This is a genomic window from Streptomyces sp. NPDC051582 (assembly GCF_040681715.1).
GTDB lineage: Bacteria > Actinomycetota > Actinomycetes > Streptomycetales > Streptomycetaceae > Streptomyces.
Genome location: NZ_JBFAZJ010000023.1, coordinates 1 through 57,671 on the forward strand (window position 1 = coordinate 1; position 57,671 = coordinate 57,671).

Sequence of the window (57,671 nt, forward strand, 5' to 3'; positions counted from 1 at the left end):
CGTGGTGCGCCCGGTGTGGGCGCACCACGCACTCCGCGTACCCCTGAGCAAGCGGTTTCCGCCGCCCTCAGTTCTCCAGGAGGTGCTTCAGCATCTCCTCGTCGCGCGGCATCTCCTTGCGGGCGTGCGGCTTGACCACGAGCGGGGCGATGACCCTGCCGAGGCCGTGGCCCTCGAAGTCCAGGTCCAGGGTCAGGCGCGAGCGCTTGCCGCCGTCGAGGGGTTCGATGGTGCCGTGCACGTCGCCGCGCACCGGTCCGCCGATGCCCTGGACGTGCCAGCTGCGCGGCCGGTCGAGCTCCTTGACCTCCATGGTCATCGGGAACTCCCGCTTGCCCATGCGCCGGGTGATGACGGCCTTCGATCCGACGTGGACGGGTGCGCCGTCGAGCGGGCGGGCGGAAACGGCACTGTCCTGCCACTCCGGCAGGCGCGTCGGGTCCGTCACGTAGTCGAAGACGTCTTCGGGACTGCGGGAAATGTCGATGCTCTTTCTGATCGCGGACATGGCGACCCCTTACTGCCCCCTGGCGGCCTCTCCTTCCACGCTACCGCGCAGGTCAGGCGGTGTCCCGCTGCTCGGCCCGCTGCTTACGCGCGCTCATCGCGGCGTAGACGAGGACGCCGGCGAACAGGAACAGGACGCCCTGGTAGACGGCCGCGTAGCCGGAACCGGCGACCAGCCACATCGAGAAGCCGAACGCCAGGCCGGCCAGGATCCCGTCGCGCACCAGGCGGCCCCGGTGGACGCGCTCGGCCCGCCCGGAGAGCAGGAAGTACAGCTGCGCGGCGGTGGAGAGCAGGTACGGGACGGTCGCCGTGAAGGTGGTGACCAGGACGAGGATCTCGAAGACCCCGTCCGAGCCCGCCGTGTAGTTGTAGATCGTCAGGCCCGAGGCCAGGACCACGGTGACGATTACGCCGACCACCGGGACGCCCCGCTTCTTCGTCCCGAAGACCTTGGGGAAGAGCCCGTCGCGGGCGGCGGCGTACGGGGTCTGCGCGCTGAGCAGCGTCCAGCCGTTGAGGGCGCCCAGCATCGAGATCACGGCGGCGCAGGCGACGAGGGTGCCGCCCCACGTGCCCCCGAACATGGCGTTGACGGCGTCGGTGAAGGGGGCTTCCGAGGCGATCAGCCGGTCGTGGGGGACCAGGCCGAAGACGGAGAGGGTGCCCAGCAGGTAGACGACGGCCGCGCCGGCGGTGCCGAGGATGGTGGCCCGGCCGACGTTGCGGGCGGGGTCGCGGACCTCGCCCGCGCTGACGGCCGCCGACTCCACGCCCAGGTAGCTGAACAGCAGGATCGCCGCGGCCGCGGACACCGCGCCGGCGGGGCTCTGGCCGGTGGCCTGGAAGGGGCCGAGGTTCGCCGGGTCGAAGAAGAACAGTCCGCCGACGGCGACCAGCAGCAGCGGGGCGAACTTCAGCACCGTGGCCACCAGTTGGACGGCGCCGACGTAGCGGGTGCCGGCCAGGTTGGCGAGCGCCGGGAGCCACTGCACGGTGAGGGCGGCCAGGCACATCGCCGCCTTGTGCTCCCCGATGGCCGGGAAGAGCACGGACAGGTAGCCGACCGCCGCGACCGCGAGGGCCGCGTTCGAGACCCAGGCGGTGATCCAGTAGCTCCAGGCCGCGAGGAACCCGGCGAAGTCACCGAACGCGGCGCGGGCGTAGACGTACGGGCCGCCGGTCTGCGGGAGCCGTTGCGCGAGCCGGCCGAAGACCAGGGCGAGGGCGATCGCGCCGGCGGTGAGCACGCCGAAGGCGACCAGGCTGATCGTGCCGAAGGGCGCCACCGAGGCGGGCAGCAGGAAGATCCCGCCGCCGATGATGTTGCCCATGACCAGGCAGGTCGCGATCGGCAGGCCGAAACGCCGGGCATGGGGGTCGCGGCCCTGCTCGGGGGGTGCGGCGGTCTCGGCGGGCAGGGTTGCGGTGCTGGTCATCGGTGGTGCGCCTCGGAATGTCTCACATGCTGGGCAGGGTCAACCCATGGTTGACCAGTGCGAGGGCGGTACAAAATCAGCGGATTTCGTCCCGCGCGGGCACCCCTGCGGAAGGAAGGCTTCCGCTGTTTCCGCCCCCCGACCGGGGTTCCTCCACCGGCCGTCCCGGGGGGTCCGCCATCACCCCGTCCACCGGCGGAGCCACCGGTACCTGGGGGCCGTCGGCCTCCCGCAGCCAGCCCCGCAGCACCGCGTGCACGGCCTCCGCGCCCACCAGGTCCGGCTCCGGCTCCGACAGCTCCGTCGGCCACATCAGGAACGGATGCCCCTGCTCCCCGCCCAGGCCTCCGTGCGAGCCGATCTGCTCCTCGAAGGCGTGCACCTCCCCGGTGCGCGGGTCGTACGCCGAGTTCACCATGACGTCGGCGACGTGCGGGAAGGCGTCGGTCCGCCGCACCGCCCGCGCCGCGCCCGGTCCGAACCGGGCCAGCAGCTCCTCGGCCGCGCCCGGCTCGTCGAGGCGGGCCACCGTCCCGCCCGGGCCCAGCACCTCCCCGTCCACCAGCAGGAACCCGATGCCGGGATGGTTGGCCAGGGTCGCCAGCAGGGCCGGGTGCGCCCGCTCGATCCGCTCCCGCGAGGCCCGCCCCCGGACGTCCGGGAAGGAGATCAGGCCGAGGTTGCCCGAGGCCAGCACCACCGGGTCCGGGCCCCGCCCGGGGTGGGCCCCCTCGCCCTCCTCCACCGGCCGGTGCAGGGCCGCGAGCACCGCCGTGCGGGCCTCGGCGCCGCTGCGGGTGCGGCCGGCCCGGCGGGAGACCGGCAGTCCGCAGCCTGCGCGGACCAGGTCCTTCAGGGTCAGCCCGTACCGGCCGAGGAACGTCTCCCCCGGGCTCTGGCCGTGGTCCGAGAGCAGCACGATCCGGTACTCCCGGGGCGCGTGCTCGGCGACGCGGGCGAGCAGCGCGAGGGTGCGGTCGAGCCGGGCCAGCACCCGGTCGGTGTCCCGGCCGTGCGGCCCCGAGTGATGGGCGACCTCGTCGTAGGCGACCAGGTCCGCGTAGATCGCGGCGCGCCCCGCGAGCATGTCGCCGATCACCGCCGCGGCGACGACGTCCCGTTCGACCACCGTCGCGAAGGCCCTGATCAGCGGGTACAGCCCGCCCCGGGCCACCCGCGGCCGCTCTCCCCGCAACCGGCCCCGCAGCGACTGGCCGATCTCCCGGGCGACCTCGGCGACGAAGGACAGTGCGGTGCGGACGGCGTTCGCCGGGTCGGAGAAGTACGCGAAGTAGCCGGCGCGGGAACGGTTCGCCCGGCCCCGCCGCGCCGAGACCGACAGGACGAGGGCCAGTTGGTCGGCGCCGCCGCTGAACAGGTTGCCCCGGCTGGCCCCGTCGAGGGTGAGCAGTCCGCCGTCGCCGGTGCGGGCGATGGCCCGGCGCTGGAGTTCGGCGGCGCTGGTGGGCCGGTTGCAGACCACCACCTCGCCGGTGTCCTTCTCGTACCAGCGGAAGGCGGGCACGTCGAAGGTGTAGCCGTGCAGGATGCCGAGCTGGCTGGCGCCGGTCTGGCTGGACCAGTCGGTGCGCCAGGCGGTGAGGCGGTGGCTGCCGTCCAGCCAGCCGGCCACCGTGGGCATCAGGCCGCTGCCCGCAGCGCGGCGCAGCGTCTCGTACCCGACGCCGTCGAGCTGGAGGAAGAGCAGGCCGGGGGCGGCCTCGCGGGGGCGGGGCGCGCCCTTGTGCCGGGTGCGCCGCCGGCGCCGGTCGGCGAGCCGGTGGAGCCGGCGCCGGTACGCCTCGTCATCGCGTACGGCCAGTGCGGTGGAGGTCGCGGAGGCGACGGCGGACATGACGGCGGCCACCACCACGGCGGTCTCCGGGGCCACTTCGCCGCGTCCGGAGGGGATCAGGCTGAGGGCGAGCAGCAGCAGCGAGCCGTTGAGGAAGAAGACGAGCAGTCCGAGCACCAGCGCGGGCACCAGCAGCAGGGCCCGGACCAGTACCGGCCACACCAGCGCGCTCAGCAGGCCGAAGGCCCCGGCGCCCCAGGCGGCGGTCAGCCCGATCTCGGTGACGCTGTCCTTGTCGCCGGACCGGAGCCGGAAGTCGGGCAGGATGCCGGCGAGCGCGAGCATCGTGAGGGTGGACACCGCCCAGACGAGGATCACCCGCACCAGGGCGCTGCCCAGGGTCCGCCACCGTCCTCGCCACACGCCGTACCGCCTCGTGTCTCCCCCGGATCCGCGCCCCGCCCGCGGTCCCGGCCGCACCCTCCAGCGTCGCACAGGGTGGCGGCCCGGGCCGGGTGAGCGGGGTGGCGCACGGAGGTGCGAACCGCGGCGGCCAGGCGCGCGGGGCGCGCGCCCGCGCGTGGTCGGGCTACGTGCCGTCGTAGCCGGCGGTCGGCATGGACAGGCGGCGGTGCACCTCGGCCTTCATGGCGGAGGTGTACTGCGGCTCGGCGAGCCCGGCCGTCTCCAGGCGTACGCCGCGCCGCTCGCACTCGGCGGTGAACTCCTCGACGGAGCGCAGTGCGCGGGCCAGGACCCGGCGGTTGGGGGCGACGAAGAGGTCGACCTGGCCGGCCTCGACGTCGCACCAGAGTCCGCAGTGGTTGGCGCGCAGTCCGTAGAAGAGCAGCGTCCTCGTCACGACGTAGCCCTGGTCGGCGGCCCAGCGGGCGCACATGGCCTGCTGGCTGCGGGTGTCGACGGCGAAGGGGTCGGCGTCCAGGTCTTCGAGCGGGGCCAGGCTGGCGATAGCGGCCACGCGCAGCTCATCCATGACGCCCGACCCTACTCCGATCCGCGGCCCGGGAGGAGGGGGCTGCGGACTTCGGTTCGGGGCACTTCGGGTGGGCAGGATCTACCCTTCAAGACACCCCCGGGGGCCGGGGGCCGAGCGAGCGACGGGGAGGCCGGGTGCCGGTGGAGATCACCTGGTGGGGCCATGCCACGTGCACGGTCGAGGACTCCGGGGTGCGGCTGCTGACGGACCCGCTGTTCGCGCGGCGGCTCGCGCATCTGCGGCGGCGGCGCGGGGCGCCGCCCCCGCCGGAGGCGGCCGAGGCGGACGTGGTGCTGGTGTCCCACCTGCACGCCGACCACCTGCACCTGCCCTCGCTGGCCCGGCTGGCGCCCGGGACCCGGCTGCTGGTGCCGCGCGGCGCGCGCCGGGCCGTGCCGGGGCTCGCGCGGGTGGCGGCCGCGCGCGGCTTGCCCGTCACGGAGGTGGCCCCGGGCGAGGAGGTCGGCGTACGGGCGGGGGTGCGGGTCCGGGCGGTCCGCGCGCGGCACGACGGGCGGCGGCTGCCGTTCGGGCCGCGTCTGGCGCCGGCTCTCGGGTACGTGGTCCAGGGCTCGGCGCGGACGTACTTCGCCGGGGACACCGCTCTGTTCGAGGCGATGGCCGGGGAGGTCGGGCCGGTGGACGTGGCCCTGCTGCCGGTCGGCGGCTGGGGCCCGTACCTGGGGCCGGGCCATCTGGACCCGGACGGGGCCGCGCGGGCGCTGGCGGAGCTCGCGCCGGCGGCGGCGGTGCCGGTGCACTACGGAACGTACTGGCCGATCGGGCTGGACGCGGTGCGGCCGCACGAATTCCACTCGCCGGGCGAGGAGTTCGTACGGCGGGCCCGCCTGCTGGCGCCGAAGGTGACGGTACGGCTGCCCGGCCACGGCGAACGGGTGCGGCTGCCGTGACGTGGGAGGCGTACGGGCCGCACGGCGTCGGGGCCGCGGTCGCGGCGGCGGCCGGTCAGGTGCCGCCGGAGACGACCCGGCAGGCGGTGGGCTACCCGGCGCTGTTCGTGCTGGTGGCGCTGGGGGCGCTGGTACCGGTGATCCCGACGGGGGCGCTGGTGAGCTCGGCGGCGGTCGTGGCGTTCCATCAGCAGTCGCTGCCGTTCGGGGTGCTGCTGGTGTTCGGCGTCGCGGCCGTCGCCGCGTTCGCGGGGGACCTGGCGCTGTACTGGCTGGGGCAGCGCGGGGTGCGGTCCCGGGGCGGTTCGCGCTGGCTGGAGGCGCTGCGGGGGCGGGCGACGCCCGAACGGCTGGCGCAGGCGCAGCGGAAGCTGGACGAGCACGGGGTGCTGGTCCTCGTGGTCTCCCGACTGGTCCCGGCGGGCCGGATCCCGGTGATGCTGGCCTGCCTGCTGGCCCGGCTCCCGCTGCGCCGCTTCGCCCGCGGCGACGCCCCGGCCTGCCTCGCCTGGGCGGCGACGTACGGGCTGATCGGCATCCTGGGCGGCTCCCTGTTCTCGGAGCCGTGGAAGGGCGTCGCGCTGGCGGTGGCCGTGACCCTGCTGATCAGCGGGGCGCCGGCGCTCTGGCGCCGGATCCGCGGCTGACACGACACCCGCGTCCACGGGCGCGCTCAGCGCGGCTCGCGCAATCCCGCGACCAGGAGGTCGACCATCCGGCGCGCATCGTAGCGGGAGTCGGCCTCGGCGCCGATGCAGAGGTTCCCGACGCCGCGCATGAGCTGGTAGGCGGTGAGGTCGCAGCGGATCTCGCCCGCCTCGACGGCGGCGTCGAGGAGCTCGGCGCAGACCGGCAGGAGGCGGTCGAGGAAGTAGGCGTGCAGGGTCTCGAATCCGGCGTTGTCGGCCTGCATCGCGCCCGCGAGCCCGTGCTTCGTGACGAGGAAGTCGGCGAAGAGCCGGACCCACCGGCCGAGGGCGGCGTGCGGGGTCGGGCCGGCCGCCAGCAGGGCCGGCCCGGCCTCGGCGCAGGCCTCGACCTGGTGCCGGTAGACGGCGATGACGAGGTCCGCCCGGGTGGGGAAGTGGCGGTAGATCGTGCCCATGCCGACGCCGGCCTTGGCAGCGATGTCGCGTACGGGCGCCTCGACGCCCGAGGCGACGAAGACCGCCGCCGCCGCGTCCAGCAGGGTCTGCTGATTGCGCCGGGCGTCCTTGCGCTTGGACGCTGCCGCGCCGCCCGTGTCCTGGCCGCTGTCGCTCACGGCGGCACTCCTTTCCCTCACCGGCCTCGCACGGCGGAACGGCGCCCCGCATCGATAACGGAGCAAGGTTCCGGTTTGTCCATGATGGCAGACCCGCGCGCCGCCCACCAGACCGCCCACCGGACCCCGCGCGCAAGAACCCGTTCGGGGCCGAGCACGCGCTCGGCGGCGTCCCCGGACCGAGGTGGCCGAGAGCGGCCGCACGGCGGGCCCGTTCGGGTCGGGTCAGGAGGTCAGTCCGGCCAGGACCGATCCCAGGAGGTCCAGGGAGCGCCGTACGTGCGGGAGCCCCAGGGGGTCGCGCGAGGTGAGCGCGGCGAGCCGCTCCTGCGGGGTGGCGCCGAGCAGCGGGCCCGTCGAGAGGCGCACCCGCAGCGCGCCCAGCTCGTCGGCGAAGCGCTGCCCGCCGGGGGTGGGTGCGCCGAGCCGCCCGCCCAGGTAGTCCTCCAGTTCCATCGCGTCGCGGACCCCCTGCCGGGCCAGCCCGGCGCGCAGCGGGGTCAGGTCGGCGTAGAGGTGGCGCCCGGCCTGCGGTGGCCGGGCGAACGCGCCGACGGCCAGCAGCTCCCGGTGGGCCGCCGCGGCGACCACCCCGTGCAGCGCCGCCGCGGCGTAGGCGCGTCCGGCGACGGCGTCGGGTTCGTCGAGCGCGTAGGCGGCGGCGCCGGCGACCGGGCCCGCGACCATGGCCCCGGTCGCGGTGAGGATGTCGAGGGTGCGGGCCCGCAGCCAGGTGCCGCGCGGGGTGCCGGGGAAGCGGACCACGGCCGCCGGCCACCCGGCGGGCAGCAGGGCTCCGGACAGGTCGAGGAGTACGGCTGCCTGGTCGGGCAGCATCTCGGCGGGGCTCAGGACGAGGGTGTCGTGCGGCTGGTGGACGGTGTCGCGCCAGCTCTCGTCGCTGACGACGAACAGCCCGGCGTCCCCGGCTGCCTCGCAGGCCTCGCGCAGCATTTCGGGAGGGGGCACGGTCGCCGTCGGGTCGTCGGCGACCGACAGCAGCAGCACGCGCGGATCGCCGCCCTCGGCGCGCACCCGCCGTACGGTCTCCAGCAGGGCGTACGGATCCGGGATGCCCCCGCATTCGGCCGGGGTCGGCACGTGGTACGCCCGCCGTCCCAGCAGCCGGACCTGTGGGGTCCACCATGCGGGACAGGGCCGGGGCAGCATCACATCGCCCCCGTACGCGCCGAGCAGCGCGAGCAGCAGGGCGGGGGCGCCGGGTCCGGCGGCCACGTTCTCCGGCGCGGTGGGCAGCCCGCGCCGCCCCCAGTGCCGGCAGGCGGCCTCGCGTACGGGCCCCCCGCCGCCCGGGGGTTCGGGCGCGGAGCGCTCGGCGGCTGCGGCGATCACGGCGGTGAGCTCGGGGAGCACGGGCAGGCCGGGCTGGGGCGCGGGCGGCCCGTAGCGGACCGGACCGCGGCCCTCCGCCGTGCGCTGCGTCCCCGACACCTCTCCCCGCCTTCCCCGTTGCGCATCGGTCCTCATCGGCCCGCCGCCGGCCGACCGACCACGACCTCGAACATGCCCTTTATACGGCTGTTCGCAGTGGTATGCCTGTTGTCGCCGTCCCGCGGGCGGCGACACGGCTCAGCCCCGCCTGCCCACCAGGGCCAGCAGCCGGGTCTGGGCGTCCGCGCCCGCCGGCACCTCCAGCGGCGCGGCGAACAGGCCGCCGGCCGCGAGCCCGTCGGCGTACGGCATGACCTCCTTGAGGGCGAACTCGACGAGGCCGTCCGGGAGCCGGTCCTCGGCCCCGATCCCCCGCGAGAGGTCCCAGGCGTGCACGACGCAGTCGGCGGTCAGCTCGGCGCAGTACGCCCGCCCCAGCGCGGGCCCGTACGAGAGCCTGACCGCACGGTCCAGCGCCCCGGGCACGGCGAACGCGGCGTGCGCGGCGCCCGAGGCCCGCTCCCAGACGCCGACGGGGTCCTCGCCGAGGACGTCTCCGGAGAACGCCTCGCCGACGTCCTCGACGGTGCGCCCCTCGGTGACCATCGGCGGGATCCAGAGCAGCTCGCCGGCGACGTGGTTGACCAGGTCGCGGACGGTCCATTCGGTACAGGGGGTCGGGGCGCCCCACTGGCCGTCCCCGACGGCGCGCACCCGCTCGCCGAAGAGCCGCAGGGCCTCGGCGTGCCGTTCGAGCAGCGCGCTCGCCACCGCGTCGGCGCCCGCGTCCCCGCCTGTCGTGTCCGGCATGGCTCTCACCGTCCTCTGCCAGGGGGCCGGATCTCTGGGGCCCACTGTCCTCGCACACCCCTCCCCCTGCCACCGACCTGCCCGGATGTATTGCGACACAAGGAGTCTGCCCATATGTCGAAACGCATATCTCAGCACTCGAACAAATCCTCTACGGTGATCACACCGCTTCGACGAAGAGAAGGAGTCGGCTCATGAGCGCCGAAGAGCCCAGGGAAACCGCCGTCTACACGCACGGGCACCACGAATCCGTCCTGCGCTCGCACCGCTGGCGCACCGCCGCGAACTCGGCGGCGTACCTGATCGGCGAGCTGCGGCCGGGGATGGCGGTCCTGGACGTGGGCTGCGGACCGGGCACGATCACGGCGGACCTGGCGGAACTGGTCGCGCCGGGCGGCCGGGTGACGGCGGTCGACGCGGCCGGGGACGTCCTGGAGCAGGCCGCGCGGTACGCGCGCGAGCGCGGCCTGGCCGACGCGGTCACCTTCGCCACCGCCGACGTCCACGCGCTGGACTTCCCGGACGACTCCTTCGACGTGGTCCACGCCCACCAGGTGCTCCAGCACGTCGGCGACCCCGTACGGGCCCTGCGGGAGATGCGCCGGGTGTGCCGGCCGGGCGGGATCGTGGCCGCCCGCGACGCCGACTACGCGGCGATGACCTGGTACCCGGCCGAGCCGGGCCTGGACGAGTGGCTGGGCCTGTACCGCCGGGTGGCCCGCGCGAACGGCGGCGAACCCGACGCCGGGCGCCGCCTGCTGTCCTGGGCGCGGGAGGCGGGGTTCACGGAGGTGGCCGCGTCGGCGACGGCCTGGTGCTACGCCACCCCGCAGGAGATCGCCTGGTGGTCCTCCCTGTGGGCGGAACGCACGACGGCCTCGGCGTACGCCTCCCTCGCGACGGCCTCCGGCCACACCTCCCCGGCCGGCCTGAGCGCCGTCGCCGAGGCCTGGCACCGCTGGTCCGCCGCGCCGGACGCCTGGTTCTCGGTCCTGAACGGCGAAATCCTGGCCCGGGCCTGACGTCCCGTTCCCGGTCGCCGCGACCGTCCCGCGAACCGGACGGGAGGAGTTCGCCCGACCGGGCGGGAAGCCTTCGCCGCGACCCGGATTTGGGCCCGTGCCCCGGAGGTGGTTGGCTTGCCGCGACGAGCGGGACACAACTGCTGGAGGAACAGCTATGGCGCAGGTCGAGGCCACCACGGAGCGGATCATCGCGGCTGACGCGGAGACCGTGTTCGACGCGCTGGCGGACTACACCGGGACCCGGGGGAAGCTGCTGCCCGAGCACTTCAGCGAGTACGAGGTGCGTGAGGGCGGCGACGGCGAGGGCACCCTCGTCCACTGGAAGCTCCAGGCCACCAGCAAGCGCGTGCGCGACTGCCTGCTGGAGGTCACCGAGCCGACCGACGGCCAGCTCGTGGAGAAGGACCGCAACTCCACCATGGTCACCACCTGGGTGGTCACCCCGGCCGGCGAGGGCAAGTCCAAAGCCGTGGTCACCACCGTCTGGAACGGCGCCGGCGGCATCGGCGGGTTCTTCGAGCGCACCTTCGCCCCCAAGGGCCTCGGCCGGATCTACGACACGCTGCTCGCCAACCTGGCCACCGAAGTCGAGGGCTGAGCAAGGCCGTTGCCGCGCGGTCGGCGTACGGCCGCGCACGGACGCCGGCTCCGGGGGCTCACCGGATCGGGTGGATTTCCCCGCCGACGCGAGCCCCCGGCCCGGGCGTGGCCCCGGGCCGCGGCGGGCCCCGGCGGCTAGGCTGGAACCCTGCGCACGATCGGCGTGGAAGCCCGCGCGGACGCCGTCGTCCGCCTCGGCCGCCCCGCGCCGACGCGCCGTGCGCAGCCGACCGCCCGGGGGGCCCGATGAAGATCCTCGTCTCCGCCGACATGGAAGGCGCCACGGGCGTCACCTGGCCCGCCGACGTCCTGCCCGGCACCCCCCAGTGGGAGCGCTGCCGCCCCATGTTCACCTCCGACGTGAACGCGGCCGTCCTCGGCTTCTTCGACGGCGGCGCCGACGAGGTCCTCGTCAACGAGGCCCACTGGACCATGCGCAACCTGTTGCTCGAACAGCTCGACGAGCGGGCCGAGATGCTCACCGGCCGCCACAAGACGCTCAGCATGGTCGAGGGGGTCCAGCACGGGGACGTCGACGGCATCGCGTTCCTCGGCTACCACACCGGCGCCGGCTCCGAGGGCGTCCTCGCCCACACCTACCTCGCCAACTCCATCACCGGGGTCTGGCTGAACGGGACCCGCGCGAGCGAGGGCCTGCTCAACGCCCACGTCGTGGCCGAGTACGGGGTGCCCGTCATCCTCGTCACCGGCGACGACCTGACCTGCGTCGACGCCGGCGGCTACGCACCGCAGGCGCTGAAGGTCGCCGTCAAGGACCACGTCTCGCGCTACGCCGCCGTCTGCCGCACCCCGGCCCGCACCGCCGCCGCCATCCGCGCCGCCGCCAAGGAGGCCACGGCCCTCGCCGTACGCCGGGATCCCGTGCGCGGCGGTCCGTACACGGTGGAGCTGGAGTTCGACGCCGCGCACCTGGCGATGGCCGCCACCGTCGTCCCGGGTGCCGAGCGCTTCGGGGAACGCAGGGTCGCGTACACCAGCGAGACGATGTACGAGGGGATCCGGACCTTCAAGGCGGTCACGACGGTCGTCTCGGCAGCCGTGGAGGAGCAGTATGGCTGACATGCCCGCACTCACCCATGAGTCCCCGGCGGACCGGGAGTCCCCCGTGGACCGGATCGCGCTCGACGAAGCGGTCGATTTCACGTCCGGTCTGATCCGCATCGACACCACGAACCGGGGCGGCGGCGACTGTCGTGAGCGCCCCGCCGCCGAGTACGTCGCCGAGCGGCTCGCCGCGGCCGGCGCGGAGCCGGTCCTGCTGGAGCGCACGCCCGGCCGCACCAACGTGGTGGCCCGGATCGAGGGCACCGACCCCGGCGCCGAGGCGCTCCTCGTCCACGGCCACCTCGACGTGGTGCCCGCCGAGGCGGCCGACTGGAGCGTGGACCCCTTCTCCGGGGAGATCCGCGACGGGGTGGTCTGGGGCCGCGGCGCCGTCGACATGAAGAACATGGACGCGATGGTGCTGGCCGTCGTACGGGCCTGGGCGCGGGCGGGGGTCAGGCCCCGCCGGGACATCGTGATCGCCTACACGGCCGACGAGGAGGACAGTGCCGTCGACGGTTCGGGATTCCTCGCCGACCGGCACGCGCACCTCTTCGAGGGCTGCACGGAGGGTCTGAGCGAATCCGGGGCCTTCACCGTGCACAACGGCCCCGGACAGGCCCTCTACCCGATCGCAGCCGGTGAACGCGGCACCGCCTGGCTCAAGTTGACGGCCCACGGCACCACCGGGCACGGCTCCAAGCCCAACCGGGCCAATGCCGTCAGCCGGCTCGCCGGCGCCGTGGCCCGGATCGGCGAGTACCGCTGGCCCGTGCGGCTCACCGGCACGGTCGCCGCCTGCATCACCCGACTCGCCGCCCTCCAGGGCCTGTCGGTGGACCCCGGCGGCCGCGGCTTCGACCTCGACGCCGTCCTCGGCAAGCTCGGGCCGGCCGGCCTGCTCGTCGAGGCGACGGTGCGCAACAGCGCCAACCCGACCATGCTCAGCGCCGGTTACAAGCTCAACGTCATCCCGGGCACGGCCACCGCGTACGTGGACGGCCGGATGCTGCCCGGCACCGAAGCCGAGTTCGCCGCCACCCTCGACGAGCTCACCGGGCCCGACGTCACCTGGGAGTTCCACCACCGCGAGGTGGCCCTCGAAGCCCCCGTGGACGGCAGGACGTTCGGGATCCTGCGCGAGTCCGTGGAGCGCTTCGACCCCGAGGGCCACGTGGTGCCGTTCTGCATGGCTGGTGGCACCGACGCCAAGCAGTTCTCCCGGCTCGGGATCACCGGATACGGCTTCTCCCCGCTGAAGCTGCCGCCCGGCTTCGACTACTGGTCCCTCTTCCACGGCGTGGACGAGCGGGTCCCCGTCGACGCCCTGCACTTCGGCGTACGCGTCCTCGACCACGCCCTGCGGACCCTGTGATGGTGACCCCGTGATGGTGATTCTGTGATGGTGAGCCGGTGATGGCGGTGCCGACCGGGTCCTACGGCAGCTGGCCCTCGCCCATCGACGCGGCCGTCGCCGCCTCGCTCGACGGGCGGCCCGAGTACGTGGGCACCGTCGGCGCCGAGGTGTGGTGGACCGAGCCCCGCCCGGCCGAGGCCGGCCGCCGCACGCTGGTGCGCCGGCCCGCCGACGGCGGCGGCGCCGAGGCCTCGGTGCTGCCGGCCCCGTGGAACGTCCGCAGCCGGGTCACCGAGTACGGCGGCCGCCCTTGGGCGGGGGCCGAACGGCCTTCGGGCGGGCCCCTGTTGGTGTTCGTCCACTTCGCCGACCAGCGGATGTACGCGTACGAGCCCGACGCGCCCGGCGGCGGTGCCCCGCGCCCCCTCACCCCGCTCTCCGCGCTCGGCGGCGGACTGCGCTGGGCGGACCCCGTCCTGCGCGACGGCGAGGTCTGGTGCGTGCTGGAGGAGTTCACCGGACCGGCGCCGACCGACGTGCGCCGGGTGCTGGCGGCCGTACCCCTGGACGGCTCGGCCGCCGAGGACCGCTCCCTCGTGCGCGAACTGACCGATGACCGGTACCGGTTCACCACCGGGCCCCGGCTCTCTCCCGACGGGCTGCGGGCGGCCTGGCTGGTGTGGGACCACCCCCGGATGCCGTGGGACGGCACCGAGGTACGGCTCGCCGAGGTCGGGCCCGACGGGACGCTGACCGGGGCCCGCACCGTACTCGGCGGCCCCGAGGAGTCCGTCGCCCAGGTGGAGTGGGCCCCGGGCGGGGCCCTCCTCGCCGTCAGCGACCGCAGCGGCTGGTGGAACCCGTACCGGGTGGATCCGGAGACCGGCGAGGCCGTCGAACTGTGCCCGCGCGAGGAGGAGTTCGGCGGCCCCTTGTGGAAGCCCGGGCTGAGCTGGCTGGCCCCGCTGCCCGGCGGGCTCGTCGCCGTCCTGCACGGCCAGGGTTCCTCCGTACTCGGCGTCCTCGACCCGGAGAGCGGCGACCTGGTGGACGCCGCCGGGCCGTGGACGGCCTGGCAGCCGACGCTCGCCGCGCACGGCAACCGCGTGTACGGGGTCGCGGCCAGCCCGCGCAGCGCCTACGAGGTGGTGGAGCTCGACGTCGAGTCCGGGCACGCCCGGGTGGTCGGCGCGGCCGGGGTGGACCCGGTGGACCCCTCGTACTACCCGGAACCGCAGAGCCGGACCTTCCTCGGCCCGGGCGGCCGGGAGATCCACGCCCACATCTACCCGCCGCACCACCCGGCGCGACGGGCCCCCGCCGACGAACTGCCCCCGTACGTGGTGTGGGCGCACGGCGGCCCCACCGACCACGTGCCGCCCGTACTCGACCTGCACATCGCCTACTTCACCTCGCGCGGCATCGGTGTGGCCGAGGTGAACTACGGCGGCTCCAGCGGCTACGGGCGCGCCTACCGGGAGCGGCTGCGCGAGCAGTGGGGCGTCGTGGACGTGGAGGACTGCGCGGCGGTGGGCCGGGCGCTGGCCGCCGAGGGCACCGCGGACCCGGCGCGGCTCGCCATCCGCGGCGGCAGCGCGGGCGGCTGGACGGCGGCCGCCTCGCTGGCCGCCACCGACCTGTACGCCTGCGGGACGGTCATCTACCCCGTGCTGGACCTGCTGGGCTTCGCCGAGGAGACCCACGACCTGGAGTCCCATTACATCGACGGCCTGGCCGGCCCGCCGCAGACCCTCGCCGTGACGTGCCGGGAGCGCTCACCGCTGGCCCGCGCCGGCCGGATCACCGCGCCCTTCGTCCTGCTCCAGGGCCTGGAGGACCCGGTCTGCCCGCCCGCCCAGGCGGAGCGGTTCCTGGCCGCGCTGCGCGGGCGGCCGGTACCGCACGCGTACGTGGCCTTCGAGGGCGAGGGGCACGGGTTCCGGCGGGCGGAGACCATGGTCCGCGCGCTGGAGGCGGAACTCTCCCTGTACGCCCAGGTGTTCGGCATCGAGCGGACGGACGTCCCGCGACTGGCACTGGAGCCGGACCCGGCGGCGGAGCGGTAGGCCCCTCAGCCGGTGGGGAGGTCGAGCCCGGTGTAGATCTCGTTGAGCACGGTGGGCAGCAGGGCCTGGGCGGTGGTGCGGCCGTCCGGGGTCAGGGTCAGGTTGGTCCAGATCACGAGCGTGACGTCGTTGTCCGGGTCGTGGCCGATGAAGGAGTTGAAGCCCGGGAGTTCACCGCCGTGGTAGTACATCGCGGCGTTCGGGCCGAAGCGCTGGTAGGAGATGCCGTAGCCGTACTTCTGGCCGTCGGGTGCGGAGGGGTCCTCGGCCTGCGGGCCGGCGAGCCACTGCCGCTGGGTCGCGTGGTCCAGCACCTTGCCCGTCACCAGGGAGCGGATCCAGGTGGCCAGGTCGTCGGCGGTGGAGACGGCCCCTCCGGCGGCGGTGGCGTAGGAGGGGTTCTGGCGGGTGTAGTCCACGGGCCGCAGCTTCCCCGACTGCGCCGCCTCGCGCATCGCGGCGGGGTAGGGGTCGTCGGCCAGTGCGTAGAACGAGCCTCCGTACATGTAGCCGTGCGCGAAGGGCGCGGGCAGGGAGCGGTCGTCGGCGGCGGGCAGGAACGTCCCCTTCAGCCCGAGCGGGGTGAAGAGCCGGTCCCGGAACTGCTCGGCCAGGGGCCGGCCGCCGGCCTTCTCGGCGACCAGGCCCAGCAGGGCGTAGTTGGTGTTGCTGTACTCGTAGGACGCGCCGGGAGCGAAGTTCGGCGGGTGCCGGAAGGCGATGGCCAGGGCCTGCTGCGGGGTCCAGGCCTTGCCCGGGTCGGCGTCGAGCGTCGCGGCGAGTTCGGGCGCGCTGGTGTAGTTGTAGAGCCCGCTGCGCATCTTCAGCAGCTGGGCGAGGGTGATGTGCTCGCCGTTCGGCACTCCGGGGACGTAGGCGGAGACCGGGTCGTCCGGCCGGAGCTTGCCGTCCTGGGCGAGGAGCATGATCAGCGCGGCCGTCATGGTCTTGGTGTTGGAGGCGATCCGGAAGTGGTCGCCCGTGTCCGGCGGTGCGGCCTTGCCCAGCTCCGCGGTTCCGGTGATCGCCCGGTACGTGCCCTGCGGGGTGCGCAGCAGCACGACCGCGCCGGGGACCGACAGCTTCTTCGCCGCGCGCTCGACGGTGGCCTGGAAGGCGGCCGGCCGGATCGGTTTCAGCGGCGGGGGGATACGGGTGGGAGCGGGAGCCGTCATCGTTACCGCGGGGGCGGGCGTGGGCGACGGGGCGGCACGCGCCTGCGCGGCGGCGGCCGAGCCGGGGCCGCCCGCCGCGATCAGGAGGGCGGCGCAGGGCGCCAGCAGGGCCGTGCTCCGGCGTGCCCGGGAGGTCCTCATGCACTCACCCCGACCCGATGCGGGCGGCGGCCGAAGGAGGGCCGCCACCCTTTTTGGGCAGAATCACCCAATTTTAGCAGCGCGGCCGGCGGCGGACCGTTCCACGGCGTGCGGCCGGGCCCCGGGCGGGCCCGGCGGGGGTGCGGCGCGGGCCCGGCGGGGTGCGGCGCGCGCTGGTCCGGCCGGGGGCCCGCCGCACCTCATAGCCTGGGCGGATGTCATCCTTCACGTACCTCCGCGAGGGGGAGCGCGTCGGGCTGCGGCCCTTCCGGCTCGCCGACGGCCCCGAGTTCACCGCACGCGTGCACGAGAGCCGGCACCTCCACCACCCCTGGCTGAACCCGCCGGCGACGATCGAGGAGTACGAGGCGTACGCGACCCCGCTGATCGAGGGCGACGGGCGGGCGGGCTTCCTCGTCTGCGAACGCGGCACCGGGGCCATCGCCGGTTTCGTCAACGTCAACAACATCGTCTACGGCGCCTTCGACTGCGGCGCGCTCGGCTACGGCGCTTTCGCGCACTCCGCGGGGCGGGGCCTGTTCCGGGAGGCACTGCGGCTCGCGGTGACGCAGGCCTTCGCCCCCGGCGACGGGGGCGGCCTGGGGCTGCACCGGCTGGAGGCCAACATCCAGCCGGGCAACGCGGCCTCCCTCGCGCTGGTCCGCGGGGCCGGGTTCCGCCAGGAGGGGTTCTCGCCGGACTTCCTCTTCGTCGACGGGGCCTGGCGCGATCACGAACGCTGGGCGATCACCGCCGGGATGCCCGTCGCGTAGCGCTCCGGCCAGGGCTTTGCGCAATCCTGACCGGTGGTGATCCGCGGAACCCCTGTGCACCGGCCGCCCCGGCGTGTTCCATTTCCTGCATGGCCACCACCGTCCGCCGCGCCGTACTGAACCTGCCCGCAGCCCCGTTGGGCCCCGAGAACCCGCTGCCCGCCCTGCGCGCGCCCGCCGACGCGCACACGCTGGACGGCCTCCCCCAGCCGCCGCCGGGAGGTGCCCCCGGGCGCGAGGGACTGCCGCGCGACATGGCCCGCCAGATCGGCTACGAGCCGCTGCGCTCGCTGCTGCCCGTACGGCTGCGGGACGGGTACCAACGCCGCAGGCGGGAATCCGAGTTCGAGGCCGTCGTCCTGGAGAACGCCCACCTGCGGGTCACCGTGCTGCCCGGGCTCGGGGGCCGCGTCCACTCGCTCGTGCACGTGCCCACGGGCCGTGAACTGCTCTACCGCAACCCGGTGTTCCAGCCCGCCAACTTCGCCCTCAACGGCGCCTGGTTCTCGGGCGGCATCGAGTGGAACATCGGCGCCACCGGCCACACCACCCTCTCCTGTGCCCCGCTGCACGCCGCGCTCGTCCCGGCGCCCGACGGGGGCGTGATGGTCCGGCTCTGGGAGTGGGAGCGGCTGCGCGACCTGCCGTTCCAGGTGGACCTGTGGCTGCCGGAGGACTCCGAGTTCCTGTACGTCGGCGTCCGCGTCCGCAATCCCCACGAGCGGGCCGCCCCCGTCTACTGGTGGTCCAACATCGCCGTCCCGGAGGACCCCGGCACACGGGTGCTCGCCCCCGCCGACGAGGCCTGGCACTTCGGCTACGAGCGCGCGCTGCGCCGGATCCCCGTGCCGCGGTGGGAGGACCAGGACCGTACCTACCCGCTGCGCAGCGAGTACCCGGCCGACTTCTTCTACGAGATCCCGGACGGCGCCCGGCCGTGGATCGCCTCGCTGGACGCCGGGGGGCACGGGCTCGTCCAGACCTCCACGGCCCGGCTGCGCGGGCGCAAGCTGTTCGTGTGGGGTTCGGGAGAGGGCGGACGGCGCTGGCAGGAGTGGCTGACCGAGCCCGGGACCGGCGGCTACGCCGAGATCCAGGCCGGGCTCGCCCGGACCCAGCTGGAGCACGTACGGCTGGAGGCCGGCGCGGAGTTCAGCTGGCTGGAGGCGTACGGACCGCTGGCCGCCGACCCGGGGCCGGTGCACGGCCCCGACTGGCCGGCGGCGCGCCGCGCCGCGGAGGCGGCCCTCGCCGCCGCACTGCCCCCGGAGCGGGTCGAGGAGGCGTACGAGGCGTGGCGCGGGTGCGCCGACACGGAACCCGGGGAGCGGCTGGCGGCGGGCTCGGGCTGGGGCGCGCTGGAGGTGCTGTGCGGCGGGTTCAAGCTGCCCGGCACCCCGTTCGAGCAGACGGGGCTCGGCGAGGCCCAGGCGCCCTGGCTGGAGCTGTGGCGCACCGGGGTCTTCCCCGCGCCGCGGCGGGTGGCGCCGCCGGGGCCCAGCCTGGTCGCCCCGCACTGGCGGGACATGCTGGAGACGGCCCCGGCGGATCCGCTGACCGAATACCACCTGGGCGTGGCCCAGTGGCACGCGGGCGATGTGGCGCAGGCGGTGCGCAGCTGGGAGCGCGGGCTGGCGCTGGCGCCCTCGCGGTGGCCGCTGCTGCGCTGCCTGGCGGTGGCGGACGCGCTGGCCGGCGATGCGGCGCGGGCTGCGCAGCGGTACGCCGAGGCCTTCGAGGACCTGGCGCAGGAGAGCCGTGGCGGTGAGCCGTGGACGGCCGCGGAGTCGGCGCTGGGGCGGGAGGCGATGACGACGCTGCTGGCGGCCGGCCGGCTGCCGGCGGCGCGGGCGGTGTGGGACCGGCTGCGGCCGGCGCTGCGCGAGGAGGGCCGGTTCCGGCTGCTGGCCGCGCGGCTGCTGGCGGCGGAGGGGCATGCGGGCGCGGCCCGCCGGGTGTTCGAAGACGGCTTCGAGCTGCCGGACCTCCGCGAGGGCGACGAGGTCCTGTCGGAGGTCTGGTCGCGGATAACGCACCGGCCGCTCCCCGCGACGTACGACTTCCGGATGCGCCCGCCCACGTAGTGGATCTCGGCGCCCGGCGGATGCGCCCCCGACCCGCACGATCATGGGAACGTCTGTTCTATTCTCGGGGCGAGAACACTGAGGGAGGCGCTCATGCGCTGGGACAATCTGACGGACGGGCCCGGAGCCCCGGAGCGGGCGGGGGCGCTCTTCGGGGCCGCCTCCGTCGTCACGCGGACCTTCGACACCCCCGAGTTCCGCGGGATCACCTTCCACGAGGTCCGCGCCCGCTCGGTCCTCAACCGGGTGCCCGGCGCCTCGCGCATGCCGTTCGAGTGGACGGTCAACCCGTACCGCGGGTGCAGCCACGCCTGCGTGTACTGCTTCGCCCGCAAGACGCACGGCTACCTCGACCTCGACACCGGCATCGGCTTCGACTCCCAGATCGTCGTCAAGACCAACGCCCCCGAGGTGCTGCGCCGCGAACTCGCCGCGCCCCGGTGGGACGGCGCGCACATCGCTATGGGCACCAACGTCGACTGCTACCAGCGCGCCGAGGGCCGCTACCGGCTGATGCCCGGGATCATCGAGGCCCTGCTTGAGCGGGCCAACCCCTTCTCCGTCCTGACGAAGGGGACGCTGATCCTGCGCGACCTCCCCCTCCTGAGGCGGGCCGCCGAGGTCACCGACGTCGGCGTCTGCGTCTCCGTCGGCTTCACCGACACCGCCCTGTGGCGGACCGTCGAACCCGCAACGCCCTCCCCCGCAGCCCGGCTCGCCGCCGTCCGGGCCCTCACCGGGGCCGGGATCGAGTGCGGGGTGCTGATGGCCCCGGTCATCCCCTTCCTCGGGGACTCCCCCGAGCAGTTGCGGGCCACCGTCCGGGCCGTCGCCGAGTCCGGGGCGACCTCCGTGACACCCCTGGTACTCCATCTGCGGCCGGGTGCCCGCGAGTGGTTCACGGCGTGGCTGGGCGCACACCACCCCCACCTCGTCGCGCGGTACGAGCGGATGTACGCGGGCGGCTCGTACGCACCCACCTGGTACCAGCGGCAGATCACCCGGCAAGTCCACGAGCTCGCCGCCGAATTCGGCATCGGACCCTCCCGGCGGGGCGCGGCCCGCCGGATCCCGGTCCCCGAACGCCCGGCCGGGCCGGCGCCCGCCGAACCGGTCCAACTCAGCCTCCTGTGACCTCGTACGGCCCCTGAAGGCTCATCACATCGGGCCAATCCGTGGCCCAATCCCGCCTTCCAGGCGTGGTTTCCGGGACGATTCCGCCCAGAACCCTCGGCTGGGAGGCCCCATGCTCCACCCCGCGAACCCCGCACACCCTGCGAACCCCGCGAAGAAGCGCGGCCCGCTGACGAAGCGCGCCGCCGTCCTGCTGTCGGTCGCCACCGCGACCGCGGCCGCCGTCGTCACGAGCCCGGCGGGCGCCGCGCCCACGGCCGCCGCGCCCGCCGGCGCCGTGCGCTGGACCGGCTGCGCGACCCCGCGCTACCCGACGCTGCAGTGCGCCTCCCTCAAGGTCCCGCTCGACCACGACCACCCGGCCGGCCGGCAGATCTCCCTGGCCCTGACCCGGGTGCCGCACACGGCCGCCACCTCGCAGGGCCCGCTGCTCGTCAACCCCGGCGGGCCGGGCGGCAGCGGCCGCGCCCTGGCCGGGTTCGTCGCCTCCGCGCTGCCGAAGGACGTGGCCGCCCAGTACGACGTGATCGGCTTCGACCCCCGCGGCGTCGGCAAGAGCGAGCCCGCCCTGGACTGCGGGCCCGGCCACTTCTCCCCCGTGCGCCCGGACTCCGTACCGCTCGACGCGCGGACCGAGCAGGCCAACCTGGACCGGGTGAAGTCCTTCGCCGAGTCCTGCCAGACCAGGCACGCGGACGTGCTCCCCTACATCGGCACCGTCTCGGCCGCCCGCGACATCGAGGTGCTGCGCGGGGCCCTCGGCGCGGCGAAGGTCAGCTACTTCGGGTACTCGTACGGGACCTACCTGGGCGCGGTGTACGCCAAACTCCACCCGGACCGGGTGCACCGCCTCGTCCTGGACTCCGTGGTCGACCCGGGCGGGGTCTGGTACGAGGACAACCTCGCGCAGGACCAGGCGTTCGACGCCCGCCACAAGGCCTTCCTGGCCTGGGTGGCCCAGTACGACGAGAAGTACGGGCTGGGCACCGACCCCGCGGGGGTCGAGGAGCGCTGGTACGCGATGCGGGACGCCCTGCGCGGGGCCCCGGCGGGCGGCAAGGTGGGCCCGGCGGAGCTGGAGGACACGTACATGCCGGGCGGCTACTACAACGGCTACTGGCCGATCCTCGCCGAGGCGTTCTCGTCGTACGAGGTGGCCAAGGACCCGAAGCCGCTGGTGGCGGCGTACGAACGGTTCGGGGCGGTGGAGCCCTCCGCGGGCAACAGCTACAGCGTGTACACGGCGGTGCAGTGCAGGGACTCGGCCTGGCCGAAGGACTGGAACCAGTGGCGCGCGGACATGTGGCGCACCCACGCGAAGGCCCCGTTCATGACCTGGAACAACGCCTGGTACAACGCTCCGTGCGCGTTCTGGCGGACGGAGCCGCTGGCGGCGCCGGACGTGACCAACGCCGCCCTCCCGCCGGCCCTGCTGCTCCAGGCGACCGAGGACGCGGCGACCCCCTTCGAGGGTGCGCTGAGCATGAAGGGGAAGCTGAAGGGGGCGGCGCTGGTGGTCGAGGAGGGCGGCGGCAACCACGGGGTCGCCCTCAGCGGCAACAAGTGCCTGGACGAGAAGGTCGCGGCGTACCTGCGCAGCGGCCTGGCCTCGGACGCGACCTGCCCGGCCCAGGCCGCCCCGAAGCCGACCGCGGCCACCCGCGCGGTCCCGCCCACGGCGGGCGGCACGGCCCTCCACGGCCTCCTGGGCTTCCGCGGCTAACCCCCGCCGACCGGCTGCCGGCATCCTCGGCCGCCCGGGTGGCCGGGAGCTCCCGCTGAGGCGGAAGCCGCCGCCACCGTCCCGGCGGACCGCCGAGCCGTCTGCCGCGCGCCCGACCCGGCCGGCGCGGGCGCGGCCGGTTCAGCGCAGCTCGCGCAGGGCCGCCGTCGCCGACACCGCGAGGCGGGGGTGGGACTGGGCGCGGGTGAGGAGCTCCCGGGCGCGCGGGTCCCCGAGGGCGCCCAGGCCCTCGACGCAGGCCAGGGCCACCCGCCAGTACGGCTCGTGCGGCGACAGCAGCCGGGACAGCGTCGCCATCAGGACCGGCGCCGATTCCGGGGCGCGCAGGGTCGTGAGGAGCCGTACGGGCTGGAGGGCGTAGGCGGTGCGCAGGGTGTTGGTGGCGAGGGCCGCCGCCGCGCGGGCCGTACGCGGGTCGCCCAGGGCGGCCAAGGCCTCGGCGGCGGCCGCGCAGCGCGGCGGGTCGCGGTGGTTGAGGAGCAGCACCAGCGGTTCGAAGGCCCGCCGGTCCCCGGACAGGCCGAGGCGGTACGCGGCCAGTTCGCGGGCCCACAGGGGCAGGCCGGCGGAGGTCAGGGAGGCGGCCAGCGCGTCGGAGTCGGCCGCGAGCAGCTCCCCGTACAGCGGGGACTGCCCGGCTTCCGTTCGCAGGCGCTCCAGCACGTCGTTCACCCGGCCACCCTAGGGCGGTGCGCCCGCCGCCACGCCGGGTTTCCGGAGATGGCTGATCGATGATCGATGATCGGTACATTTGGGCGGTACAGGTCACATCTCCGCGCTCTGGCGCCGCAGTTACCGACGGGTTACGCTCCCATCAACGTACGAGGCCGGCCTGGTGACGCAGCCGCCCCGTATCAGTCGGTCCGGTAGCTCCCACGACTCTCGTGCACCAGCTACCTCTGCTGCCCTTCGTGTACGGCGCGGCCCCGGGACAGGGTCCGCCGTTCTCCGCCCCGCGCTTCCCGACGGGCCGGACCTCCCGCCGCGCGTCGTGCGCCGTGCGGCGCCCTCAGTCGTCACCCTCTTCCACTGGAGTCCCGCGATGGACCTTCCGTCCACGTCCAGTCAGTCCACCGGCCAGTCCGCCTTCCAGACCATCGCCGTCGTCGGCCTCGGCACCATGGGCACCGGCATCGCCGAGGTCCTCGCCCAGGCCGGCCGCGAGGTCATCGGCATCGACATCAGCGAGGCCGCCACCCGCCGGGCCACGGCCGCCCTCGCGGCCGCCACGGCCCGTTCGGTGGCCCGCGAGCGCCTCACCGAGCAGGAGCGCGAGGGTGTCCTCGCCCGTTTCCGCACCTTCACCGAGTTGTCCGCCGCCGCCGACGCCGACCTCGTCATCGAGGTCGTCCCGGAGAGCTACGAGGTCAAGCAGCGCCTCTTCCGCGAGCTCGACGCGATCGTCCGCCCGGACACGATCCTGGCCACCGGCACCAACGCCCTCTCGGTGACCCGCCTCGCCGCCGAATCCCAGCGCCCCGAACGCGTTCTCGGCCTGCACTTCTTCAACCCGGCCCCGGCGATGAAGCTGGTCGAGGTGGTCTCCAGCGTCCTGACCGCCCCGACGGCCGTCGAGGCGGTCACGGTGCTGGCCCGCGAGCTCGGCAAGGAGCCCGTCTCCGTCGGCGACCGCCCCGGCTTCGTCGCGGACGGCCTGCTCTTCGGGTACCTCAACCAGGCCGCCGCGATGTACGAGTCGAAGTACGCCTCCCGCGAGGACATCGACGCGGCGATGCGGCTCGGCTGCGGCCTGCCCATGGGCCCGCTCGCCCTGCTCGACCTCATCGGCGTGGACACGGCCCGCACCGTCCTGGAGGCCATGTACGCCTCCTCCGGCGACCGGCTGCACGCCCCGGCCCCGATCCTGGGCCACCTCGCCGAGGCCGGTCTGACCGGCCAGAAGTCCGGGCGCGGTTTCTACACGTACGCCGAGCCGGGCAGCTCCACGGTCGTCCGCGACGCGCAGACCCCGCTGGACGGGGCCGGGTTCGGCGTGGGCCGGCCGGTTTCCAAGGTCGGCGTGGCGGGCTCGGGCACCATGGCGAGCGGCATCGCGCAGGTCTTCGCCCAGGCCGGCTACGCGGTGGTGCTCGCCGCCCGCAGCCCGCAGAAGGCGGCCGCCGCGAAGGCGGCGATCGGCAAGTCCTTGGACCGTGCGGTGTCCAAGGGCAGGCTGACCGAGGAGAACGCGGCGCGGACGCTGGAGCGGATCACCCCGGCCGGCTCGCTGGACGCCTTCGCCGACGTGGACCTGGCCGTGGAGGCCGTCGCCGAGGACCTGGCGGTCAAGCAGGAGCTGTTCGCCGCCCTCGACAAGGTCTGCCGGCCGGGCGCGGTGCTGGCCACCACGACCTCCTCGCTGCCGGTGATCGCGGTCGCCCGCGTGACCTCGCGGCCCGAGGACGTGATCGGCATGCACTTCTTCAACCCGGCGCCGGCGATGAAGCTGGTCGAGGTGGTCCGGACCGTCCTGACCTCCGACGACGTGCACGCCACGGTCCGCGAGATCTGCCTGAAGGTGCGCAAGCACCCGGTGGACTGCGGGGACCGGGCCGGCTTCATCGTGAACGCGCTGCTGTTCCCGTACTTGAACAACGCCGTGAAGATGGTCGAGCAGCACTATGCGAGCCTCGACGACATCGACGCCGCGATGAAGCTGGGCGGCGGGTACCCGATGGGGCCCTTCGAGCTCCTGGACGTCGTCGGCCTGGACGTCTCGCTGGCGATCGAGAAGGTGCTCCACAAGGAGTTCCGCGATCCCGGTCTGGCCCCCTCCCCGCTGCTGGAGCACCTGGTGGCGGCGGGCTGCCTGGGCCGCAAGACCGGCCGCGGATTCCGTGAGTACGCCCGCCGGTAATCAGCGCCCCGGCCAGGTGCCCCCAGAGCCGGATGCGTGGGGAGGGCTGCTCGGGTCTGCCGCACCCTCACGGCAGGCCGTACCCTCCGAGCCCAGTGCGGGCCCTCCCCCGCATCCACCCCCGCCCCACCCCCCTCAGGCGCGCGCCCCCGCGCAAATGAAGTACTTTCGCTCTATGTCCCAGCCCGCCAAGTCCTCGCCCCGCGCCGCCACGGCCTCCGACGGTACGGAGAGCACGGCCGGCACCAAGGCGGCCGCGCAGCGGCTCAAGATGCGCCGCGAGCTCGCCGCCGCCGCCATGGAGCTGTTCGCGACCAAGGGGTACGAGGCGACGACGGTCGACGAGATCGCCGCGACGGCGGGGGTGGCGCGCCGGACCTTCTTCCGGCACTTCCGGTCCAAGGAAGAGGCGATCTTCCCGGATCACGACGACACCCTGACCAGGGCCGAGGCGGTTCTGGACGTGGCCCCGGCACACGAGCACCCGCTCGACACGGTGTGCCGCGGGATCAAGGAAGTCATGAAGATGTACGCCGCCTCGCCGGCGGTGTCGGTGGAGCGCTACCGGCTGACCCGCGAGGTGCCGGCGCTGCGGGAGCGGGAGATCGCCTCGGTGGCCCGGTACGAGCGGCTCTTCACCCGCTATCTGCTGGCCCACTTCGACGAGACCGACCACCACGACGGCAACGACGACCCGCTGCTGGCCGAGGTGGCCGCCTCCGCGGTCGTGACGGCCCACAACCACGTGCTGCGGCGCTGGCTGCGGGCCGGGGGCCAGGGGGACGTGGAGGCGCAGCTGGACCACGCCTTCTCGATCGTGCGGAAGACCTTCGGCACCGGCATCGGCGCGGGCCGCACCCTGGGCACCGCTCCGCCCCCGGCCCCGGCCGCGCCGGCGGAGGTCCGCACGCAGGGCGAGGTGCTGGTGGCGGTGGCCCGTACGGACGCCCCGCTCGACGAGGTCATGCGGACCATCGAGGAAGCACTCAGAAACAAGCAGTAGTCGCACACATCACAGTGGCCGCTCCCATTCCGGGGGCGGCCGCTTTTGTTTGTCCGACTTGCCCCTACTCGCGGGTAACACTGATCGATCATCGCTCATCTGCGCAGGTCAATAGGCAAATGAGAGAAAGTTTTGGCACGCGGTGCCTTGCTGAGTGACACGGGGTGCCATACGTTGAATCTCGTCCGGATGTCCCCGCGGTCCACGCCCACTCGGCACGAGCCGCGCCCCGGATGCCTGCGTCACCAGGCCCCGCGCGCACGCCCCACCACGGGCGTCGCGCCAGCACCACAGCTCCGCCGGACCGACGGCACCCGCAGTACCGCAGCACCACCCACACCACACCCGTACCGCGCACCCCGCGTATCCCTCAGCGCACCCTCAACAGCGCTCGCCGGAGGCAACACCGTGAAGGACATCCTCGACGCGATCCAGTCGCAGGCCGCTACGGCCGCCGACTTCGCGGCCCTGCCGCTCCCCGACTCCTACCGTGCGATCACCGTGCACAAGGACGAGGCGGAGATGTTCGCGGGGCTCACCACCCGTGAGAAGGACCCGCGCAAGTCCCTGCACCTCGACCAGGTCCCGGTGCCGGAGCTCGGCCCGGGCGAGGCCCTGGTGGCCGTCATGGCCTCCTCGGTCAACTACAACTCGGTCTGGACGTCGATCTTCGAGCCGGTGTCGACCTTCAGCTTCCTGGAGCGTTACGGCAAGCTGAGCGACCTCAGCAAGCGCCACGACCTCCCGTACCACGTCATCGGCTCCGACCTCGCGGGCGTCGTGCTGCGCACCGGCCCGGGCGTCAACTCCTGGAAGCCGGGCGACGAGGTCGTCGCGCACTGCCTCTCGGTGGAGCTGGAGTCCTCCGACGGCCACAACGACACGATGCTCGACCCCGAGCAGCGCATCTGGGGCTTCGAGACCAACTTCGGCGGCCTCGCCGAGATAGCGCTCGTCAAGTCCAACCAGCTGATGCCCAAGCCCGACCACCTGAGCTGGGAGGAGGCCGCCTCCCCCGGCCTGGTCAACTCCACCGCCTACCGCCAGCTGGTCTCCCGCAACGGCGCCGGCATGAAGCAGGGCGACAACGTCCTGATCTGGGGCGCCAGCGGCGGGCTCGGCTCGTACGCCACCCAGTTCGCGCTGGCCGGCGGCGCCAACCCGATCTGCGTGGTCTCCAGCGAGCAGAAGGCGGACATCTGCCGCTCGATGGGCGCGACGTCGATCATCGACCGCAGCGCCGAGGGCTACAAGTTCTGGAAGGACGAGCACACCCAGGACCCGAAGGAGTGGAAGCGCTTCGGCAAGCGCATCCGCGAGCTGACCGGCGGCGAGGACATCGACATCGTCTTCGAGCACCCCGGCCGGGAGACCTTCGGCGCGAGCGTCTACGTCACGCGCAAGGGCGGCACCATCACCACCTGCGCCTCCACCTCGGGCTACATGCACGAGTACGACAACCGCTACCTGTGGATGTCGCTCAAGCGCATCATCGGCTCGCACTTCGCCAACTACCGCGAGGCGTGGGAGGCCAACCGCCTGATCGCCAAGGGCAAGATCCACCCCACCCTGTCCAAGGTCTACTCCCTGGAGGAGACCGGTCAGGCCGCGTACGACGTCCACCGCAACCTCCACCAGGGCAAGGTCGGCGTCCTGGCGCTGGCCCCCGAGGAGGGCCTGGGCGTGCGCGACCACGAGATGCGCGCGACGCACCTCGACGCGATCAACCGCTTCCGCAACGTCTGAGATCGTTCAAGGGCCAAAGGGACAGCCTGAGATGACAGAGCGCCAGAAAGACCGTCCGTGGCTCATGCGGACGTACGCCGGCCACTCCACGGCCGAGGCGTCCAACGAGCTGTACCGCCGCAACCTCGCCAAGGGCCAGACCGGCCTGTCGGTCGCGTTCGACCTCCCGACGCAGACCGGCTACGACCCCGACCACATCCTCGCCCGCGGCGAGGTGGGCCGGGTCGGGGTCCCGGTCTCCCATCTGGGCGACATGCGGCGGCTGTTCCAGGACATCCCCCTGGAGCAGATGAACACCTCGATGACGATCAACGCCACCGCCATGTGGCTGCTGGCGCTCTACCAGGTGGCCGCCGAGGAGCAGGGCGCGGACATCGCCCAGCTCCAGGGCACCACCCAGAACGACATCGTCAAGGAGTACCTCTCGCGCGGGACGCACGTCTTCCCGCCCGGGCCCTCGCTCCGCCTGACGACGGACATGATCGCGTACACGGTCAACCACATCCCGAAGTGGAACCCGATCAACATCTGCTCGTACCACCTCCAGGAGGCGGGGGCCACCCCGGTCCAGGAGATCTCGTACGCGATGTCGACGGCGATCGCCGTGCTGGACTCGGTGCGCGACTCGGGCCAGGTGCCCGAGGAGCGCTTCGGCGAAGTCGTCGCCCGCATCTCGTTCTTCGTGAACGCGGGCGTCCGCTTCATCGAGGAGATGTGCAAGATGCGCGCCTTCGGCCGCATCTGGGACAAGGTCACCCGCGAGCGCTACGGCATCGAGAACCCCAAGCAGCGCCGCTTCCGGTACGGCGTCCAGGTCAACTCCCTCGGCCTGACCGAGGCGCAGCCGGAGAACAACGTCCAGCGCATCGTGCTGGAGATGCTCGCGGTCACGCTCTCCAAGGACGCCCGGGCCCGCGCCGTGCAGCTGCCCGCCTGGAACGAGGCGCTGGGCCTGCCCCGGCCCTGGGACCAGCAGTGGTCGCTGCGCATCCAGCAGGTCCTGGCGCACGAGAGCGATCTGCTGGAGTACGAGGACATCTTCGCCGGATCCCACGTCATCGAGGCCAAAGTCGACTCCCTGGTCGCCGACTGCCTGGCCGAGATCGACCGGATCCAGGAGATGGGCGGCGCGATGGCCGCCGTCGAGTCCGGGTACCTGAAGGGCGAGCTGGTCTCCTCGCACGCCGAGCGGCGCGCCCGGATCGAGGCCGGCGAGGACAAGATCGTCGGCGTCAACTGCTTCGAGCAGACCGAGGAGAACCCGCTGACGGCCGACCTGGACGGCGCCATCATGACGGTGGACCCGGCCACCGAGGCGCTGACCGTGGAGCGGATCGCCCGCTGGCGGGCCGAGCGGCAGGAGGCCTCGGACCGGCAGGGGAACGGCGACCCGTTCGTCTTCCCGACGGTGATGCAGTCCCTGGACCGGCTGAAGGAGGCCGCCGCCGGGACCGAGAACCTGATGGAGGCCACCCTGGAGTGCGCCCGCGCCGGTGTCACGACCGGCGAGTGGGCGAACGCCCTGCGCGAGGTCTTCGGCGAGTTCCGCGCCCCGACGGGGGTCTCCTCGGCCCCGGTGGCGGTCACCGCCGAGGAGGGCACGCCGATGGCCCTGGTCCGCGAGAAGGTCTCCCGTACCGCCGAGGAGCTGGGCGCGGGCCGGCTGCGCCTGCTGGTCGGCAAGCCGGGTCTGGACGGGCACTCCAACGGCGCCGAGCAGATCGCCGTACGGGCCCGCGACGCCGGGTTCGAGGTGGTCTACCAGGGCATCCGGCTGACGCCCGAGGAGATCTCCTCGGCGGCGCTGGCCGAGGACGTGCACTGCGTGGGACTGTCCATCCTGTCCGGCTCGCACAGCGCGCTCGTGCCGGACGTGCTGGAACGCCTCCGTACGGCGGGGGCGGGTGACATCCCCGTGGTCCTCGGCGGCATCATTCCGAACGCCGATGCCATCGCCCTCAAGGCGGCCGGAGTGGCTGCCGTCTTCACACCCAAGGACTTCGGTATCACGGAGATCATCGGCCGTATCGTCGACGAGATCCGGAAAGCGAACAAGCTCGACCCTCTGGAGGTCCCCGCATGACCACGCCCTCTTCGCCCGTGAACCGGCTGCGTCCGCGCCGCTCCTGCCTCGCGGTGCCGGGTTCGAACCCGCGCTTCCTGGAGAAGGCCCAGGGACTGCCGGCCGACCAGGTCTTCCTCGACCTGGAGGACGCCTGCGCCCCGCTCGCCAAGGAAGGCGCCCGCCACACGATCGTGGACGCGCTGAACAACGGCGACTGGACCGGCAAGACCCGGGTCGTGCGCGTCAACGACTGGACCACGCACTGGACGTACCGCGACGTCATCACGGTCGTGGAGGGCGCGGGCCAGAACCTCGACTGCATCATGCTGCCGAAGGTCCAGGACGCCCAGCAGGTCGTGGCGCTGGACCTGCTGCTGACGCAGATCGAGAAGACGATGGGCTTCGAGGTCGGCAAGATCGGCATCGAGGCGCAGATCGAGAACGCCAAGGGCCTGGTCAACGTCGACGCGATCGCCGCCGCCTCGCCGCGCCTGGAGACCATCATCTTCGGCCCGGCCGACTTCATGGCCTCGATCAACATGAAGTCGCTGGTCGTGGGCATGCAGCCGCCCGGTTACCCGGCGGACGCGTACCACTACATCCTGATGCGGATCCTGATGGCGGCCCGCATGCACGACCTCCAGGCGATCGACGGCCCCTTCCTGCAGATCCGCGACGTGGACGCCTACCGCGAGGTGGCCGGCCGGGCGGCGGCGCTGGGCTTCGACGGCAAGTGGGTGCTGCACCCGGGCCAGGTCGACGCGGCCAACGAGGTCTTCTCCCCCTCCCAGGAGGACTACGACCACTCCGAGCTGATCCTCGACGCGTACGACTGGTGCACCTCCGAGGCCGGCGGCAAGAAGGGCTCGGCCATGCTCGGCGACGAGATGATCGACGAGGCCAGCCGCAAGATGGCCCTGGTCATCGCGGGCAAGGGCCGCGCGGCGGGCATGCAGCGCACCACCAAGTTCGAGATCCCGGAGGCCTGAGCACGATGCAGTTCGGACGCACGTACGAGGAGTTCGAGGTCGGCGCGGTCTACAAGCACTGGCCCGGGAAGACGGTCACGGAGTACGACGACCACCTCTTCTGTCTGCTGACCATGAATCACCACCCGCTCCACATGGACAGCAATTACGCCGAGAACACGACCGACTTCGGCAAGAACGTGGTCGTGGGCAACTACATCTACTCGCTGCTGCTCGGCATGTCCGTGCCGGACGTCTCCGGGAAGGCCATCGCCAACCTGGAGATCGAGTCGCTGCGGCACGTGGCGCCGACCTTCCACGGCGACACCATCTACGGCGAGACCACGGTCCTCGACAAGACCCCGTCGAAGTCGAAGAACGACCGCGGGATCGTCTACGTGGAGACCAAGGGTTACAAGCAGGACGGCACCCTCGTCTGCGTCTTCCGGCGCAAGGTGATGGTCCCGACCGAGACGTACATCAAGGAGCGCGGCGGCGAGCAGCCCGGCCGCCCCACGCTGAAGGAACAGGGGAAGTAGCCATGGCCCGACTCGCCCAGACCGCCGGGCTGACCGACGTCCAGCGGGAGATCCTCAAGACCGTCCGGGAGTTCGTCGACAAGGAGATCATCCCGGTCGCGACCGAGCTCGAACACCGTGACGAGTACCCGCAGCAGATCGTCGACGGCCTCAAGGAGCTCGGCCTCTTCGGCCTGATGATCCCGGAGGAGTACGGCGGCCTGGGTGAGTCCCTCCTCACCTACGCCCTGTGCGTGGAGGAGATAGCGCGGGGCTGGATGTCCGTCTCGGGCATCATCAACACCCACTTCATCGTGGCGTACATGCTCAAGCAGCACGGCACCCAGGAGCAGAAGGACCACTTCCTGCCCCGCATGGCGCTGGGCGAGGTGCGCGGCGCGTTCTCGATGTCCGAGCCGGGGCTGGGCTCCGACGTGTCGGCCATCACGTCGAAGGCGGTGAAGGACGGCGAGGAGTACGTCCTGAACGGCCAGAAGATGTGGCTGACGAACGGCGGCTCCTCGACCCTGGTGGCCGTTCTGGTCCGCAGTGACGAAGGACACCCCGAGGGCACGGCGCCCCACAAGTCGATGACGACCTTCCTCGTCGAGAAGGAGCCGGGCTTCGGTGAGGTCCGTCCGGGCCTGACGATCCCGGGCAAGATCGACAAGATGGGCTACAAGGGCGTCGACACGACCGAGCTGATCATGGACGGACTGCGCATTCCGGCCAATCGGGTCCTCGGAGGCCAGACGGGCCGAGGGTTTTACCAAATGATGGACGGGGTCGAGGTCGGCCGCGTCAACGTGGCGGCGCGTGGCTGCGGAGTCGCTCAGCGTGCGTTCGAGCTGGGTGTCTCGTATGCCCAGCAACGTCACACTTTCGGCAAGGCGATCGCGGAGCACCAGGCCATCCAGTTCAAGCTGGCCGAGATGGCTACCAAGGTCGAGGCCGCCCATGCGATGATGGTCAATGCAGCACGCAAAAAGGACTCCGGGGAACGAAACGACCTGGAGGCAGGGATGGCGAAGTACCTCGCCTCCGAATACTGCAAGGAGGTAGTCGAGGACGCCTTCCGTATCCATGGCGGCTACGGGTTCTCGAAGGAGTACGAGATCGAGCGCCTCTACCGGGAGGCGCCGATGCTGCTGATCGGTGAAGGTACGGCCGAGATCCAGAAAATGATCATCGGTCGGCGCCTGCTTGAGGAGTACCGACTGCAGGGCTGAAAGTCCCTTTTGCGGCGGATCCTCCATGGGTTCGTCGCAAAAGAATCACTGGCAGTCACTGGCTGGCGGCCATCGACTCGGCTTCTGGCTTGCCCAGTTGTTGCGTGCAACCGATAGCATTCCAGTAAAGCCGCCGTCCCGTCCCCCTGTTTGCGGCGCGGCAATCACCCGCTACGAAGGTCATCCATGCCCCACAGCCAAACCTCTGCACCTCGCGTCGGCATCCTGAACGGACGTCTCGCACGCGGAGCATCGCCGTGGCTTCTGCCGACCGTCGCCACCGCTGCGCTCAGCCTCGCCCGGGCCCGCAAGTCCGGCCGCTGGGCCGCGGTGGCCGTGCCCACCACCGCTCTCGCGGCGGGCATGCTGTGGTTCTTCCGCGACCCCGAGCGTGAGATCACGCAGGGCCGGGTCATCTCGCCCGCCGACGGCGTGGTGCAGAGCATCATGCCGTGGAAGGACGGGCGGACCCGGGTCGCGATCTTCATGAGCCCGCTGAACGTCCACGTCAACCGCGCGCCCCTCGCGGGCACGGTGACGTCCGTGGAGCACGTCCCGGGCGGGTTCGTCCCGGCGTTCAACAAGGAGAGCGAGAACAACGAGCGCGTTGTCTGGCACTTCGACACCGAGCTCGGCGACATCGAGATGGTGCAGATCGCCGGCGCCGTCGCACGCCGCATCGTCCCGTACCTGCCGGCCGGCACCAAGGTGGAGCAGGGCGAACGCATCGGTCTGATCCGATTCGGCTCCCGCGTCGACATCTACCTCCCCGAGGGTGTCGAGGTCGCGGTCGAGGTCGGACAGGCCACCACCGCGGGGGTGACCCGAATTGACCGTGACTGACCCTGAGACTCCCACCACACCGTCGGGCGGCTGGGTGCCCGAGGCCGCGGAGGAGGAGTCCGCCGAGGACGACATGCCGCTCTCGCTGCGGCTGTCGATAGCGGACACCCTCACCCTCGGCAACGCGACGTGCGGATTCATGGCGGTGTACTTCACCACCACCGGGATCCTCATCCCGCACCTCACCGGCAGCGGCGAGTCGGGCATGGCCCGCAACAGCGCCGCGACCGCGGTGATACTGATGCTGCTCGCGGCGGTCTTCGACCTCTTCGACGGCATCGTGGCCCGCAAGCTGCGCAGCTCGCCGATGGGCGCGGAGCTGGACAACCTGTCCGACCTGATCAGCTTCGGCCTGGCTCCCGCGTACTTCGTGCTCGTGTACGGCATGGTCGCCGACGACGCGGTGCAGAAGATGTCGGCTCTGGCCGCGATCGTGGTGCTGCTGGCCGTGGTGCTCAGACTCGCGAGATTCAGCTGCGTGACCATGAAGGACGGCATGTTCCAGGGCATGCCGAGCCCCTTCGGCGCGCTCACGGTCGTCTCGATCGTGCTGCTGGAGCTGCCGTTCATCCCGACGCTGCTGGCGATCATCGGGGTGGCCTGGCTGATGGTGAGCCGGGTCGAGTACCCCAAGCCGCGGGGTGTCCTCGCGGTGGCGATGCTCAGCTGGATCATCGGGGCCATGGGCCTGCTGGCGGCTTGGGCGTTCGACGCCCCGGGCGGCCAGCTGCTGCTCCAGGCGGGCTGCGCCCTGCAGATCGCCCTCGCGGCCACCATCCCGCTGTTCGCGACGACCCGTCGCGCGAACACCTTCCGCCACAACCGCCGCGAGGCGCGAGCGGCGTCGCAGCTCCCGTAACACTGTTTCCGAAGGGCCCCCGGTGCCATGAGGCACCGGGGGCCCTTTCGCGTGCACGGGGGCTGCGCGCGGGGCGGGGCCCCCGGCACCGGCCACCCCGACGGCCGCCCGCCCGCCGCCCCCGGAGGGCTAGGCTTGATGTCGGAAAACCGCCAGCCGCGCCAGGGGCCGACCGGGATGCTGGAGCCATGTACACCGACACCGACCGCTGTGTGAGGGCCGTCCAGTCGAAGGACGCCCGCTTCGACGGATGGTTCTTCACCGCCGTGCGGACGACCGGGATCTACTGCCGGCCCAGCTGCCCCGCGGTGCCGCCCAAGGTCGAGAACATGAGCTTCCTGCCCAGTGCCGCCGCCTGCCAGCAGGCCGGGTTCCGGGCCTGCAAGCGCTGCCGGCCCGACACCTCCCCCGGCTCCCCCGAGTGGAACGCCCGCGCCGACGCCGTCGCCCGGGCCATGCGGCTCATCCAGGACGGCGTCGTGGACCGCGAGGGCGTGCCGGGGCTCGCGGCGCGGCTGGGGTACTCCACCCGCCAGGTGGAGCGCCAGCTGAACGCCGAGCTCGGCGCCGGGCCCCTCGCCCTCGCCCGGGCGCAGCGCGCCCAGACCGCCCGGCTGCTGATCGAGACCTCCGCTCTGCCCATGGGCGACGTCGCCTTCGCCGCCGGGTTCTCCTCGATCAGGACCTTCAACGAGACCGTCCGCGAGGTCTTCGCCCTCGCCCCGGGCGAGCTGCGCCTGCGCGCCGAGAAGGCCAACCGGCACGTTCCGAGGGTGCCCGGGACGATAAGCCTGCGCCTGCCCTACCGGGCCCCGCTCAACCCCGACAACCTCTTCGGCCACCTCGCCGCGACCGCCGTCCCCGGCGTCGAGGAGTGGCGGGCCGGCGCGTACCGCCGGACGCTGCGGCTGCCGTACGGCACCGGGGTCGTCGCGCTCAGCCCGCAGCCCGACCACATCGGCTGCCAGCTGGCCCTCACCGACTTGCGCGACCTGACCATCGCCATCAGCCGCTGCCGGTGGATGCTCGACCTCGACGCCGATCCCGAGGCGGTCGACGAGCAGCTGCGGACCGATCCCCTGCTGGCCCCCCTCGTGGACAAGGCCCCCGGGCGCCGGGTGCCGCGCACCGTCGACGCGGCGGAGTTCGCCGTACGGGCCGTGCTCGGCCAGCAGGTGTCCACCGCGGCGGCCCGTACGCACGCGGCCCGGCTGGTCACCGCGTACGGGGAGCCGGTGGCCGACCCCGATCCCGAGGGCGGGCTGACCCACCTGTTCCCCTCGCCGCAGGCGCTGGCCGCCCTGGATCCGCAGTCCCTGGCCCTCCCGGCGAGCCGGCGCACCACTTTGACCACCCTCGTCGGCGTGCTGGCCGACGGCTCGCTCCCGCTCGGCATCGACAGCGACTGGGAGGCCGCCCGCGCGCGGCTGAACGAGCTGCCCGGGTTCGGCCCGTGGACCACCGAGGTGATCGCGATGCGGGCGCTGGGGGATCCCGACGCCTTCCTGCCGACCGACCTCGGGGTCCGGCGGGCCGCCAGGGAGCTCGGCCTGCCGTCCACCCCCGTGGCGCTCACCGCCCGGGCGGCCGGCTGGCGGCCCTGGCGCGCGTACGCCGTGCAGTACCTGTGGGCCACCGACGCCCACCCCATCAACCACCTGCCCGTCTGAGGAGTGCATTCCGTCATGAGCACCATGAGCACCATGAGCGCCAAGCAGCACAGCATCGTCGACAGCCCCTACGGTCCGCTCACCCTCGTCGCCACCGACGGCGTCCTCAGCGGCCTGTACATGACCGCGCAGCGGCACCGCCCGGCCGAGGAGTCCTTCGGGGAGCGGGTCGCCGCGACCGAGGAGCCGTTCCCCGAGGTGGTGCGGCAGCTGGCCGCGTACTTCGCCGGGGAGCTCACCGCGTTCGACGTGCCCCTCAGGCTGGAGGGCACCGCGTTCCAGCGCAGCGTGTGGGACCAGCTCGTACGGATCCCGTACGGCCGGACCTGGTCGTACGGGGAGCTCGCGGCGAAGCTCGGCAAGCCGAACGCCTCGCGCGCGGTGGGTCTGGCCAACGGGAAGAACCCGGTCGGCATCATCGTCCCGTGCCACCGGGTGATCGGTGCCTCGGGCAGCATGACCGGCTACGGCGGGGGCGTCGAGCGCAAGGTGCGGCTGCTGGCCTTCGAGGCCGGCGAGGCCGAGGCCGGCGAGGCCGCGCTCTAGCCGTGGATCAGACCAGCACCAGGGGGACGAGCAGGGCGAAGGCGGCCCCGGCCTCCACCGCGTAGGCGTACAGGGAGGGGTGCTGGACGGGGGCGGCGAGCAGGACCACGCTGTGCTGGGCGTCGGCCGCCGCCACCCAGTCGGCGTCTGCGCCGAGGTTGCCCTGGTACCAGCCCTCGCAGGCGCCGGGGCCGGTGACCGCGAGGAGGTCGTCCTCGCGGCGGTAGAACGCCTGCCAGCCGGCGGCGGGGACCGACCAGCCCTCGAAGTCCGTGAACGAGGCCCAGCCGCCCTCGCGTATCGCGGTGTCGAACAGCCACACCGGCGTCCCCCCGGGGGTGACCTCGCCGCCCTCCTGCTGCTCGGTGGTGAAGTGGACCATGGGCAGTGCGTCGGGTCCGTCGGCGGTGCTGGGCCAGGCGTACATCGTGATCATCAGAGGATTCTGTCCTGCTTCGAGTAGGCCCGGTGTCACGAGGAGACCGGGCGGCTGCCGTTCTCCAGCTCAGCGGTGCCCTCGCCGGATTCCAGGACCCGGTAGGCCTCCCGGGTGCGGCGGCCGAGCGATCCGGGGAGGTACGCGGTGAGTTCGGCGGGCTCGACCAGCCGCCAGGAGAGCAGTTCCTCCTCCTGGAGCCTGATCGAGGCGAGTTGCGCCGCGTCGAGCACGCCGCCGTCGTAGAGGTAGGCGACCAGCGGCGGCCGGCCCTCGCCGAGCGTCCAGTCGACGGCGAGCAGCCGGCCGAGCGGCAGGTCCAGGCCGATCTCCTCGGCGCTCTCGCGCCGGGCGGCCGTCCGCGGGGACTCGCCGAGGTCCGATTCGATGGTGCCGCCCGGAAGGGCCCAGCCCTCGCGGTAGTTGGGCTCGACGAGCAGCACCCGTCCGTCGGCGTCCCGGTAGAGGGCGGCCGCGCCGGCCAGCACCCGGGGCAGGCTCGCGATGTACGTGGCGTAGTCATCGGTGGTGGTCACGCCGCCAACCCTACCCAGCCGCCCCACCGGGCGGGATCACGCCTCCGGGGTGTTCGGCGGGGGCGGGTCCGCACGGTCGCGGCGGGCGGAGTCGGCCAGGCGGCGCAGGCGCGGGTGGCGGGCCGGGCCCGCCTCGGTGACGGCGTCGCCGACCATCGCCTTGACCGCGTCCCGCATGCCGTGCAGGGCGTGGTGGCGGGCGGGGCCGGCGCCGGGGTCCTCGCGGAGTTCCTTCACCAGGGCCCAGCAGAGCAGCAGCATGACGAGCACGAAGGGCAGCGCGACCAGGATGGTGGCGGTCTGGAGGGACTTGAGGCCGCCCGCGACCAGCAGGACGGCCGCCACCGCCGCCATGAGCACGCCCCAGGTGACGACGAGCCAGGTGGGCGGGTTGAGCGAGCCGCGGCTGGTGAGCGAGCCCATCACGAGGGAGGCGGAGTCGGCGCTGGTGACGAAGTACGTCATGACCAGGACCATGGCCGCGTACGAGGTGACGGTGCCCAGCGGGAGCGCGTCCAGCATGGCGAACAGGGAGGCCTCGGCACCGTCCTTGACCTTGACGGCGAGGTCGGCCGCGCCGGTGGAGTCGAGGCGGATCGCAGTGCCGCCCATCACGCAAAACCAGACCACCGTGGCGCCGCTGGGCACGAGCAGGACGCCGATCAGGAACTCGCGGATGGTGCGGCCGTGCGAGATGCGGGCGATGAACGTACCGACGAACGGCGCCCAGGACAGCCACCACGCCCAGTAGAAGATCGTCCACGTGCCGAGCCAGGCGCTGTCGGTGAAGGCACCGGTGCGGGTGGCCATCGGGAGCAGTTCGTGCAGGTAGCTGCCGACGCTGGCGGGAATCACGTCGAGGACGTAGACGGTCGGACCGAGGATGAAGACGAAGAGCATCAGGGCGGCGGCGAGCACGAGGTTGATCGTGCTCAGCCATTTCACGCCCTTGTGCAGGCCGGAGAAGGCGGAGAGCACGAACGCGGCGGAGAGCGAGGCGATGATGATCAGCTCGACGCCGGTGGAGTCCTCGACCCCGGTCGTGATGTGGAGCCCTTCGGCGACCTGGAGCGCGCCGAGGCCGAGGCTGGTCGCCGTGCCGAAGACGGTGGCGAAGACGGCGAGCAGGTCGATGGCCTTGCCGGGCCGGCCGTTGGCGCGCGCCTCCCCGATCAGCGGGACGAAGGCGGCGCTGAGGCGGTTGCCGCGGCGCTTGCGGAAGGTGGCGTAGGCGAGCGCCAGACCGGAGATGCCGTAGATCGCCCACGGGGTCAGCGTCCAGTGGAAGAAGGAGTAGTCGAGGGCGGCCTGGGCGGCCGCCCCGGTGCCGGGAGCGGCCCCGGAGGCGGGCGGCGGGTTCAGGAAGTGGGTGAGCGGCTCGCCGACCCCGTAGAACATCAGGCCGATGCCCATGCCCGCGCTGAACATCATCGCGATCCACGCGAGGTTGGTGAACTCGGGCTCGGACTCGTCGGCGCCGAGCCGGATCCGGCCGAAGCGGCTGATCGCGAGGACGACGCACATGACGAGGAAGACGTCTGCGGCGATCACGAACAGCCAGGCGAAATTGGCCAGGACCCAGGCCAGCGCGGTGCTCGACGCCGTGTCGAAGGACTGTTTGCCGAGGGCCGCCCAGGCGACGACGGCCAGCACGGCGATCACCCCGATGGTGACCACGGCACGGTCCGGTTCGGGCTCCGGGCCCTGCGGACGGGCGTCATCCAGTGATTCCGCGCTCATGCGGCCACACTATGCAGGCGTATATCCCTATTTAGGCGGATGGCGCGCCGCCTGTGACCCAGGCCACCCATGGGCATAGGAGGATCCTCCGGATAGGCTCATGGAGGCGCGACTGCACTGTTCGATAGCAAGGGATTAGCAAGGTGACGGACGGAGCAGTAACTGAGACCGCGCGCGTGCTCATCGCCGCGGACAAATTCAAGGGCTCGCTCACGGCCGTTCAGGTCGCGGAGCGGGTGACGGCCGGCCTTCGCAGGGCCGTACCGGGCGTGGAGATCGAGACCCTCCCCGTCGCGGACGGCGGCGACGGCACGGTCGCGGCCGCCGTGGCGGCCGGGTTCGAGCGCCGGGAGGTACGGGTCACCGGACCGCTCGGCGAGCAGGTCACGGCCGCTTTCGCGCTGCGCGCGGGCACCGCCGTGGTCGAGATGGCCGAGGCCTCGGGGCTTCAGCTGCTGCCGGCGGGTGTCTTCGCCCCGCTGACGGCGACCACGTACGGCTCGGGCGAGCTGCTGAAGGCCGCGCTGGACGCCGGCGCGCGCTCGATCGTCTTCGGCGTGGGCGGCAGCGCCACCACCGACGGCGGCGCGGGGATGCTGGCCGCGCTGGGCGCCGTGTTCCTGGACGCGAACGGTGAACCGGTCGGTCCGGGCGGCGGCGCGCTCGCCGGGCTGGCGTCCGCGGACCTGTCCGGGATCGACCCGCGCTTCGCGGACGTCGACTTCGTCCTGGCGAGCGACGTGGACAACCCGCTGACGGGCCCGAAGGGCGCGCCCGCGGTCTACGGCCCGCAGAAGGGGGCCACGCCCGAGGACGTGGCGGCGCTGGACGCGGCGCTGGCGCACTTCGCGGTGGTGCTGGAGAAGTCGATCGGCGAGAAGGCCGGCCGGCTGGCCGCCGCCCCGGGTGCGGGCGGCGCGGGCGGCATCGGGTACGGGGCGCTGCTGCTCGGTGCCTCGTTCCGGCCCGGTATCGAGCTGATGCTGGAGGTGCTGGGCTTCGCGCCCGCGCTGGAGCGGGCCACGCTGGTGATCACCGGTGAGGGCTCGCTGGACGAGCAGACCCTGCACGGCAAGGCTCCGGCCGGTGTCGCGGCGGCGGCGCGCGCGGCGGGCAAGCCGGTCGTGGCGGTCTGCGGCCGTCTGCTGCTGGGCCAAGAGGCCCTGGAGGCGGCGGGCATCCGCAAGGCGTACCCGCTGACGGACCTGGAGCCCGACCCGGCCAAGTCCATCCCGAACGCGGGTCCCCTGCTGGAGCTGGTGGCGGCGAACATCGCCGCCGAGGTGCTCTGACCTCAAAACGGCCGTACGAGGCCCGGCGCCCCCGAGCGGGGTGCCGGGCCCCGGCGTTTCCCGGCCGCGCCGATGCGCGGGTGCCGGCGCGCCACCGTCGCCGCGGAACTACGCGCCGAGCAGCTCGGCCGTGGTGACGACGCGGGCGAAACCGCCGCCGTGCAGGTTGACGGCGGTGGCGGTGGCCAGCTCGTCGGCGGTCAGGTTCAGCCCGTCCGGACCCGCGAGGTCGAAGGTGTGCGTGGCGTCGAGCGGGACGAGGACGTCGTAGCCGAGGTTCCCGGCCATCCGCGCCGTGGTCTCGACGCACATGTTGGTCTGGATCCCGGTCACCACCAGCTGGCCGATGCCCCGGGCGGTCAGCCACGCGGCCAGGTCGGGGGTGCCGTAGAAGGAGGAGTTCACCGTCTTGGTGACCAGCAGGGACTCCTGCCCCGCCCGGTCGGTCACGAAGTCCTTGAACGCGTGGCCGGGGTGGTCGGCGGCCAGGACCGAGCCGGCGGTGCGCGAGGCGTGCCGCACGAGGACCACCGGACGGCCGGTCTCCTGCCAGGCGTCCATCAGGGCGGCGATGTTGGCCTCGGCGGCCGGGTTGTTGCGCGGGCCCCAGTACGACGCGTCGTCGAAGCCCTTCTGTACGTCGATGACCAGCAGGGCGGCGTCGGGGGCGAGTGCGATCTCGTTCTTCGTCATGGCTTCATGATCTTCCGCCGGACGGTCCCGTCGACAGCGGCAACCGGGACCCTGATCGATGGGATCCTGCCAAGATGGCAGCATGCATCGTGTCGCCGTCGTCGTGCAGCCCGGCATCCGCGGTTTCGACCTCGCCGTCATCACCGAGGTCTGGGGGCCCGACCGCAGCCGGATCGGCGTGCCCCGTTTCGAGCTGCGCCGGTGCGCCCTCGACACCGGGCCCATCCCGCTGCCCGGCGGGCTCACCCTGGCCCCCGACCGGGGCCTCGACTGGCTCGCCGAGGCCGATCTCGTGGTCGTACCGGCGCTGGCCGAGCCGTCCGACCCGACGCCCGAGCCGGTGCTCGCCGCCCTGCGGGAGGCGCACGCCCGCGGCGTACCGGTGGCCGCGCTGTGCGCGGGGGCGTTCATCCTCGCCGAGGCCGGCCTGCTGGCGGGCCGCCGGGCCGTGACGCACTGGTCGCTGGCCCCGCGGCTGGCCGCGCGCCACCCCTGCGTCCTCGTCGAGGACGCCCCGCTGTACGTGGAGGACCGCGGGCTGTGGACCTCCGCCGGGGTGGCCTCCGGGATCGACCTCTGCCTGCACCTCGTACGGCGGGCCCACGGGGCGGAGGCCGCCGCCGCCATCGCCCGGTCGATGGTGACGGGCCCGTTCCGCACCGGTGACCACGCCCAGTACCTGGACCGGCCCACTCCGGCGGCGGACCGGACCGCCGAGGCCCTGGCGGCCGTACGCGAGCGGGCCCTGCGCCATCTCGACGAACCGCTGTCCGTGGCCACGCTGGCCCGCTGGGCGGGGATGTCCCCGCGCTCCTTCGCCCGCCATTTCGTCGCCGCGACCGGCACCACCCCGCACCGCTGGCTGCTGGGCCACCGCCTGGACGCGGCCCGCAGACTGCTGGAGCGCACCGACCACCCGGTGCCCGAAGTGGCCCGCCGCGCGGGCTTCGCCAGCGAGGTCACCTTCCGCCAGCACTTCACCTCGTACGTCGGCCTCAGCCCGCGGGCGTACCGCGGTGCGGCGGCCATCCGCCGGACAGCCCGCCCAAATCCCGGGTGACAGTGTTAGAAATGGCTCATGACCGGACGTTTGGGTCGACCCAGGGGATCGCCGCCCCGGCAGCCGACCGGGCGCGACCCGGGCCTGCTCGCGCGCCGCTCCGGCGGTGCCCGCAGCGTCGCCGGTCAGGTCTTCGCGCTCATGGCGGTCATCGTCGTCCTGCTGATCACCGCCGCCGCGCTCGCCCTCGTCTTCCAGGAGCGCTACGGCACCCAGCGCGACGCGCGCCACCGCTCGCTGGCGGCCGCCGAGGCCTTCGCCCACGCCCCCGGCCTCCCCGCGGCCCTGAGGGCCGCGAATCCGACGGCCGAGCTGCAACCCCTGGCCGAGGCCGCCCGGCGGGCCGCGGGCGTCGACTTCATCGCCGTGATGACCCCCGACGGGCTGCGCTACACCGACTCCCGGCCGGAGCTGATCGGCAAGCGGGCCACCGGCGACCTCTCGCGCGCCGTGGCCGGGCACCCCTTCACCGAGGTCTTCAAGGGCTCGCCGAGCGACGCCGTCCGTGCCGTGGTCCCCGTACGGGACGCGAGCGGCAAGGTCGTCGGCCTGGTCGGCACCGGCATCGAGGTCGACACCGTCTCCGACACGGTCTCCGGTCAGCTGCCGCTGCTGCTCGGCGCGGCAGCCGGTGCGCTGCTGCTGGGCACCGGCGGTGCCGCCCTGGTCAGCAGGCGGCTGCGGCGCCAGACCCGGGGCCTGGGCGAGACCGAGATGGCCCGGATGAACGAGCACCACGAGGCCGTCCTGCACGCGGTGCGCGAGGGCGTCCTGATCATCGGCGCCGACCGGCGGCTGCTGCTCGCCAACGACGAGGCCCGGCGGCTGCTGAACCTGCCGCCCGACGCCGAGCAGCGCCACGTGAGCGAGCTCGGCCTCGATCCGCGGACCACTGCCCTGCTGGTGTCCGGGCGGGTCGCCACCGACGAGGTGCACCTGGCCGGGGACCGGCTCCTGGCCGTCAACGTGCGCCCGACCAAGCCGTACGGAGGTCACCCGTCCGGCAGCGTCATGACCCTGCGCGACACCACCGAACTCGCCGCCCTCTCCGGCCGCGCCGAGGTGGCCCGGGAGCGGCTCCAGATGCTGTACGACGCCGGGGGGCGGATCGGGACCACCCTGGACGTGGTGCGCACCGCCGAGGAGCTGTCGGAGGTGGCGGTCCCCCGGTTCGCCGACTTCGTCACGGTGGAGCTGCTGGAGCCGGTGCTGAAGGGCGAGGAGCCCTCGCGGGGCTCCGGCGTCTACACGGAGATGCGCCGGGCCGCGATGAGCGGGGTGCGCACCGACCAGCCGCTCCAGGCGGTCGGCGAGGTCATCCGCTTCGTGGTGCCGACGGCGCCGATGGCGACGGCCCTGGGCGCCGGGCACGCGGTGCTCGCCGCCGATCTGAACGCGGCGATGGGCTGGCGGGCCCAGGACGAGGCCGGAACCCGCCAGGCCCTGGACTACGGGCTGCACTCGCTGATCTCGGTACCGCTCCAGGCGCGCGGGGTGGTCCTCGGGATGGCGAACTTCTGGCGGGCGGCCGACACCCCGGAGGCGTTCGAGGAGGAGGACCTGTCGTTCGCGGAGGAGCTGGGGGCCCGGGCGGCCGTCTCCATCGACAACGCCCGCCGCTACACCCGGGAGCACGCGACGGCCGTCGCCCTCCAGCGGAGCCTGCTGCCCCGGGTGCTGCCGGACCAGACCGCCGTGGACGTGGCCTTCCGGTACCTGCCCGCGAAGGCCGGGGTGGGCGGGGACTGGTTCGACGTGATCCCCCTGGCCGGCGCCCGGGTGGCGCTGGTCGTCGGCGACGTCGTCGGGCACGGCGTGCACGCGGCGGCCACGATGGGCCGGCTGCGGACCGCCGTGCACAACTTCTCCTCCCTGGACATGCCGCCGGACGAGCTGCTGGGGCACTTGGACGAGCTGATCCACCGGATCGACCAGAACGAGACCGCGGGCTCGGGGGACCCCGCGGAGGGGGCGGGCGAGGCGGCCGGGGTCACCGGCGCCACCTGCCTGTACGCGGTGTACGACCCGGTGTCGGGGGTCTGCGCGATGGCGAGCGCCGGACACCCCGGACCGGCCCTGGTCCGGCCGGACGGCGCGGTGGAGTTCCCGGAGCTGCCCGCGGGACTGCCGCTCGGGGTGGGCGGCATGCCCTTCGAGGCCACGGAGCTGCGGCTGCCGGAGGCGAGCCGGCTCGTGCTGTTCACGGACGGGCTGCTGGAGGACCGCGACCGGGACTTCGACACCGGTCTCGGCCTGCTGGCCGAGACGCTCTCCCACCCCGGCCGCAGCCCCGAGCAGGCCTGTGCCGACGTACTGGCCGCGCTGCTCTTCCCGGCGCCGAGCGACGACATCGCGCTGCTGATCGCCGACACCCGGCGGCTGGAGGCGGACCGGATCGCCGAGTGGGAGGTGCCGCCCGAGCCGGCCGCGGTCTCCCGGGTGCGGGCGGCGGGCTCGGCGCAGCTCGCCGCCTGGGGGTTGGGGGACATCGCCTTCACGGCCGAACTCATCCTCAGCGAGCTCATCACCAATGCCATCCGGTACGGGAACGCGCCCATCCGGGTGCGGATGCTCCGTGACCGCAGCCTCATCTGCGAGGTCTCCGACGGCAGCAGCACCTCGCCGCACCTGCGGTACGCGGCGACCACGGACGAGGGCGGGCGCGGCCTGTTCCTCGTCGCGCAGTACGCCGAGCGCTGGGGCACCCGGTACACCGAGCGCGGCAAGGTCATCTGGGCGGAGCTGCCGCTGAGCGGCGGGCCGGAACCGGTCCTGCCCGCGCCGGACCTGGCGGCGCTGGAGGACCTGGCCTGGTGACCGCGTCGGCGGCGCCCCGTACGGCCCGCACGCCGGCCGGCCTACGGGCCGTACGGGCGCTCAGCGGTCCCCGTCGGCCGACGTACGGGCGAGCAGGACCGCCACGTCGTCCTGCGGGGCCTCCGGAAGCAGCCGGGCCAGGATGTCGTCGCACAGCCCCTCCAGGGGCTGCCCGGCGTCGCGCAGCGCCCACCCGAGCTGGGCCATGCCCTGGTCGAGGTCGCGGTCGCGGGACTCGATGAGGCCGTCGGTGTACAGCACGAGCAGGCTCCCGGGCGGCAGGGCGACCTCCTCGGTGCGGAACTCCTGCCCGCCCGTGCCCAGCGGGGTGCCGGGCGGGCCGTCGAGGAAGGTCACCTCGCCGCCGGCCGTGGCCACGGCCGGCGGGGGATGGCCGGCGCGGGCGATGACGCAGCCGCCCGTGGCCGGGTCGTGGACGGCGTAGACGCAGGTGGCCATCTCGTCCTCGCCGAGGTCGGCGACGGCCTCGTCGAGCGAGCGCAGCAGCCGGGTCGGGGAGACGTCCTGGCGGGCCAGGGTGCGTACGGCGGTGCGCAGCTGTCCCATGACGGCGGCGGCGTGGATGCCGTGGCCCATGACGTCCCCGATGACCAGGCCGGTACGGCCGCCGGGCAGCTGGATGACGTCGAACCAGTCGCCGCCGACGTCGTGGTCGCTGGCGGGCAGGTAGCGGCCGGTCAGTTCCAGGCCGGTGACCCGGGGCAGGGCGCTGTTGCTGAGGCTGCGCTGGAGGGTGAGGGCGGCCCGGCGCTGGTTGGTGTACATCCGGGCGTTGTCGATGTTGAGGGCCGCCCGGGCGACCACCTCGTCGATGAGGACGGCGTCCTGCTCGTCGAAGGGCTCGCGGTCGGCCGTCCGGGTCACGGTGACCGCGCCGAGCACGGTGCCGCGCGCGAGGAGCGGGATCAGCCGGGCGGAGCCGAGCGTGGCGAGGTAGGCGCGCAGCTCCGCGGCCCGCGGGTCGGGGAGCAGCGCCTGGACGTCGGAGGTGTACAGGTTCATGGGCCGTCCCTCGGCGATGACCCGTTCGTAGACGGAGTCGGCCGGGATCTGGAAGGTCTGGCCGGGTGCCAGCCGGGCGGTGGGGGCCTCGGGGTCGGGGAACTCGACCGCGATGCGGCGGAGCACGCCCTCGTGGCTGGCCGCCGCGTCGTCGGGAGCGAGGACGGTCTCCAGCAGCTGTACGTCGGCCGAGTCGGCCAGCTGGGGTACCAGGACCTGCACGATCTCCCGGGCGGTCTGGCTCAGGTCGAGGGTGGTGCCGATGCGGGTGCCGGCTTCGGCGAGGAAGGCGAAGCGGCGGCGGGCCCGCTCGGCGTCGCCCTGGGCCCGCTGGCTCTCGGTAATGTCGATGAGGGAGGCGATCACGCCGAGCGGGCGGCCGGAGCCGTCGAGGAGGGGGGCGTACGAGCAGGACCAGGTGTGGTCGTGTCCGGGGTCGGCCGGGGTCCGGCCGGTGCGGCGGACGTCGACCACGGCGGTGCCCCGGTCCAGGACCTGCCGCATGGTCGCTTCGAGCGCGGCGGCGTTGACTCCGGGCACGACCTCGGTGAGCCGCCTGCCGAGGTGCTCCGCGGCCGAGGCGCCGTTCATCCGGGCCAGGGCGTCGTTGACCCGCAGGAAGCGCAGGTCGGGGCCGAGGGTGGCGAGGCCGATGGGCGACTGGGTGAACAGGCTCTGGAGGGCGGCGAGCGAATCGCGCATGCGCAGGACCTCGGAGGTCTCCACGGCGATCAGCATGGCCCCGGTGCGGCCCTGTGGATCGGCGGCGGGCACGATCCACATCTCCATGGTGACGCGGTGCCCGTCGCGGTGGCGGACGGGAAGGGTGCCGACCACCGTCTCGCCCGCCTGGACCCGCCGGGTCAGATCGTCGGCGAGGGCGTGGTTGGCCTCGGGGACGAGGACGGAGGTGCCGGGGAGCCCGAGGATGTCCTCGGGCCGGTGGCCGAGCAGGTCCTGGGCGGCGAGCGACCATTCGACGATGATCCCGTCGGCGTCCTCCCGCCAGAGCGCGATCGGCAGCAGCTCGCTGAGTACGCCCGCGTACCCGACGGCCGCGGCCGGCTGCTCCGGGACTCCGCTCGTCGACTGGTATGTGTCCACCGCACCGACCTCACCCCGGGGGGTCCGATTCCTACCGATTCACCCTATCCGAGCCATCGGCGCGGGGCGCTGTGTCACGTCGGCGCGGTCCGCTCCCTCGGGTACAGCCAGGGCAGGACGAAGGTGACCCAGACCAGGACGGCGTAGAGGATGAGGGCGGCCCACCAGCCGCCGAGCCCGATGCGGTCGAACTGGACGAGGGCGGCGATCAGGCCCGCGATCACGGCGGCCCCCGGCAGCAGCCACCACCGGTCGGTGCCCACGTACAGCACGGCCGCGGCGGCCAGGGCGAAGCACGCCCCGACGATCAGAGTGCTCCAGCCGCCGCCGACCGGGGGAAACGGCGCGTAGCGCAGCCGCCAGAGGGCGACGGGCGGACCGGCCGCCGCGATCAGGCCGACGGTGACGCACAGCCAGTGCGGCCGGACCCATTGGCGGACGAGCGCCACCAGGGCCGCCATCGCGTACAGGCAGACCGGGACGTGGGCGAGCAGTGAGGACCAGTGGGCGGTGGAGAAGGCGATGCCCGTCCACATCAGCACGGTCGCGGTCAGGGCCCACAGCGGAGCCACCGCGGCGACCAGGAACGGGAGGTAGACCAGGGGCTTGAGCACGCCGAGGGCGACCTGTGCGAAGCGGGCCCCGACCTTGCCGGTCGGCTGGACCGCGCGCCAGGCGAGGAGCCCGGTCCGCAGGGCCGCCCGGCGCGGGTCCCGGGCCCGGAGCAGCTGCCCGACCTCCTCCGCGCCGATCCTGGCGAAGGAGTCGAGCGCGGCGTCGAACGCGGCCGGATCGGCCAGGTCGGGCGGGTCCGGCGGCGGGTCGGGGGGCCGGTTGCCGCCGCGGAAGCCCTTGCGGTTCAACTCGGCGAGGAAGGGCAGCTCCTCGCGGAGGATCTCGTGCTGGCGCACGGCCGTGAGCACGTCCCGGACCCGGTCCCACGGGTCCAGGCCCGGCTGCGTCCTGACGCTCTCGGCCCAGAGGTCCATGAACGCCGGGCCGAGTCCCGTCGCGGCGGCGACCGCCTCGCCCAGTGCCGTGGGATCGCCGATGCCGCCGAACGCGTCCCCGAGCCGCTCGTCGGTGGCGACGATCGACACCAGGGAGGCCGCCCCGTCCAGGCGCCCCCAGGTCCAGTCGCTCATCCGCCAGCGGGCGCTGAGGAAGGCCGCGAAGTTGTTGAGCTGGTTGCCGCTGAGTTTGGCGCGGACCATGCCCTTCGGGGAGTTCTGGACCGCCTCCGGCAGCACCCTGCGGGTGACCCAGCTGGTGTTCGCGGCCGAGACGGTGTGGAAGTCGATGTCGGGGGCCTCGGCCAGCGGGTCCGGGCGCAGCGGGCCGAGCAGCAGCTCGGCGTACGCCAGCGCGTCGGCCATCGGCGGACCGAGTCCCGTGGCCGCCGCGTGCAGCGCCTCGTAGCCGGGCACGTCGGGAGCCAGGCCCACCCCGATCTCCGCGCCGAGTTCCGACAGCCTGTCCCACAGCAGGGCGAAGCCCTCCGGTACGGCCGCCGGGCCCGGTGGGGGCGGCGGAGGCGGGTATCCACCGGTGACGGCCGTCGCGAGGTTCGCAGCCCAGTCCTCCCACACCGCGAGGGCCGGGCCCGGGGCAGGCACCGCCGGCATGAGGGAGCCCAGTTGCGCGGACGCCTCGCGGAAGGGGGTGGTGACGTCCTCGGGGATCAGCCCCAGCGCGAGGGCCGCCCGGTAGCGGTCCAGGAGCAGTCTGTCCCGGGCGGCGATCAGGGTGGCGACGGCGACGCGGCAGGCGAACAGCCGCCTCCGGTACTGCCTCACCAGCTCCACGTCCACCGGACCCTCGCCGGACTCGTACGCGCTCAGCCAGTCCATGAGCAGCCGTACCGCACGCGCCAGGGGCAGTGGGGAGTACCCGGGCGCGGGCAGCATGCCGGGGCCGGCCGCCAGTTCGCCGGACGCCTTGCGCAGCCGGGTGAACAGGTCCGTCGAGCCGCGCCCCGCGCTCTCGTCGAGCACCTCCAGCGGCCCCGGGCCGGCGGGGAGGGGCAGCGCGTCCGGGCCGGTCACCTCGGCCGGGTCCTCCAGCAACCGGATGAGCCGCAGCGCCTCCGCCCGGCCGAGCTTGTCGGCGTACTCGGCCAGGCGGGACGCGTCCCCTGCCGCCGCCGGGACGAAGACCGGCGGCAGCACCCCGCCGGCGGCCCGCTTCTGCTGGGCGGCGGCCTCGGCGGCGCGCAGTTCGAGGGCGTCGTCGCGCAGGGACTCGGCTCCGGTCTTCACGGCCAGGGACTTCGCGGCGATCCGCACCAGGCGGGTCACGCGCCGGCTGCTCCCGGGCTCGGGCGGCGGCGGGAACGGCGGCACCGGCTGGAGGAACAGGAGCCAGCGGTCGGCCTTGCGGGCCACCGGGGCCCCGGCGACGGCCCGTACGGCCCAGGCGACGGGGATGTTGTCCAGCAGCCCGCCGTCCATCAGTTCGGCGCAGCCGTTCAGGTTCTCGTCGGGGTAGCCGCTCTCGCTGCTGACTCCGCGCATGTCCACCCGGGGCGGGTCCTCGACGGGCTGGGCGCCGTTGCCGACGTACACCCGGGCCGGTTCGAAGGCGCCGGGGAACGAGGAGGAGGTGCGCGCCGCGTAGGCCAGCCGGTTCAGCGCGGCCTCCCGGGCCGCACCGGTGACATCGGCGTGGAAGTCCGTCAGGGATCTGCGGTGGCGGAAGCGGAAGTAGGCGTTCGAGCGGCCGACCAGGAGCGGCCGGCCGAGGGTGGGCCGCACCCGGTCCCGGCGCGGGCGCAGCCGGGTGGCCGTCAGGATCAGCCGCAGCGAGGCGGGGGGCTTCCAGTGCGGCGGAGCCTGGTCGACGAGCCGGCCCAGCGCGTCGCGCAGCTCCTTGTAGAAGACCTCGTCCCCGCGCATCAGCGAGGTCGGCAGGTGGAAGGGCGTGGAGCGGCGCAGCAGCCCTTCGAGGTCGCCCAGGCGCAGCCACAGGTCCCGTACGCCCCGCCCGAAGGGCATCCCGTACACGAGGTGGCAGGCCAGGAGCACGCCGTTGAGCCCCCCGGCACTGGTTCCGACGAGGACGTCGACGTCGACGTCCTCGTATCCGCACACTCCGAGCAGCCCGTGGTAGAGACCGTCCTCCGGAACGGGCTCCCCGCCCGCCGGGGGTACGGCCGGCGGTCGTGCCGCCGCGCGGAGCGCCGCCGTCTCGCAGCACGCCCCGCCCATCCAGACGGCAAGGCTGACTCCGCCGCGCATCGCGAGGGCCAGGCGCAGTTCGGTACTGCGCTTTCCCGGCAGGTCGTCGCTCATGGCACCAGCTTGACCCCGGATCAAACCCGCCGCACCCGGGCGGCCGCCACCTCGCGGGAGCGGTCGGCGGAGCGGCGGAAGTTCTGTGCCGGGCGGGCGAGTTCACACCCCGGCCGCCGCCCCGGAGGAGGAACGGGACCTCCTCCTCCGGGACTCCCGGGCCTACTCCCAGTCGTCCCAGGGCGGGTCCGTGTCGTCGAAGTCGAAGGGCGGTTCCTCGTCGGTGTGCGGGGCGGGGGGCGGCGCCGCCTCGGAGCCGGGCGCGGGCGACGCGGTCGTCGTGGCGGCGGTCGCGGTCACGGTGGCGGTGGCGGTGGCGGTGGCGCCGGTCTCGGCCAGCGCGGCCAGGATCCCCTCGGCGTACTTGGTCAGCTTCGCCTCGCCGACCCCGCTGATCGTGCCGAGCTCCTCGGCCGTGCCCGGCAGCCGGGTCGCGATCTCCCTCAGCGTCGCGTCGTGGAAGACCACGTACGCCGGAACGCCCTGCTCCTTCGCGGTCGCGCCCCGCCAGGCGCGCAGGGCCTCGAACACCGGCACCGCCGCGGCCGGCAGGTCGACCGGGACCCGCCCGGCCTTCCCGGAACCGGAGCCGGAGGACTTGCGGGCCGCGGGGGCCGGCGCCGCCTCCTTGCGCATCGGCACGCTGCGCCGCCCGCCCAGCACCTCGCCGCTCGCGTCCGTGAGCACCAGCGTCCCGTACTCCCCCTCGACCGCCAGCAGCCCGGAGGCCAGCAGCTGTCGTACGACCCCGCGCCACTCCGCGGTGCTCAGGTCCGTGCCGATCCCGAAGACCGACAGGGCGTCGTGGTCGAACTGGATGACCTTGGCCGTCTTCTTGCCCTGGAGGATGTCGATGATCTGCCCGGCGCCGAACTTCTGCCGCCGCTCCTTCGCCAGCCGCCACACCGTGGACATCAGCTTCTGCGCGGCGACCGTGCCGTCCCAGGACTCGGCCGGGGCCAGACAGGTGTCGCAGTTGCCGCACGCCCCGGCGGCCGACTGCCCGAAGTACGCGAGCAGCCGCACGCGGCGGCACTCGACCGTCTCGCACAGCGCGAGCATCGCGTCGAGGTGCGCGGCCAGCGAGCGGCGGTGCGTCTCGTCGCCCTCGGAGCCCTCGATCATCTTGCGCTGCTGGACCACGTCCTGGAGGCCGTACGCCAGCCAGGCCGTGGCCGGCTCCCCGTCGCGCCCGGCGCGGCCGGTCTCCTGGTAGTACCCCTCGACCGACTTCGGGAGGTCCAGGTGTGCCACGAAGCGCACGTCCGGCTTGTCGATGCCCATGCCGAACGCGATGGTGGCCACCACCACGACCCCGTCCTCCCGCAGGAAGCGCGACTGGTTCGCGGCGCGCGTCCGTGCGTCCATGCCCGCGTGATAGGCGACCGCGTCGATGCCGTGCTCGACGAGGAAGGCCGCGGTCTTTTCCACCGACGCCCGCGACAGGCAGTACACGACCCCGGCGTCCCCGGCGTGCTCGGTGCGGATCAGCTCCAGCAGCTGCCGGGTCGGGTTGTTCTTCGGGGCGATGCGGTACTGGATGTTGGGCCGGTCGAAGCTGGCCACGAAATGCCGGGCCTCGCCCTCCGCCAGGCCCAGCCGGGCCGCGATCTCGGCGTGCGTGGCCTCGGTGGCCGTCGCCGTCAGCGCGATCCGCGGCACCTTGGGCCAGCGCTCGTGCAGCATCGACAGCGCGAGGTAGTCGGGCCGGAAGTCGTGGCCCCACTGGGCGACGCAGTGCGCCTCGTCGATCGCGAAGAGCGAGACGGTGCCCCGGTCCAGCAGCCGCTGGGTGCCCTCGGTGCGCAGTCGCTCCGGGGCCAGGTACAGCAGGTCCAGCTCGCCGGCCAGGAAGGCCTGCTCGACGGCCTGGCGCTCGTACGTGTCCTGGGTCGAGTTGAGGAAACCCGCCCGCACCCCGAGGGCGGTCAGGGCGTCCACCTGGTCCTGCATGAGTGCGATCAGCGGCGAGATCACCACGCCCGTACCGGCTCTGACCAGTGCCGGGATCTGGTAGCAGAGCGATTTGCCGCCGCCCGTGGGCATCAGGACCAGCGCGTCGCCGCCGCCGGCCACGTGCTCGATGATCTGCTGCTGCTCGCCGCGGAAGGAGTCGTATCCGAAGACGCGGTGCAGCACCTCCAGGGCATCGGGGGTCTCGGTGGGGGCGTCGACAAGGCTCATCCCAGAAGCCTATCGACCCCCGCCGACACCCCTGACCGCATCCGCCGGATCCGGCCGCCCCGGGCGGCCGGGCCCCGGCCCCGCAGGACGACCCGGCCCGACGGGACCCGGCCCGCAGGACGGGGCACCTACGCCAGGGCCGCCTCGAAGACCGCGTACGCCTTCTCGTCGAAGAGGACGAAGCGGACCTCCTCCACGGGCGCCGCGGCGCTCGCGCGGACCGTTGCCACCGCGATCCGGGCGCCGTCGTCCATCGGCCAGCCGAAGATGCCGGTGGAGATCGCCGGGAAGGCGACCGTACGGGCCCCCAGCTCGGCCGCGACCCGCAGGGACTCGCGGTAGCAGGAGGCCAGCTGCGCCGAGCGGTCCTCGTCCCGGGACCAGACCGGGCCCACCGTGTGGATCACCCAGTCCGCCGGGAGCCGGCCGGCCGTCGTGGCCACGGCTCCTCCCGTCGCGAGGCCCTTGCCGTACTGCGAGGCGCGCAGCGCCCGGCAGGCGGCCAGGATCTCGGGGCCGCCGCGCCGGTGGACGGCGCCGTCCACTCCCCCGCCGCCGAGCAGCGAGGAGTTCGCCGCGTTGACGATCGCGTCCGCGCGCTCGGCCGTGATGTCGCCCTGGACGAGGGTGATGCGCACCATCAGGAGGAGGCCCTTCTCAGGTGGCGCCAGACCGCTTTGGCGGCGTTGTGCCCGGACATGCCGTGCACTCCGGGGCCGGGCGGGGTGGCGGAGGAGCAGAGGAACACGGCCGGGTGGGCCGTCGAGTACGGGAACAGGGACGGCTTGGGCCGCAGCAGCAGCTGGAGCCCGGAGGCCGCGCCGCAGGCGATGTCGCCGCCGACGTAGTTGGCGTTGCGGGCGGCCAGCTCCGGCGGTCCGGCGGTGGCGCGGGCCAGCACCAGGTCGCGGAAGCCGGGGGCGAAGCGCTCGATCTGCCGCTCGACGGCCTCGGTGAGGTTGCCGCCCCAGCCCGCGGGGACGTGCCCGTACGCCCAGAACACGTGCTTGCCCTCGGGTGCCCGGGCGGGGTCCACCAGACTGGGCTGGGCGGTGATCAGGAAGGGGTTGCGGGGGGCCCGGCCGCCGGTGGCCAGCTGGAGGGCGGCGTCGATGTCGCGGGCGCGCGGGCCGATCTGCACGGTGCCGGCCCGGCGCGCGGCCTCGGCGGTCCAGGGCACGGGACCGGACAGGGCGTAGTCGAGCTTGAAGGCGGCCGCGCCGTAGCGGTAGCCGTCGTAGGCGCGGCCCAGCCGGGCGATCCGGGCCAGCGCGGTCGGCGAGGTGTCGAAGACGTACGCCCGGGCCGGCGGCAGGTCGTCGAGGCGTTTGACCTCGAAGCCGGTGTGGACCGCGCCGCCGAGGTCGCGCAGGTACCCGGCGAGCGCGTCCGAGATGGACTGCGAGCCGCCGCGCGGCATGGGCCAGCCGCCGGCGTGCGCGGCGAGGGCGAAGACCAGGCCGACGGCGCTCGTGCCGATCCCGCCCAGCGGGGCGATGACGTGCGCGACGAGCCCGGCGAACAGGGCCCGCGCCCGCTCGTCGCGGAAGCGGTTCAGCAGCCAGGTGGAGGGCGGCAGTCCGGCGAGTCCGAAGCGGGCCAGTGTGACGGGGTCCCGGGGCAGGGCGGTCGACGGCAGGGACATGAAGTCCCGGACCAGGGTGTCCCATCTGCCGAGGAAGGGCTGCACGAGCCGCCGGTAGGTGCCCGCGTCGCGCGGCCCGAGGGAGGCCGCCGTCTCGGAGACGGAGCGGGAGAGCACGGCGGCCGTGCCGTCGTCGAAGGGGTGCGCCATGGGCAGCGGGGGGTGCAGCCACTCCAGCCCGTACTGCTTCAGCGGCATGGTGGAGAACACCGGCGAGGCGATGCCCAGCGGGTGCACGGCCGAGCAGGGGTCGTGCCGGAATCCCGGGAGGGTGAGCTCCTCGGTGCGGGCTCCACCGCCGACCGTCTCCGCGGCCTCGAACACGGCCACCGAGAAGCCGCGCCGGGCCAGCTCGACGGCGGCCGTCAGCCCGTTGGGCCCCGCCCCCACCACGACCGCATCGAGAATCGACGACACCTTGAGGCTCCTTCGTCCGGCGGCGGCTGCGCTCCCAGGATATTCGGGCCGTCCAGAGCGGCCCCGCCCGCGCCCGGCCGGACCGGACGCTCCTGCGCGAGGGGCGCGGCCGGCGGTGGACGCGGCGCTCTACGCGCCGCGCAGCAGCTCGCGGATCCGCAGCGCCGTGGCCTCGTCGCGGCCCACCGCGAACGGCAGCTCGTTGTCCCGGTCCACCCGGAAGGGGACCCCGGCGACGGTGCTCTGCGCGCCGCCCGCCTCGGCGACCAGCAACAGCCCCGCCGCGTGGTCCCAGGCCGAGGGCCAGGTGAAGGCGAGGCCGTCCATCTCGCCGCGGGCCACCTTCAGGTACTCCAGGCCCGCCGAACCGCAGGGCCGGGCCGCGATCCCGGGCACGTCGAGCCGGGCGAGGCGGGCCTTGTCCTCGTCGGAGGTGTACAGCGGGTGGGCCATGGCGACCCGCAGGTCGGCGCCGGGCCGCGGCGAACCGCTGTGGATGCGCTCGCCGTTGACGTACGCGCCCTGCCCGCGCACGGCGGTCGCCAGCTCCTCCAGCGCCGGGGCGAAGGTCCACGAGGCGAGTATCTCGCCGCGGTGGGCCAGCGCCACCAGGGTGCAGAAGGCCGGGTCGCCGCCCACGAACTGCCGGGTGCCGTCGACCGGGTCCACGATCCAGACCGGCGCGTCGGCGCGCAGCGCCCCGTACACGGTCGGGTCGGCGTGGACCGCCTCCTCGCCGACGACGGCGGATCCGGGCAGCAGGTGCGTCAGCGAGGCCGTGAGGTGCTCCTCCGCCTTGCGGTCGGCGACGGTCACGAGATCGTGCGGACCGCTCTTCTGGTCCACCTCGTGCTCGGCGAGCTGCCGGAACCTCGGCATGATCTCGACCGCCGCCGCCTTGCGGATCGCTTCTTCCACTGCGGACAGGTCTTGGGCCAGGAACTGTTCGATCATGCCCCCCATCACACCATGCCCGGCTGACAAACCCCACCGGTCGTCCCGTCCACTGGCCGACGTCCAGGTGGACTCCAGGTGGCGCCGGTCAGCGGGCGGGGTGCCGGCGGATCATCAGGGCGGTGTAGAGGAGGAAGGACGAGGCCACGCCGACCGCCCAGCCGTAGTCGGCCAGCGGCTTGAGGAAGGGGATCAGGCCCTCCTCCGGGAAGGGGCCCTGGCCGGGGGCCGAGTGGGAGCCGCCGATGGCCAGGACGCCGCCGACCAGGAACGCGGCCACCGCGCTGATGTTCCAGCCGCCCGTGTACCAGTACGGGCCGCCCTCCCGGTAGAGGTCGGGCAGGGAGAGCCGGGTGCGCCGCACGACCCAGTAGTCGGCGATGAGGATGCCGGCCACCGTGCCGAGCAGGCCTCCGACCAGGCCGAGCCAGGTGTAGATGTACAGCTCGGGAGTGGAGGTCAGCTTCCACGGCATGATCAGGACGCCGACCACTCCCGTGATCAGCGCGCCGCGCCGGAAGTCGATCCGGCGCGGGGCCAGGTTGGCCAGGTCGTACGCCGGGGAGACGACGTTGGCCGCGATGTTCACCGAGATCGTCGCGACGAGCACCGTGACCAGGGCGTAGAGCAGCCCGAAGAAGCTGTCGGTCTTGGCGACCAGCTCCACCGGGTCCCAGATCGGGGCGCCGTACACCGCTTCCGAACCGGAGGTGACGAACACCGACAGCAGCGCGAACAGGGTCATCGTCGTCGGCAGCCCGAGGGTCTGCCCGAGGATCTGGCTGCGCTGGCCCGCGCCGAAGCGCGTGAAGTCGGGGATGTTGAGGGAGAGGGTGGACCAGAAGGCGATCATCCCCATGAGCGACGGGAAGAACACCGGCCAGAAGTCCTCGCCCCAGCCGAGCTTGGACGGCTGGTCGAGCAGCTCGCCGAAGCCGCCGGCCTTGACCCCGATCCACACCAGCAGCGCCAGCGCGCCGACGATGACGAACGGCGCGGCCCAGTTCTCGAAGCGCCGCAGGGCATCCATCCCCCGGTAGATGATGGCGAGTTCGAGGATCCAGAAGAGGATGAAGCACAGCCACAGCGGCCAGGGCTGGCCGGCGATCTTCCCGGCGTCCTCCCAGCCTCCGAAGATCTTGCCGAGCAGGACGAAGATCCCCGACCCGCCGATCCAGGTCTGGATCCCGAACCAGCAGCAGGCCACGGCCGCCCGGATCAGGGCGGCCAGATTGGCCCCGCGCACCCCGAACGGGGCCCGGGCCAGCACCGGGAACGGGATCCCGTACTTGGGCCCGGCGTGCCCGATGAGCAGCATCGGCACCAGCACGATGAGGTTGGCCAGCGCGATGGTGAAGACGGCCTGTTTCCAGTCCATCCCCAGGGCCACCAGCCCGGAGGCGAGCAGCCAGGAGGGGATGTTGTGCGCCATGCCGACCCACAGGGCCGTGAAGTTGTACGTCGTCCAGCGCCTGGCCCCGACCGGTACGGGCAGGAGGTCCGGGTTGGCGAAGCGGCCGTCGGAGGGGACCTCCCCGGGAGCGAGCTCCACGCGGTCCCGGGTGTCGCCGATCGTGTGGTCCGGCATGTGCGCGCGCCCTCTCGGGTCGGTGGGGATCTCGGTCAGGCTCTGAGCGCCGGGATCACGTCGGCGCCGTATGCGTCGATGGTCGCCTCCCGGGCGTCGTGCATGTCGTAGAGGGCGAACTGGTCGACGCCCAGGTCGCGCAGGACTCGGAGCTTGTCGACGTGGGCCTCGGCGGGGCCCAGCAGGCAGAAGCGGTCGACGATCTCGTCGGGGACGAAGTCCGCCGACGGGTTCCCGGCGCGCCCGTGGTGGCTGTAGTCGTATCCCTGGCGGGCCTTGACGTACTCCGTGAGCTCCTGCGGAACCATC

The 57,671-nt window shown here is 73.5% G+C and carries 46 protein-coding genes (1 of these 46 running past the window's edge); 25 read left to right on the forward strand and 21 right to left on the reverse strand.

The genetic code is table 11. The features are described from left to right. Positions 1-67: 67 nt before the first annotated feature. From AB0M92_RS26695 to AB0M92_RS26710, 4 genes are all read right to left on the reverse strand, one after another. Positions 68-508 (reverse strand): SRPBCC family protein, encoded by a 441-nt coding sequence (locus tag AB0M92_RS26695; RefSeq protein WP_366104832.1) that lies wholly within the window; start codon positions 506-508, stop codon positions 68-70. A gap of 52 nt (positions 509-560) precedes the next feature. Beyond that, a complete protein-coding gene (locus tag AB0M92_RS26700) occupies positions 561-1,946 on the reverse strand; it encodes an amino acid permease (protein ID WP_366104833.1) in 1,386 nt (461 codons plus the stop codon). 76 nt (positions 1,947-2,022) lie between these two features. Beyond that, entirely contained in the window at positions 2,023-4,164 is a 2,142-nt protein-coding gene (locus tag AB0M92_RS26705) for a phage holin family protein (RefSeq protein WP_366104834.1), read from the reverse strand. 166 nt (positions 4,165-4,330) lie between these two features. Then, a complete protein-coding gene (locus tag AB0M92_RS26710; protein WP_366104835.1) occupies positions 4,331-4,735 on the reverse strand; it encodes a hypothetical protein in 405 nt (134 codons plus the stop codon). A 137-nt stretch (positions 4,736-4,872) separates the two neighbouring features. Between AB0M92_RS26710 and AB0M92_RS26715 the strand changes: the two genes are divergently transcribed. Continuing rightward, a complete protein-coding gene (locus AB0M92_RS26715) occupies positions 4,873-5,649 on the forward strand; it encodes an MBL fold metallo-hydrolase (RefSeq protein WP_366104836.1) in 777 nt (258 codons plus the stop codon). 86 nt (positions 5,650-5,735) lie between these two features. Then, a complete protein-coding gene (locus AB0M92_RS26720) occupies positions 5,736-6,296 on the forward strand; it encodes a VTT domain-containing protein (RefSeq protein WP_366104943.1) in 561 nt (186 codons plus the stop codon). A 26-nt stretch (positions 6,297-6,322) separates the two neighbouring features. Here AB0M92_RS26720 and AB0M92_RS26725 read toward each other — a convergent pair whose 3' ends face one another. The 3 genes from AB0M92_RS26725 to AB0M92_RS26735 all read right to left on the reverse strand — a co-directional run bounded on the left by AB0M92_RS26725 (position 6,323) and on the right by AB0M92_RS26735 (position 9,115). Further along, positions 6,323-6,913 (reverse strand): helix-turn-helix domain-containing protein, encoded by a 591-nt coding sequence (locus AB0M92_RS26725; RefSeq protein WP_366104837.1) that lies wholly within the window; start codon positions 6,911-6,913, stop codon positions 6,323-6,325. A gap of 225 nt (positions 6,914-7,138) precedes the next feature. Beyond that, positions 7,139-8,365 (reverse strand): aminotransferase class I/II-fold pyridoxal phosphate-dependent enzyme, encoded by a 1,227-nt coding sequence (locus AB0M92_RS26730; protein WP_366104838.1) that lies wholly within the window; start codon positions 8,363-8,365, stop codon positions 7,139-7,141. Between the two features lie 138 nt (positions 8,366-8,503). After that, positions 8,504-9,115: a TIGR03086 family metal-binding protein gene (locus AB0M92_RS26735; RefSeq protein ID WP_366104839.1), complete on the reverse strand. Its 612-nt coding sequence runs from the start codon at positions 9,113-9,115 to the stop codon at positions 8,504-8,506. Between the two features lie 194 nt (positions 9,116-9,309). On the opposite strand from AB0M92_RS26735, the gene AB0M92_RS26740 reads away from it, so the two are divergent. From AB0M92_RS26740 to AB0M92_RS26760, 5 genes are all read left to right on the forward strand, one after another. Then, positions 9,310-10,137 carry a methyltransferase domain-containing protein gene (locus AB0M92_RS26740; protein WP_366104840.1) on the forward strand — a complete coding sequence of 276 codons (828 nt, stop codon included), beginning with the start codon at positions 9,310-9,312 and terminating at the stop codon, positions 10,135-10,137. Between the two features lie 157 nt (positions 10,138-10,294). Then, positions 10,295-10,738, forward strand: coding sequence for an SRPBCC family protein (locus AB0M92_RS26745; RefSeq protein ID WP_366104841.1), 444 nt, complete (start codon positions 10,295-10,297; stop codon positions 10,736-10,738). A 248-nt stretch (positions 10,739-10,986) separates the two neighbouring features. After that, positions 10,987-11,820 carry a M55 family metallopeptidase gene (locus AB0M92_RS26750; RefSeq protein WP_366104842.1) on the forward strand — a complete coding sequence of 278 codons (834 nt, stop codon included), beginning with the start codon at positions 10,987-10,989 and terminating at the stop codon, positions 11,818-11,820. Between the two features lies 1 nt (position 11,821). Next, positions 11,822-13,180, forward strand: coding sequence for a M20/M25/M40 family metallo-hydrolase (locus tag AB0M92_RS26755; RefSeq protein ID WP_366104944.1), 1,359 nt, complete (start codon positions 11,822-11,824; stop codon positions 13,178-13,180). A gap of 41 nt (positions 13,181-13,221) precedes the next feature. Further along, positions 13,222-15,228: a prolyl oligopeptidase family serine peptidase gene (locus tag AB0M92_RS26760; protein ID WP_366104843.1), complete on the forward strand. Its 2,007-nt coding sequence runs from the start codon at positions 13,222-13,224 to the stop codon at positions 15,226-15,228. A gap of 5 nt (positions 15,229-15,233) precedes the next feature. On the opposite strand, the gene AB0M92_RS26765 is transcribed toward AB0M92_RS26760, so the two are convergent. Then, positions 15,234-16,544: a serine hydrolase domain-containing protein gene (locus AB0M92_RS26765; RefSeq protein WP_366104844.1), complete on the reverse strand. Its 1,311-nt coding sequence runs from the start codon at positions 16,542-16,544 to the stop codon at positions 15,234-15,236. Positions 16,545-16,759: 215 nt separating this feature from the next. Between AB0M92_RS26765 and AB0M92_RS26770 the strand changes: the two genes are divergently transcribed. The 4 genes from AB0M92_RS26770 to AB0M92_RS26785 all read left to right on the forward strand — a co-directional run bounded on the left by AB0M92_RS26770 (position 16,760) and on the right by AB0M92_RS26785 (position 22,258). Then, positions 16,760-17,317, forward strand: coding sequence for a GNAT family protein (locus tag AB0M92_RS26770; RefSeq protein ID WP_366104845.1), 558 nt, complete (start codon positions 16,760-16,762; stop codon positions 17,315-17,317). A gap of 89 nt (positions 17,318-17,406) precedes the next feature. Next, positions 17,407-19,401 (forward strand): DUF5107 domain-containing protein, encoded by a 1,995-nt coding sequence (locus AB0M92_RS26775; RefSeq protein WP_366104846.1) that lies wholly within the window; start codon positions 17,407-17,409, stop codon positions 19,399-19,401. 93 nt (positions 19,402-19,494) lie between these two features. After that, a complete protein-coding gene (locus tag AB0M92_RS26780; protein WP_366104847.1) occupies positions 19,495-20,535 on the forward strand; it encodes an Rv2578c family radical SAM protein in 1,041 nt (346 codons plus the stop codon). A 112-nt stretch (positions 20,536-20,647) separates the two neighbouring features. Further along, complete coding sequence (locus AB0M92_RS26785) at positions 20,648-22,258, forward strand: alpha/beta hydrolase (protein ID WP_366104848.1); 1,611 nt, start codon at positions 20,648-20,650, stop codon at positions 22,256-22,258. Between the two features lie 141 nt (positions 22,259-22,399). On the opposite strand, the gene AB0M92_RS26790 is transcribed toward AB0M92_RS26785, so the two are convergent. Continuing rightward, positions 22,400-22,951 (reverse strand): adenylosuccinate lyase, encoded by a 552-nt coding sequence (locus tag AB0M92_RS26790; protein WP_366104849.1) that lies wholly within the window; start codon positions 22,949-22,951, stop codon positions 22,400-22,402. 370 nt (positions 22,952-23,321) lie between these two features. Here AB0M92_RS26790 and AB0M92_RS26795 point away from each other — a divergent pair, with 370 nt between their 5' ends. From AB0M92_RS26795 to AB0M92_RS26845, 11 genes are all read left to right on the forward strand, one after another. Further along, the gene (locus AB0M92_RS26795; RefSeq protein WP_366104850.1) at positions 23,322-25,136 is read left to right on the forward strand and encodes a 3-hydroxybutyryl-CoA dehydrogenase; all 1,815 of its coding nucleotides are present in this window, start codon (positions 23,322-23,324) and stop codon (positions 25,134-25,136) included. Positions 25,137-25,311: 175 nt separating this feature from the next. After that, a complete protein-coding gene (locus AB0M92_RS26800) occupies positions 25,312-26,139 on the forward strand; it encodes a TetR family transcriptional regulator (RefSeq protein ID WP_366104851.1) in 828 nt (275 codons plus the stop codon). A gap of 408 nt (positions 26,140-26,547) precedes the next feature. Beyond that, positions 26,548-27,885, forward strand: a complete 1,338-nt coding sequence (gene ccrA, locus AB0M92_RS26805) for a crotonyl-CoA carboxylase/reductase (protein ID WP_366104852.1) — start codon at positions 26,548-26,550, stop codon at positions 27,883-27,885. Between the two features lie 31 nt (positions 27,886-27,916). Next, entirely contained in the window at positions 27,917-29,968 is a 2,052-nt protein-coding gene (locus tag AB0M92_RS26810) for a protein meaA (RefSeq protein WP_366104853.1), read from the forward strand. Continuing rightward, positions 29,965-30,939, forward strand: coding sequence for a CoA ester lyase (locus AB0M92_RS26815; protein ID WP_366104854.1), 975 nt, complete (start codon positions 29,965-29,967; stop codon positions 30,937-30,939). The genes AB0M92_RS26810 and AB0M92_RS26815 overlap by 4 nt, the downstream gene beginning before the upstream one ends. A 5-nt stretch (positions 30,940-30,944) precedes the next feature. Then, on the forward strand, positions 30,945-31,457 hold the full coding sequence (locus AB0M92_RS26820) for a MaoC family dehydratase (protein WP_030010163.1): 513 nt from the start codon (positions 30,945-30,947) through the stop codon (positions 31,455-31,457). Between the two features lie 2 nt (positions 31,458-31,459). After that, complete coding sequence (locus tag AB0M92_RS26825; RefSeq protein WP_048476593.1) at positions 31,460-32,665, forward strand: acyl-CoA dehydrogenase family protein; 1,206 nt, start codon at positions 31,460-31,462, stop codon at positions 32,663-32,665. Positions 32,666-32,851: 186 nt separating this feature from the next. Beyond that, a complete protein-coding gene (locus tag AB0M92_RS26830; RefSeq protein ID WP_366104855.1) occupies positions 32,852-33,508 on the forward strand; it encodes a phosphatidylserine decarboxylase in 657 nt (218 codons plus the stop codon). Positions 33,509-33,542: 34 nt separating this feature from the next. Next, entirely contained in the window at positions 33,543-34,367 is an 825-nt protein-coding gene (gene pssA, locus AB0M92_RS26835) for a CDP-diacylglycerol--serine O-phosphatidyltransferase (RefSeq protein WP_099888801.1), read from the forward strand. A 188-nt stretch (positions 34,368-34,555) separates the two neighbouring features. After that, on the forward strand, positions 34,556-36,037 hold the full coding sequence (locus AB0M92_RS26840; protein ID WP_366104856.1) for an AlkA N-terminal domain-containing protein: 1,482 nt from the start codon (positions 34,556-34,558) through the stop codon (positions 36,035-36,037). A gap of 15 nt (positions 36,038-36,052) precedes the next feature. Next, positions 36,053-36,583 carry a methylated-DNA--[protein]-cysteine S-methyltransferase gene (locus AB0M92_RS26845; protein WP_366104857.1) on the forward strand — a complete coding sequence of 177 codons (531 nt, stop codon included), beginning with the start codon at positions 36,053-36,055 and terminating at the stop codon, positions 36,581-36,583. Positions 36,584-36,590: 7 nt separating this feature from the next. Here AB0M92_RS26845 and AB0M92_RS26850 read toward each other — a convergent pair whose 3' ends face one another. Genes AB0M92_RS26850 through AB0M92_RS26860 form a run of 3 tightly spaced genes read right to left on the reverse strand, consistent with a single transcriptional unit; the run spans position 36,591 to position 39,295 of the window. Then, the gene (locus AB0M92_RS26850; protein WP_366104858.1) at positions 36,591-37,019 is read right to left on the reverse strand and encodes a hypothetical protein; all 429 of its coding nucleotides are present in this window, start codon (positions 37,017-37,019) and stop codon (positions 36,591-36,593) included. Positions 37,020-37,054: 35 nt separating this feature from the next. Then, positions 37,055-37,555, reverse strand: a complete 501-nt coding sequence (locus AB0M92_RS26855; protein ID WP_366104859.1) for an NUDIX hydrolase — start codon at positions 37,553-37,555, stop codon at positions 37,055-37,057. A 36-nt stretch (positions 37,556-37,591) separates the two neighbouring features. Continuing rightward, complete coding sequence (locus AB0M92_RS26860) at positions 37,592-39,295, reverse strand: BCCT family transporter (protein WP_366104860.1); 1,704 nt, start codon at positions 39,293-39,295, stop codon at positions 37,592-37,594. Between the two features lie 143 nt (positions 39,296-39,438). On the opposite strand from AB0M92_RS26860, the gene AB0M92_RS26865 reads away from it, so the two are divergent. After that, positions 39,439-40,587, forward strand: coding sequence for a glycerate kinase (locus tag AB0M92_RS26865; RefSeq protein ID WP_366104861.1), 1,149 nt, complete (start codon positions 39,439-39,441; stop codon positions 40,585-40,587). Positions 40,588-40,695: 108 nt separating this feature from the next. On the opposite strand, the gene AB0M92_RS26870 is transcribed toward AB0M92_RS26865, so the two are convergent. Further along, complete coding sequence (locus tag AB0M92_RS26870; protein WP_366104862.1) at positions 40,696-41,280, reverse strand: cysteine hydrolase family protein; 585 nt, start codon at positions 41,278-41,280, stop codon at positions 40,696-40,698. 82 nt (positions 41,281-41,362) lie between these two features. Here AB0M92_RS26870 and AB0M92_RS26875 point away from each other — a divergent pair, with 82 nt between their 5' ends. Next, the gene (locus AB0M92_RS26875; RefSeq protein ID WP_366104863.1) at positions 41,363-42,340 is read left to right on the forward strand and encodes a helix-turn-helix domain-containing protein; all 978 of its coding nucleotides are present in this window, start codon (positions 41,363-41,365) and stop codon (positions 42,338-42,340) included. A gap of 18 nt (positions 42,341-42,358) precedes the next feature. After that, complete coding sequence (locus AB0M92_RS26880; RefSeq protein ID WP_366104864.1) at positions 42,359-45,157, forward strand: SpoIIE family protein phosphatase; 2,799 nt, start codon at positions 42,359-42,361, stop codon at positions 45,155-45,157. A gap of 60 nt (positions 45,158-45,217) precedes the next feature. Here AB0M92_RS26880 and AB0M92_RS26885 read toward each other — a convergent pair whose 3' ends face one another. The 8 genes from AB0M92_RS26885 to AB0M92_RS26920 form a co-directional block, all read right to left on the reverse strand. Continuing rightward, positions 45,218-47,284 (reverse strand): SpoIIE family protein phosphatase, encoded by a 2,067-nt coding sequence (locus tag AB0M92_RS26885; RefSeq protein WP_366104865.1) that lies wholly within the window; start codon positions 47,282-47,284, stop codon positions 45,218-45,220. A gap of 74 nt (positions 47,285-47,358) precedes the next feature. After that, a complete protein-coding gene (locus AB0M92_RS26890) occupies positions 47,359-50,574 on the reverse strand; it encodes a DUF3376 domain-containing protein (protein ID WP_366104866.1) in 3,216 nt (1,071 codons plus the stop codon). Between the two features lie 162 nt (positions 50,575-50,736). Further along, entirely contained in the window at positions 50,737-52,758 is a 2,022-nt protein-coding gene (recQ, locus tag AB0M92_RS26895; protein ID WP_366104867.1) for a DNA helicase RecQ, read from the reverse strand. Between the two features lie 128 nt (positions 52,759-52,886). After that, complete coding sequence (locus tag AB0M92_RS26900) at positions 52,887-53,399, reverse strand: O-acetyl-ADP-ribose deacetylase (protein ID WP_366104868.1); 513 nt, start codon at positions 53,397-53,399, stop codon at positions 52,887-52,889. Beyond that, complete coding sequence (locus AB0M92_RS26905) at positions 53,399-54,820, reverse strand: NAD(P)/FAD-dependent oxidoreductase (RefSeq protein ID WP_366104869.1); 1,422 nt, start codon at positions 54,818-54,820, stop codon at positions 53,399-53,401. Before AB0M92_RS26905 ends, AB0M92_RS26900 begins: the two co-directional genes overlap by 1 nt. A gap of 129 nt (positions 54,821-54,949) precedes the next feature. Beyond that, positions 54,950-55,774, reverse strand: coding sequence for an inositol monophosphatase (locus AB0M92_RS26910; protein ID WP_366104870.1), 825 nt, complete (start codon positions 55,772-55,774; stop codon positions 54,950-54,952). Positions 55,775-55,862: 88 nt separating this feature from the next. Beyond that, positions 55,863-57,362 (reverse strand): NCS1 family nucleobase:cation symporter-1, encoded by a 1,500-nt coding sequence (locus AB0M92_RS26915; protein WP_366104871.1) that lies wholly within the window; start codon positions 57,360-57,362, stop codon positions 55,863-55,865. Positions 57,363-57,397: 35 nt separating this feature from the next. Next, on the reverse strand, positions 57,398-57,671 hold the end of the coding sequence (locus tag AB0M92_RS26920) for a TIGR03842 family LLM class F420-dependent oxidoreductase (protein WP_366104872.1). The gene runs 728 nt beyond the window's last position; the window shows 274 of its 1,002 coding nt (coding positions 729-1,002); the start codon falls outside the window, past its right edge; its stop codon occupies positions 57,398-57,400.

Coding starts and splice junctions, on each gene's coding strand:
- AB0M92_RS26695 (WP_366104832.1), bottom strand. CDS start 508: ATGTCCGCGATCAGAAAGAGCATCGACATTTCCCGCAGTCCCGAAGAC.
- AB0M92_RS26700 (WP_366104833.1), bottom strand. CDS start 1,946: ATGACCAGCACCGCAACCCTGCCCGCCGAGACCGCCGCACCCCCCGAG.
- AB0M92_RS26710 (WP_366104835.1), bottom strand. CDS start 4,735: ATGGATGAGCTGCGCGTGGCCGCTATCGCCAGCCTGGCCCCGCTCGAA.
- AB0M92_RS26735 (WP_366104839.1), bottom strand. CDS start 9,115: ATGCCGGACACGACAGGCGGGGACGCGGGCGCCGACGCGGTGGCGAGC.
- AB0M92_RS26740 (WP_366104840.1), top strand. CDS start 9,310: ATGAGCGCCGAAGAGCCCAGGGAAACCGCCGTCTACACGCACGGGCAC.
- AB0M92_RS26745 (WP_366104841.1), top strand. CDS start 10,295: ATGGCGCAGGTCGAGGCCACCACGGAGCGGATCATCGCGGCTGACGCG.
- AB0M92_RS26750 (WP_366104842.1), top strand. CDS start 10,987: ATGAAGATCCTCGTCTCCGCCGACATGGAAGGCGCCACGGGCGTCACC.
- AB0M92_RS26755 (WP_366104944.1), top strand. CDS start 11,822: ATGCCCGCACTCACCCATGAGTCCCCGGCGGACCGGGAGTCCCCCGTG.
- AB0M92_RS26760 (WP_366104843.1), top strand. CDS start 13,222: ATGGCGGTGCCGACCGGGTCCTACGGCAGCTGGCCCTCGCCCATCGAC.
- AB0M92_RS26765 (WP_366104844.1), bottom strand. CDS start 16,544: ATGAGGACCTCCCGGGCACGCCGGAGCACGGCCCTGCTGGCGCCCTGC.
- AB0M92_RS26770 (WP_366104845.1), top strand. CDS start 16,760: ATGTCATCCTTCACGTACCTCCGCGAGGGGGAGCGCGTCGGGCTGCGG.
- AB0M92_RS26775 (WP_366104846.1), top strand. CDS start 17,407: ATGGCCACCACCGTCCGCCGCGCCGTACTGAACCTGCCCGCAGCCCCG.
- AB0M92_RS26780 (WP_366104847.1), top strand. CDS start 19,495: ATGCGCTGGGACAATCTGACGGACGGGCCCGGAGCCCCGGAGCGGGCG.
- AB0M92_RS26785 (WP_366104848.1), top strand. CDS start 20,648: ATGCTCCACCCCGCGAACCCCGCACACCCTGCGAACCCCGCGAAGAAG.
- AB0M92_RS26795 (WP_366104850.1), top strand. CDS start 23,322: ATGGACCTTCCGTCCACGTCCAGTCAGTCCACCGGCCAGTCCGCCTTC.
- AB0M92_RS26800 (WP_366104851.1), top strand. CDS start 25,312: ATGTCCCAGCCCGCCAAGTCCTCGCCCCGCGCCGCCACGGCCTCCGAC.
- AB0M92_RS26810 (WP_366104853.1), top strand. CDS start 27,917: ATGACAGAGCGCCAGAAAGACCGTCCGTGGCTCATGCGGACGTACGCC.
- AB0M92_RS26815 (WP_366104854.1), top strand. CDS start 29,965: ATGACCACGCCCTCTTCGCCCGTGAACCGGCTGCGTCCGCGCCGCTCC.
- AB0M92_RS26820 (WP_030010163.1), top strand. CDS start 30,945: ATGCAGTTCGGACGCACGTACGAGGAGTTCGAGGTCGGCGCGGTCTAC.
- AB0M92_RS26825 (WP_048476593.1), top strand. CDS start 31,460: ATGGCCCGACTCGCCCAGACCGCCGGGCTGACCGACGTCCAGCGGGAG.
- AB0M92_RS26830 (WP_366104855.1), top strand. CDS start 32,852: ATGCCCCACAGCCAAACCTCTGCACCTCGCGTCGGCATCCTGAACGGA.
- AB0M92_RS26840 (WP_366104856.1), top strand. CDS start 34,556: ATGTACACCGACACCGACCGCTGTGTGAGGGCCGTCCAGTCGAAGGAC.
- AB0M92_RS26845 (WP_366104857.1), top strand. CDS start 36,053: ATGAGCACCATGAGCACCATGAGCGCCAAGCAGCACAGCATCGTCGAC.
- AB0M92_RS26850 (WP_366104858.1), bottom strand. CDS start 37,019: ATGATCACGATGTACGCCTGGCCCAGCACCGCCGACGGACCCGACGCA.
- AB0M92_RS26860 (WP_366104860.1), bottom strand. CDS start 39,295: ATGAGCGCGGAATCACTGGATGACGCCCGTCCGCAGGGCCCGGAGCCC.
- AB0M92_RS26870 (WP_366104862.1), bottom strand. CDS start 41,280: ATGACGAAGAACGAGATCGCACTCGCCCCCGACGCCGCCCTGCTGGTC.
- AB0M92_RS26875 (WP_366104863.1), top strand. CDS start 41,363: ATGCATCGTGTCGCCGTCGTCGTGCAGCCCGGCATCCGCGGTTTCGAC.
- AB0M92_RS26880 (WP_366104864.1), top strand. CDS start 42,359: ATGACCGGACGTTTGGGTCGACCCAGGGGATCGCCGCCCCGGCAGCCG.
- AB0M92_RS26890 (WP_366104866.1), bottom strand. CDS start 50,574: ATGAGCGACGACCTGCCGGGAAAGCGCAGTACCGAACTGCGCCTGGCC.
- recQ (WP_366104867.1), bottom strand. CDS start 52,758: ATGAGCCTTGTCGACGCCCCCACCGAGACCCCCGATGCCCTGGAGGTG.
- AB0M92_RS26900 (WP_366104868.1), bottom strand. CDS start 53,399: ATGGTGCGCATCACCCTCGTCCAGGGCGACATCACGGCCGAGCGCGCG.
- AB0M92_RS26910 (WP_366104870.1), bottom strand. CDS start 55,774: ATGATCGAACAGTTCCTGGCCCAAGACCTGTCCGCAGTGGAAGAAGCG.
- AB0M92_RS26915 (WP_366104871.1), bottom strand. CDS start 57,362: ATGCCGGACCACACGATCGGCGACACCCGGGACCGCGTGGAGCTCGCT.